Source organism: Akkermansia sp. GGCC_0220 (genome assembly GCF_017566105.1).
Classification (GTDB): domain Bacteria; phylum Verrucomicrobiota; class Verrucomicrobiia; order Verrucomicrobiales; family Akkermansiaceae; genus Akkermansia; species Akkermansia massiliensis.
In genome coordinates this window covers 1-57,671 of record NZ_JABFCI010000004.1, presented here as the reverse complement: position 1 = coordinate 57,671, position 57,671 = coordinate 1, and the positions used below count along the sequence as shown (strand labels likewise).

The 57,671-nt window shown below is 58.2% G+C and carries 47 protein-coding genes and 1 pseudogene (1 of these 48 running past the window's edge); 22 read left to right on the top strand and 26 right to left on the bottom strand.

The features are described from left to right. The 4 genes from HJW02_RS04165 to HJW02_RS04150 all read left to right on the top strand — a co-directional run. Positions 1–273, top strand: the 3' end of a protein-coding gene (locus HJW02_RS04165; RefSeq protein WP_102721188.1) for a hypothetical protein. Its footprint begins 480 nt before the window's first position; only the last 273 of its 753 coding nucleotides appear in the window; its start codon lies off the left edge, out of view; its stop codon occupies positions 271–273. A gap of 37 nt (positions 274–310) precedes the next feature. Next, the gene (gene metF, locus HJW02_RS04160) at positions 311–1,246 is read left to right on the top strand and encodes a methylenetetrahydrofolate reductase [NAD(P)H] (protein WP_022396940.1); all 936 of its coding nucleotides are present in this window, start codon (positions 311–313) and stop codon (positions 1,244–1,246) included. Positions 1,247–1,298: 52 nt separating this feature from the next. Further along, a complete protein-coding gene (locus tag HJW02_RS04155; protein ID WP_022396939.1) occupies positions 1,299–2,036 on the top strand; it encodes a tetratricopeptide repeat protein in 738 nt (245 codons plus the stop codon). 254 nt (positions 2,037–2,290) lie between these two features. Then, entirely contained in the window at positions 2,291–2,563 is a 273-nt protein-coding gene (locus HJW02_RS04150; protein WP_022396938.1) for a hypothetical protein, read from the top strand. Positions 2,564–2,654: 91 nt separating this feature from the next. On the opposite strand, the gene HJW02_RS04145 is transcribed toward HJW02_RS04150, so the two are convergent. The 5 genes from HJW02_RS04145 to HJW02_RS04125 form a co-directional block, all read right to left on the bottom strand. Then, positions 2,655–3,281, bottom strand: a complete 627-nt coding sequence (locus HJW02_RS04145; protein ID WP_022396937.1) for a TetR/AcrR family transcriptional regulator — start codon at positions 3,279–3,281, stop codon at positions 2,655–2,657. Between the two features lie 132 nt (positions 3,282–3,413). Next, positions 3,414–6,572 carry an efflux RND transporter permease subunit gene (locus HJW02_RS04140; RefSeq protein WP_102721190.1) on the bottom strand — a complete coding sequence of 1,053 codons (3,159 nt, stop codon included), beginning with the start codon at positions 6,570–6,572 and terminating at the stop codon, positions 3,414–3,416. Between the two features lie 48 nt (positions 6,573–6,620). Beyond that, positions 6,621–8,039, bottom strand: a complete 1,419-nt coding sequence (locus tag HJW02_RS04135) for a hypothetical protein (protein ID WP_102721191.1) — start codon at positions 8,037–8,039, stop codon at positions 6,621–6,623. A 23-nt stretch (positions 8,040–8,062) separates the two neighbouring features. Next, positions 8,063–9,352: a TolC family protein gene (locus HJW02_RS04130; protein ID WP_022396929.1), complete on the bottom strand. Its 1,290-nt coding sequence runs from the start codon at positions 9,350–9,352 to the stop codon at positions 8,063–8,065. 144 nt (positions 9,353–9,496) lie between these two features. Then, positions 9,497–9,925, bottom strand: a complete 429-nt coding sequence (locus HJW02_RS04125; protein WP_022396928.1) for a hypothetical protein — start codon at positions 9,923–9,925, stop codon at positions 9,497–9,499. 274 nt (positions 9,926–10,199) lie between these two features. On the opposite strand from HJW02_RS04125, the gene HJW02_RS04120 reads away from it, so the two are divergent. The 3 genes from HJW02_RS04120 to HJW02_RS04110 all read left to right on the top strand — a co-directional run bounded on the left by HJW02_RS04120 (position 10,200) and on the right by HJW02_RS04110 (position 18,425). Next, positions 10,200–16,133 carry an RHS repeat-associated core domain-containing protein gene (locus tag HJW02_RS04120; RefSeq protein WP_102721193.1) on the top strand — a complete coding sequence of 1,978 codons (5,934 nt, stop codon included), beginning with the start codon at positions 10,200–10,202 and terminating at the stop codon, positions 16,131–16,133. Positions 16,134–16,145: 12 nt separating this feature from the next. Further along, entirely contained in the window at positions 16,146–17,339 is a 1,194-nt protein-coding gene (locus HJW02_RS04115; RefSeq protein ID WP_102721194.1) for a hypothetical protein, read from the top strand. 72 nt (positions 17,340–17,411) lie between these two features. Continuing rightward, positions 17,412–18,425 (top strand): glycosyltransferase, encoded by a 1,014-nt coding sequence (locus HJW02_RS04110; protein WP_240454379.1) that lies wholly within the window; start codon positions 17,412–17,414, stop codon positions 18,423–18,425. A gap of 25 nt (positions 18,426–18,450) precedes the next feature. Here the strand turns inward: HJW02_RS04110 and HJW02_RS04105 are convergent, their stop codons facing one another. The 3 genes from HJW02_RS04105 to HJW02_RS04095 form a co-directional block, all read right to left on the bottom strand. Further along, entirely contained in the window at positions 18,451–19,476 is a 1,026-nt protein-coding gene (locus HJW02_RS04105) for an ankyrin repeat domain-containing protein (RefSeq protein WP_102721196.1), read from the bottom strand. 12 nt (positions 19,477–19,488) lie between these two features. Then, positions 19,489–20,970 (bottom strand): MFS transporter, encoded by a 1,482-nt coding sequence (locus tag HJW02_RS04100; RefSeq protein ID WP_102721197.1) that lies wholly within the window; start codon positions 20,968–20,970, stop codon positions 19,489–19,491. A 122-nt stretch (positions 20,971–21,092) separates the two neighbouring features. Then, positions 21,093–21,722 (bottom strand): hypothetical protein, encoded by a 630-nt coding sequence (locus HJW02_RS04095; protein ID WP_102721198.1) that lies wholly within the window; start codon positions 21,720–21,722, stop codon positions 21,093–21,095. A 191-nt stretch (positions 21,723–21,913) separates the two neighbouring features. On the opposite strand from HJW02_RS04095, the gene HJW02_RS04090 reads away from it, so the two are divergent. Beyond that, a complete protein-coding gene (locus tag HJW02_RS04090; RefSeq protein WP_146018170.1) occupies positions 21,914–22,516 on the top strand; it encodes a hypothetical protein in 603 nt (200 codons plus the stop codon). A gap of 15 nt (positions 22,517–22,531) precedes the next feature. Here the strand turns inward: HJW02_RS04090 and HJW02_RS04085 are convergent, their stop codons facing one another. Together HJW02_RS04085 and HJW02_RS04080 are read right to left on the bottom strand one after the other, a co-directional pair. After that, entirely contained in the window at positions 22,532–23,290 is a 759-nt protein-coding gene (locus HJW02_RS04085) for a sel1 repeat family protein (RefSeq protein ID WP_102721200.1), read from the bottom strand. Positions 23,291–23,360: 70 nt separating this feature from the next. Continuing rightward, entirely contained in the window at positions 23,361–24,278 is a 918-nt protein-coding gene (locus tag HJW02_RS04080; protein ID WP_102715996.1) for a metalloregulator ArsR/SmtB family transcription factor, read from the bottom strand. A gap of 37 nt (positions 24,279–24,315) precedes the next feature. On the opposite strand from HJW02_RS04080, the gene metK reads away from it, so the two are divergent. The 5 genes from metK to HJW02_RS04055 all read left to right on the top strand — a co-directional run bounded on the left by metK (position 24,316) and on the right by HJW02_RS04055 (position 31,446). Beyond that, positions 24,316–25,500, top strand: coding sequence for a methionine adenosyltransferase (gene metK, locus HJW02_RS04075; RefSeq protein ID WP_102721201.1), 1,185 nt, complete (start codon positions 24,316–24,318; stop codon positions 25,498–25,500). Between the two features lie 21 nt (positions 25,501–25,521). After that, entirely contained in the window at positions 25,522–26,937 is a 1,416-nt protein-coding gene (gene ahcY, locus HJW02_RS04070; RefSeq protein ID WP_102721202.1) for an adenosylhomocysteinase, read from the top strand. Positions 26,938–27,965: 1,028 nt separating this feature from the next. Continuing rightward, the gene (locus HJW02_RS04065) at positions 27,966–28,961 is read left to right on the top strand and encodes a hypothetical protein (RefSeq protein ID WP_146018171.1); all 996 of its coding nucleotides are present in this window, start codon (positions 27,966–27,968) and stop codon (positions 28,959–28,961) included. A 21-nt stretch (positions 28,962–28,982) separates the two neighbouring features. After that, a complete protein-coding gene (locus tag HJW02_RS04060) occupies positions 28,983–30,242 on the top strand; it encodes an FAD-dependent oxidoreductase (protein ID WP_102721204.1) in 1,260 nt (419 codons plus the stop codon). 313 nt (positions 30,243–30,555) lie between these two features. Continuing rightward, positions 30,556–31,446: a hypothetical protein gene (locus HJW02_RS04055; protein WP_022395900.1), complete on the top strand. Its 891-nt coding sequence runs from the start codon at positions 30,556–30,558 to the stop codon at positions 31,444–31,446. Between the two features lie 99 nt (positions 31,447–31,545). On the opposite strand, the gene HJW02_RS04050 is transcribed toward HJW02_RS04055, so the two are convergent. Beyond that, complete coding sequence (locus tag HJW02_RS04050; RefSeq protein WP_102721206.1) at positions 31,546–33,204, bottom strand: sulfatase; 1,659 nt, start codon at positions 33,202–33,204, stop codon at positions 31,546–31,548. A gap of 88 nt (positions 33,205–33,292) precedes the next feature. On the opposite strand from HJW02_RS04050, the gene HJW02_RS04045 reads away from it, so the two are divergent. Then, the gene (locus tag HJW02_RS04045; protein ID WP_180970980.1) at positions 33,293–35,191 is read left to right on the top strand and encodes a RecQ family ATP-dependent DNA helicase; all 1,899 of its coding nucleotides are present in this window, start codon (positions 33,293–33,295) and stop codon (positions 35,189–35,191) included. A gap of 3 nt (positions 35,192–35,194) precedes the next feature. On the opposite strand, the gene HJW02_RS04040 is transcribed toward HJW02_RS04045, so the two are convergent. From HJW02_RS04040 to nadB, 5 genes and pseudogenes are all read right to left on the bottom strand, one after another. Continuing rightward, entirely contained in the window at positions 35,195–36,382 is a 1,188-nt protein-coding gene (locus HJW02_RS04040) for a glycosyltransferase (RefSeq protein ID WP_022395897.1), read from the bottom strand. Beyond that, complete coding sequence (locus tag HJW02_RS04035) at positions 36,379–37,110, bottom strand: glycosyltransferase family 4 protein (protein ID WP_345778209.1); 732 nt, start codon at positions 37,108–37,110, stop codon at positions 36,379–36,381. Before HJW02_RS04035 ends, HJW02_RS04040 begins: the two co-directional genes overlap by 4 nt. Next, positions 37,017–37,613: pseudogene (locus HJW02_RS04030) on the bottom strand (glycosyltransferase); the annotation flags it as partial. The gene HJW02_RS04035 and the pseudogene HJW02_RS04030, both read right to left, overlap by 94 nt. A 17-nt stretch (positions 37,614–37,630) precedes the next feature. Further along, positions 37,631–38,662: a hypothetical protein gene (locus tag HJW02_RS04025; protein ID WP_102721208.1), complete on the bottom strand. Its 1,032-nt coding sequence runs from the start codon at positions 38,660–38,662 to the stop codon at positions 37,631–37,633. Next, positions 38,656–40,260 carry an L-aspartate oxidase gene (gene nadB, locus HJW02_RS04020; RefSeq protein WP_022398215.1) on the bottom strand — a complete coding sequence of 535 codons (1,605 nt, stop codon included), beginning with the start codon at positions 40,258–40,260 and terminating at the stop codon, positions 38,656–38,658. Before nadB ends, HJW02_RS04025 begins: the two co-directional genes overlap by 7 nt. A gap of 106 nt (positions 40,261–40,366) precedes the next feature. Here nadB and rlmB point away from each other — a divergent pair, with 106 nt between their 5' ends. From rlmB to HJW02_RS04005, 3 genes are all read left to right on the top strand, one after another. Beyond that, the gene (gene rlmB / locus HJW02_RS04015) at positions 40,367–40,954 is read left to right on the top strand and encodes a 23S rRNA (guanosine(2251)-2'-O)-methyltransferase RlmB (RefSeq protein ID WP_022398214.1); all 588 of its coding nucleotides are present in this window, start codon (positions 40,367–40,369) and stop codon (positions 40,952–40,954) included. Positions 40,955–40,987: 33 nt separating this feature from the next. Continuing rightward, a complete protein-coding gene (locus HJW02_RS04010) occupies positions 40,988–41,809 on the top strand; it encodes a metallophosphoesterase (protein ID WP_022398213.1) in 822 nt (273 codons plus the stop codon). A 434-nt stretch (positions 41,810–42,243) separates the two neighbouring features. Next, a complete protein-coding gene (locus HJW02_RS04005) occupies positions 42,244–42,651 on the top strand; it encodes a metal-dependent transcriptional regulator (RefSeq protein ID WP_022398212.1) in 408 nt (135 codons plus the stop codon). A 60-nt stretch (positions 42,652–42,711) separates the two neighbouring features. On the opposite strand, the gene HJW02_RS04000 is transcribed toward HJW02_RS04005, so the two are convergent. Together HJW02_RS04000 and HJW02_RS03995 are read right to left on the bottom strand one after the other, a co-directional pair. After that, positions 42,712–44,808 carry a heavy metal translocating P-type ATPase gene (locus HJW02_RS04000; protein WP_102721210.1) on the bottom strand — a complete coding sequence of 699 codons (2,097 nt, stop codon included), beginning with the start codon at positions 44,806–44,808 and terminating at the stop codon, positions 42,712–42,714. A 124-nt stretch (positions 44,809–44,932) separates the two neighbouring features. After that, positions 44,933–45,163: a hypothetical protein gene (locus tag HJW02_RS03995; RefSeq protein ID WP_022398210.1), complete on the bottom strand. Its 231-nt coding sequence runs from the start codon at positions 45,161–45,163 to the stop codon at positions 44,933–44,935. 300 nt (positions 45,164–45,463) lie between these two features. Between HJW02_RS03995 and HJW02_RS03990 the strand changes: the two genes are divergently transcribed. Both HJW02_RS03990 and HJW02_RS03985 read left to right on the top strand, forming a co-directional pair. Next, positions 45,464–45,667, top strand: coding sequence for a hypothetical protein (locus HJW02_RS03990; RefSeq protein ID WP_022398209.1), 204 nt, complete (start codon positions 45,464–45,466; stop codon positions 45,665–45,667). A gap of 42 nt (positions 45,668–45,709) precedes the next feature. Further along, a complete protein-coding gene (locus HJW02_RS03985) occupies positions 45,710–47,029 on the top strand; it encodes a carbohydrate porin (RefSeq protein WP_102721211.1) in 1,320 nt (439 codons plus the stop codon). Positions 47,030–47,195: 166 nt separating this feature from the next. Here the strand turns inward: HJW02_RS03985 and HJW02_RS03980 are convergent, their stop codons facing one another. Further along, positions 47,196–47,405, bottom strand: coding sequence for a hypothetical protein (locus HJW02_RS03980; RefSeq protein WP_022398207.1), 210 nt, complete (start codon positions 47,403–47,405; stop codon positions 47,196–47,198). 231 nt (positions 47,406–47,636) lie between these two features. On the opposite strand from HJW02_RS03980, the gene HJW02_RS03975 reads away from it, so the two are divergent. After that, on the top strand, positions 47,637–48,044 hold the full coding sequence (locus HJW02_RS03975) for a hypothetical protein (RefSeq protein ID WP_022398206.1): 408 nt from the start codon (positions 47,637–47,639) through the stop codon (positions 48,042–48,044). An 89-nt stretch (positions 48,045–48,133) separates the two neighbouring features. Here HJW02_RS03975 and HJW02_RS03970 read toward each other — a convergent pair whose 3' ends face one another. The 7 genes from HJW02_RS03970 to tadA form a co-directional block, all read right to left on the bottom strand. After that, entirely contained in the window at positions 48,134–48,325 is a 192-nt protein-coding gene (locus tag HJW02_RS03970) for a FeoB-associated Cys-rich membrane protein (RefSeq protein ID WP_102721214.1), read from the bottom strand. Between the two features lie 32 nt (positions 48,326–48,357). Continuing rightward, a complete protein-coding gene (feoB, locus tag HJW02_RS03965; RefSeq protein ID WP_102721215.1) occupies positions 48,358–50,619 on the bottom strand; it encodes a ferrous iron transport protein B in 2,262 nt (753 codons plus the stop codon). A gap of 76 nt (positions 50,620–50,695) precedes the next feature. Further along, positions 50,696–50,926: a ferrous iron transport protein A gene (locus tag HJW02_RS03960; protein WP_012420130.1), complete on the bottom strand. Its 231-nt coding sequence runs from the start codon at positions 50,924–50,926 to the stop codon at positions 50,696–50,698. 31 nt (positions 50,927–50,957) lie between these two features. Further along, positions 50,958–51,170, bottom strand: a complete 213-nt coding sequence (locus HJW02_RS03955; protein ID WP_022398203.1) for a FeoA family protein — start codon at positions 51,168–51,170, stop codon at positions 50,958–50,960. A 253-nt stretch (positions 51,171–51,423) separates the two neighbouring features. After that, a complete protein-coding gene (locus tag HJW02_RS03950; protein ID WP_022398202.1) occupies positions 51,424–52,803 on the bottom strand; it encodes a cytochrome c peroxidase in 1,380 nt (459 codons plus the stop codon). 66 nt (positions 52,804–52,869) lie between these two features. Next, on the bottom strand, positions 52,870–53,862 hold the full coding sequence (lipA, locus tag HJW02_RS03945; protein WP_257228125.1) for a lipoyl synthase: 993 nt from the start codon (positions 53,860–53,862) through the stop codon (positions 52,870–52,872). Next, complete coding sequence (gene tadA, locus HJW02_RS03940; RefSeq protein WP_102721216.1) at positions 53,859–54,416, bottom strand: tRNA adenosine(34) deaminase TadA; 558 nt, start codon at positions 54,414–54,416, stop codon at positions 53,859–53,861. Before tadA ends, lipA begins: the two co-directional genes overlap by 4 nt. A 144-nt stretch (positions 54,417–54,560) precedes the next feature. On the opposite strand from tadA, the gene HJW02_RS03935 reads away from it, so the two are divergent. Beyond that, positions 54,561–55,559, top strand: a complete 999-nt coding sequence (locus tag HJW02_RS03935; RefSeq protein ID WP_102721217.1) for an ROK family protein — start codon at positions 54,561–54,563, stop codon at positions 55,557–55,559. A 58-nt stretch (positions 55,560–55,617) separates the two neighbouring features. Then, positions 55,618–57,543 carry a heavy metal translocating P-type ATPase gene (locus HJW02_RS03930; RefSeq protein ID WP_102721218.1) on the top strand — a complete coding sequence of 642 codons (1,926 nt, stop codon included), beginning with the start codon at positions 55,618–55,620 and terminating at the stop codon, positions 57,541–57,543. Positions 57,544–57,671: the final 128 nt, after the last annotated feature.

Sequence of the window (57,671 nt, the reverse complement as noted above, 5' to 3'; positions counted from 1 at the left end):
GAACTGGGCATCCGCAGGCGCGGAAGCATCTTTGTCTCCCTGATTATCGACGGAGTTGACCCGGACGGGAAGGTGTTCCAGTCCTACGTGAAGCGCAACACGCTTTTTGACAACAATGACAAGGAGCCCATCAAGCCGGGGGATGAAGTGATTGTCCCGCCCGCAAGCTGGCAGGAAAACATGATGGGAGAAGGCGAGCCTGGCGCGGCCCCGTCTGCCGCTCCCGCTCCTGCGGCGGCGCCCCAGCCGGTAATGATTCCCATGGAGCCGTAATGCGGGTCCGGATAGAGCCAAGCCAAATAAAGAAAAAGTGCATCTGAGAGAAAGATTGCAGTCGGGCGCGGGCCCCAGTCTGTCCTTTGAATTTTTCCCGCCCAAGAACGAGCAGGCTGCGGCGGCCCTGTACCAGACCATCCGTGAACTGGAACCGTACCATCCCAGTTTTGTCAGCGTGACATACGGCGCGGGCGGCTCCACCCGTGAGCTTACCCGGGAGGTGGTGCTGCGCATCCAGCATGAATCCCGCATTCCCACGGTGCCCCACCTTACTTGCGTAGGCCACAGCCGGGAGGAAGTATGGAGCATTCTGGACCAGTACGCCCAGGCAGGGGTGCGGGCCGTTCTGGCCCTGCGGGGAGATCCCCCGCGCGGCACGGAAAATTACAACCGTGATGCGGATGCCTTCCGCCATGCGGCGGAACTGGTGGCTTTTATTCGTGAATATAACGAATCCGGACGCCATCCTGATCCGGACGGGTTCGCCATAGGCGTGGCCGGCTTCCCTGAAGGCCATCCGTCCACGCCCAACCGCCTGCGCGAGATGGATTTTCTGAAAGCGAAGGTGGATGCCGGCGCGGATTATATCTGCACCCAGTTGTTTTTTGACAACCATTCTTTTCTGGATTACCGGGAACGCTGCCTGCTGGCCGGCATCAAGGTGCCCATTCTGGCCGGAATCATGCCCGTAACCAGCCTGTCCGGCATGAACCGCATGGCGGAGCTTTCCGGGGGCACGTGTTTTCCGGCCCGGCTGCTCAAGGCGCTGAAACGCGCCGGCTCCAATCCGGACGCCGTTCAGGAGGTAGGCATCCAGTACGCCTCCAGCCAATGTGCGGAGCTGCTGGATTCCGGCGTGGACGGCATTCATTTTTATACGCTCAACCAGAGCCGCGCCACGCGGCAGATCTACAGGAACCTGGGCCTGAAGGATTCCCTCCAGCTTCTGGAACATGGCGAAGATAAGTAAAAAGCTGATTGATTTGGCCGGGACAACACGATAGAAACCTCTTCAACATATTATGGATATCAAGGATATTAAACGGGCCATGGACAATATGCCGATGGGCGACGGAAGCGCGTTTGCGGAAATCTCCGTCGGTCCGGCCAAGCATGAACAGTTTTTGGATGAACACTACGGAAAGGTTGCGCTGGTCGTGCTGCTGTGCGTTCTCGGAGCCGCCGGATGGATCATTTACAACGGCATGCAGGATTCCATGGAAAGAAAGGCAGGCGCCGCGCTGGTGGCCGCCATGCCGGAATCCCCCGCTACCGGGGAAATCTCCCTGAATGAACAGGGGCTTCAGCAGGTGGTGGCGGATTTTGACGATTCCCGCGCCGCCGTCACCGCCACCTATCTTCAGGCGGTCGCCCTGTGGAACGCCGGCAAGGAGGATGAAGGCGTAGCCAGGATGAAAGCTTTTATTGATTCCGCTCCCACGGAGGAATGGAAGGCCCAGGCTTCCGTTACCCTGGCATGCCGCCTGATGAACCGCGGGAAGGCGGATGAGGCGGATGGCCTGTTCCGTTCCGTGGTGGACGCGGGGGATCCCACTTTTTCCGGTTTTGCCACCATGTGCCTGGGGGACATTGCCCGGGCGAAGAAGGACAATGCCGCCGCGGGAGCCTTTTACCGTGAATTGGCGGAAAAGTTCCCGTCCAGCGCGTTTGTCCTCCAGCGCGGAGGCTACCTGTTGCGCAAGAGCCTGTTTGATATTCAGAGCCCCGTCCGCATCGAACCCGCTGCGGAGCAGAAATAATCCGGGCGGACTTTTCCGGAGCTTTCCGGAAGATGAACGCTTTCTACATCCGCATGTCTGTTCTTTTGCAGCGCATGCGGATTTTCGTGTCCAGGAGCGCCGGAACAGGGCGTTCCAAAGGGTCCGCTGTGCATAACAGGCGTCATGATTCCGGGAATTTCTCTCCGGGCTGTGACATGCTTAAACAAATCATGCGGGCACGCCGCGCTTACTGGATGTAAGCCGGGCTGCCGGCATTACCAATATTTCACACCATGAACAAGCATATCAAATCCCTCTGGCTCCTTCCCCTGGCCGGGCTGTCTCTTTCCCTGATGCCGTCCTGCACGACGGACAGTTACGGAAACAGCACCGTGACGCCTGGCGGGGCCGCCGCCATCGGCGTGGGCGCGCTGGCCGCCGGGGCTGCCATCGGCGCGGCGGTCCAGCATGACCGCGACAAGGACAGGTATCGCAATGACTGGCATCATCACAATCCTCCGCCTCCGCCGCCCCGTCCGCCCCACCGACCCCATTGGAGGCGGTAAGGGAAAGCCCATGGCCCGCAAATCCTGCGGCGCTCCAGCTTTGCGGGAAGAGCGCGGCGCAACGTGGTATTTCCGGAGTCCCGTAGAGTTCTCAGGACTGGCGGATGCCGCGGAGCGCCCAGGTCATGCGCTGCCTGGCGCTCTCCGGGTCATTGAGGATGGAGCCCAGCAGATCCAGCACGGGCCGCACGGCATTCGGGTCGTGCACTTGGAGTTGTCCGGAAAGGATAAAAGGAGCCCCGCCGCAGCAGACGAGGTAGATGAGGATGTTCATGGGGTCTCCCTGGAGCACGGAACCTTCCTCCTGGGCTTCCCGTATGGTTTCCAGCAGGACGAGGGGGTGGCGCGTATGGATTCCTGAAATGAAGCGGATGGCCGCCCGTTCTCCCGCCAGGGCGTCCAGCACCAGCTGGGCAATGAACTGGCCGTGGCGCAGCAGGAACTCCATGACGTCTTCCAGGATGGCTTCCAGTTTTTCAAAGGCCGGAAGATGAATGTTGGCGTGGGTTCTGACGCCGGTGAACAACGGTTCGTACCAGCGTTCCAGCAGTTCGTTCAGAAAAGCTTCCCGGTTGCCGAAGTGATAGACAAAGCTCCCCGTATTGGTGCCGGCGCGCAGGGACAGGCCGCGGATGGTGAGAGCGCGGAGCCCGGATTCCCCGACGATCATGGCTCCCGTATTGAGCAGGTGCTCTCTGGTGGATTTCCGTTTGGGCATGACGGTGAAGCTTAAGCACCCATGTGTGCTCCTTATCGGCCCGGAAGGCAAGGACTTGTTACGTCTGTCATTGTAAAAGGCGGAACCGGGGCCTCGTCCTTCCCCGGTTCCGCCGCTGGAATCCCGAATGGATCAGGAGGTTGCTTCCAATTCTTTCCGGCGGGAGGAAATCCAGCGGGAGAAGAGTTTGGCTGTGGCCGGAATGATGAGCAGGTTCAGGATGGTGGCTGAAACCAGTCCGCCGAACTGGACGATGGCCAGCGGCCCGAGCAGTTCGCCCCCGGGCTTGTCAATGGCCCAGATCAGGGGGAGCAGGCCGAGCACCGTTGTAAGGGAGGTCATGATGATGGGAACCACGCGTTCCAGCGAACCTTCCCGGATGGCTTCCGCCGGGTTCATGCCCTTGTGTTCCAGCGCCCGGTACCTGTTGAGCAGGATCAGGCCGCTGCGGATGGCGAAGCCGATGACGGTAACGAACCCCACGATGGAAGCCACGGAGAGGATGGGCGGAATGTACGCGGCGCCGAACAGGGAGGACAGCGTGCCGGGGGAGGCCAGGAAGACGGCTACAATGCCGCCCACCAGGCACAGCGGAATATTCACCAGCGTCAGCATGGCGCGGCGGACGCTCCCCAGCGCGGAGGAAAGCAGCAGCACAATGAGCACCATCACGATGGCTCCCAGCACGTAAAGCCGCTCGGAGGCGGATTCCCGCGCCTTGATGGTGCCGTCATAGTCCACTGTGCAGCCCATGGCGTTCATCACCGGGTCCAATTGTTCCCGGCAGGCTTTTGCCAGGTCCCCCAGGTTGGAATTGGGGGAGGGGTTGCAGGAGATCATGGCCTTCCGCATGGTGTTGTCCCTCAGGATGAGGTTGGAGACCTCCTCCCGGTACACCTGCGCCACGTCGGCCAGGCGCACGGTCTTTTTATTGGGGGAAATGAGTTCCAGGTTCTTGATGTCTTCCATGGACGTCTTCAGCCTGGGATCAATGCGCAGGACAATGTTCCAGTGGTCCTGGTTCTTGATCACTTCCCCCAGCTTCTGGCCGTTCATGGCCGTGGAAACCTGTTCCGCGGCGTTCGCCATGGTCAGGCCGTGGGAGGCCAGGGCTTCCTGGTTGTACTGCACGCGGATGGTATCCACCATGATCTCCCGGTTGGCGCGCGCGTCCGCCACCTCCGGCATGTTCGCCAGAATCTCCTTGGCCTTCTGGGCCGCCAGGCGGAGCTGGGGCAGCTCCGTGCCGTAAATATTGATGGCGATTTCCGAGTTGGAGCCGGAGAGGGCGGAACTGATGCGGTGCGCCAGCGGATAGCCGATCATGGAGCTGGTGCCGGGAATATCGTCAATGCACTTCTTGATGGCGGCGCGCAGTTCCTTCTGGTCCTTCTCCAGGTCTACGCGCACGAGCAGTTCGGAAGCGCTGACGGGTTCCGCGTGTTCGTCGTTTTCCGCGCGTCCCGTGCGCTGGGTGACGCTGAGAACGCCCGGAATGCGTTCAATGTCCTTCATCACCGTCCGGGAGATGCGCTCCGTTTCATCCAGGGAAGTGCCCGGCACCGTGCTGACGAAGACCGTGTAGCAGTCCTCGTTGAACGGCGGCAGGAAGCTGGTTCCGAAGGTGGACCCCAGCCACAGGGCCAGCAGCGTGATGGCCGCCATGATGGCGCAGACCGTCTTGGAGAAGCGCAGGCAGAATTCAAGAATGGGCGCATAAATGCGCTTGATGAGGCGGGAGCTGAAGGAGTCCCCGCTTTCCAGCGTGGCGGCGTTTTTGCTCTTCTTGAACCACATGTAGCAGAGCACCGGGGTAATGGTGACGGCTACGATGAGGGAGGAGAGCAGGGCCAGCATGTAGGAGATGCCCAAGGGGCGGAAGAACTGGCCTTCCAGCCCGGACAGGAAGAGGACCGGCGTGAACACCAGCAGGATGATGACGGAGGAGAAGGAGATGGAACCCACGATTTCCCCCTTGGCCTTCATCAGCACCTCATACTTGCTCTTGCGCTTGTCCTCCGGCAGGGCGGCGTTCCGGTTCAGGTGGCGCCACGCTATTTCCACGAAAATGATGGCGTTGTCCACCACGTCCCCCACGGCCACGGCCAGGCCGCCCAGGGTCATGATGTTAATGGCCAGCCCGAAAATGGGGAACATCATCATCCCGAACAGGACGGACAGGGGCATGGAAATCAGCGTGATGATGGCCGTGCGCAGGTTCAGCAGCGTCAGGAAGATGACGATCATGACCACCGCTCCCGCAATGAGCAGGGTCTCCGTGCCGTTGTCCAGGGACATTTCAATGAAATCCGCCTGGCGGTAGGCGGTGGTGTGCAGTTTCATGCCCTTGGGAAGCTGGCTCTGGCTGAACTCCTTGACGGCTGCGTCCACAGCCTGCGTCAGGGCCAGCGTATTGGCTCCCGGCACCTTCTGCACGGAAAGCACCACGGCGTCTTCCCCCATGAACCCGGCGTCGCCCCGTCGCGGCGCGCCGTCTATCTTGACCTCCGCTACGTCCTGAAGCCGGAGAATGCCGGAGGCGTGGTCCGGAACCAGGGCGCGGTTCAGCTGTTCAATATTGGCGGTGCGGGTATCCTGCTGAATGGGGAGCTCCTGCCCGGCCACGTCCTCCAGGTACCCGGCGGGCACGGAAGACTGGGATTCCTCAATGGCCGTTTTCAGGCTGGAAAGGTCCACCCCTGCCAGCTTGAGCTTGTTGGGATCGTAAACCACCTGGTATTCCGGCAGGCGGCCGCCCAGCACCGTGACCTGCCCCACGCCGGGGATGGCCAGCAGGCGCGTGCGCAGCTTGTATTCCGCCAATTGCCGCATGTCCAGCGTGGAGGTGTCCTTGTCCCCCGTCAGGGCGATCAGCATGATTTCCCCCGTTACGGAGACGATGGGCGCCAGCTCCGGGGACGTGCCTTCCGGCAAGGACTCTCGGACCGCGCCCAGGCGTTCCGTTACGATCTGGCGCGCCTGGTAGATATCCTTGTCCCAGTCAAAGTCCACCCATACGAAGGAGAGGCCGCTGCCGGAGGAGGAGCGCACGCCCTTGACCCCGGCGGTGCCGTTCATGGCGGACTCAATGGGAATGGTGATATACTGCTCCACTTCCTCCGCGGTAAGGCCAGGGGCTTCCGTCTGGATGGTGACGCGCGGAACCTTCAGTTCCGGAAACACGTCCACGGGAATATTTTTCACCACGAAAATGCTGATGACCGCCAGCGCAATTGTCAGCAGAATCACGGTGATTCTGTTATTCAGGCAGAATGAAATTAGAAAGTTCATCGAATTCCTGTTTCTATTAACCGTTCTCTAATCACGTTGAGCTGAAAATCAATGTTCCCCTTCGTGGAACTGGCCGTCCGCATGGAAATGCCCGGCCGCCTTCTTGCTGCCGGCGTCTCCCGTGGGCAGGATGTATTTCAATTCATAGCCGCCTTTGGTCACGATGGTTTGTCCCGGCGTCAACCCCTTGACGGGCGTTTTTCCCTGCCGTGCGGGCAGTGTTTCCACCTTCTTCATGACGAAGGTATCGTCCGCCGCCTTGATGAAGACCACGTCGTTCACCCCCACCTTGACGACGGCGCTGTTGGGAACGGGAATAAAGCCGTCCGTGGCGGCGTCATGGGAATACAGGTCCAGCCGGGCAAGCTGTCCGGCATGCGTCCCTTCCGGCATGCGGTCCGGAACGAAGTACAGGGCACGGGACTGCGTGGCGGGGTCCACCTGGTCCGCCACCCGCAGGGTGCCGTCCAGCACTTCCGTATTTTTTCCGCTGGTCAGGGCCAGCTGGGCCTTCGCGTAATGGACGGGGTCAGCCCCGTAAATGGTGGTGGCGAATTCCAGTTCCCCCTTGTTGGTCATGACGAGGGCGGGCGCGCCCTGTTCCCCCCAGGAACCCTGGGTCATGTTCACGGACTGGACGGAGCCGTCCGCCGCGGCGTACACGTAAAGGAGGTTGTTTTTCAAAGCTCCGGAATCCGTCACCAGCTTCAGTTTATTATTGCTGGCGTCCAGAGCGGCCCGGAGGCTGTGGATTTCCGCTTCCTTGAACTGGATGGAGGTGTTCAATTCACTGTTACGGGTGCCGATTTTTTCCAGTTGGGCCCGGCGTTCCTTGAGGGTATTGAGTTCCGCCGCGGCGCGGTCAAGGGCAGCCTGCGCCTGGGAGGCGTTTCCTTCCATCTCCACGATGTCCGGTGAGGCCAGCGTGTACAGCAGTTCCCCCTTGCGTACCTGCTGGGCGGACTTGACGTTGAAGGTGACGCGCCCGGCGGCGGGAAGGGCGTACGTCGTTACCGCATGGGGAGGAATAACCATCTGGCCGTGAAGGGTCTTTTCCGCGCCGTGAGTGGCTTCCGTCACCTTTTCAAAGCGCATGTCCAGGGAATGGCGCGCCTTTTCATCCACATGCACGGGAATCATGTCCCCCGGCTGGCCGGAACCTTTCTCCGCGGTCTCTTCATGTTCGTGGTCGCCCGTGCAGGCTTCCCCCTCTGCATGCTGGTGGCCCTCAGGCTCGTGGTCGCCTGTGCAGACGGAGCCGTCCGCGTGCTTGTGTTCCTCATGGGCGTGGCCCTCGGCGCAGGTTTCCCCTTCCTTGTGCTGGTGGTCTTCATGGCCGTGGTCCGCCGTGCAGGCGGTGCCGTCCTCGTGTTTGTGTTCCGTAGGTGCCGGCTGCTCTCCGCGTGCGGGATTGAGGCTGAAAACGGGAGCCAGGCCCAGGATGATGGAAAAATAGAGACGTTTCATGTTCGTTAAAATGATGAAGATTTTTATTTGGATTGAAGGTTGGCGTGGGTGAGGTAGCGCAGCTGGGCCTGAATGGCCAGCAGCTTGTCCAGATTGTCCAGGAAAGCCAGACGGCTTTCATAAAGCTGGTGGCGGTTTTCCGCCAGCTCCAGCAGGGAGGCTTCCCCGATGCCGTGCAGTTTCTCCATGGTCCGGACGGAGGAGGCGAAGGACTCCATGCGCTGAAGCTCCGTCCGGCAGTGGCGGAGCACCATCTGCTGGCTGGCGTCAAGCTGTCGGGCGTTGAACAACTCCGTTTTCCAAAGCTGGATGGTTTCCTGCCTGGACAGGTTCCGTGTGCCGCGCGCTTCCGCAATGGCCTTGCGGTTGCGGTTCCAGAGGGGAAGATTGAACCCTATTTCTCCGCCCACTTCCTTTTCCCCGTCGTCACGGGTGAAGGAGGGCCCGAGCTCCAGTTCCGGGTACTGCCGGCGGATCTCCGTCTTGAACAGGGTTTCCGTGGTGGCGTAGGTTGCCAGTTGGGCCTTGATTTTCGGGGCTGAGGCCAGGGCGGCGGGGCCGGGCGCCGGCACGGCGGCGGGCAGTTGGAAGCCCTGTCCCGTCAGGAAGCCGAGCTTCCGTGCCGCGGAGGGATGCAGCCCCATCAGCCTGACCAGCTCCATCTTCTGCTCCAGTTCCGTTTCCGTCACAGTCTGGAGTTCCCGGATGGCGTCGTTCATGCGCTGGGAAGCCACTTGGCGGGAGGAAAATTCCACTTCCCCTGCGCCAATGAGTTTTTCAATCACGCCGTTTTCCTGCCGCACCGCATCCAGGCGTTCCCGGATGACTGCCTTGCGGCGCTGGGTAACGGCCAGCTTGCTCCAGGCCTGGTCCAGGGAACTGAGAAAATCCAGTTCCGCCTGGCGGAGGGTCCAGAAGTCCGCCTCCTTGTACTGCTCCGCCACCTTTTTTTCCAGGGCGGGAAGACCCGTCACGGGAATGGTGAAGCCCAGGCTGCCGGACATGTTGAGCGTATTTTCCTGGAGGACTTGTTCAATATCCCAGGAAAAGGACGGATCGTTCCACCAGCCCGATTGTTTGGCTGCTTCATTGCTGGAAGCCAGTTTCAGGCGTGCCTTGTTCAGATCCGGATTCATGACCAGGCCGATCTGGCGTGCCTGGTTCCGGGTAACGGAGATGTGTGTGTCCACGCGGGATGCTTCTTTCCAGGAGGCTTCCTCCGCATTCAGGTCGATGGGTGCGCTGTGATAGACGCTGCATGAACTGAGGAAGGCGGTCAGGCCTAGCCCAGCGAAAAATGGTATGGATTTCATGATGAAAAAGAGAATAGAAATAGTTCGGTCCAATCAGGTTTGGACAATGCGGCAAATAATTCCGCGGAAACAAATAAGGCCGGACGCAATCAACAAGCAGCGTTCAGCCGGAAACGTCCCTGGGACGTTTCTGAAAAAGGGCCGTTAAATCAGCAGGGGAAGTTGAAAGCCTTCATGTATCGGGCCGTCGTCCCTGAAGGGGTCAGGGGGGGCGGGTATTGCGGAATCCGATGTTTGGCTTGTTAAAAGAAGAGACTGTGCCAGATGATGGAAATCCGGGAAGGTCTGCCAGATAATGCAGGGCTGGGGAAGCGGCGCATGAAGAACGGGCAGCGTCAGGTCGTCAATCTCCAGACGCTGGTGTTCGCAGAGGTGCCCGGCCAGCGGGCTGGAAGTGCTGCTGCCGGGACCGTGGTCCCCACGGCATCCGCAGGGTGCGGCATCGTGATGGCAGGAGCAGGAAAAGAGGAAGACCTCCTGATGGCAGGGGCATACGGAAACCATGCCCGTTCCGCCTACAATGACCAGCAGAAGGGTGAGCAGCATGATGCCGTTGCGCAATGCTCTAACCATGGTATGCCGCGAATCCTAGAAAGGAGCCGTGAAAGCGTCAAGAGCAAAGTGGCGGATGTCGGAACCATGGCATCGTAGGATCATGTTAGCAGCGGTATTTTATGTTTTTATATATTTTATAAGAATTTATTATAAAACGTTTTAGAATTGAAGATTAACATAAAAGACCCGTTGACTACTTAAGGAAAATTCTAAGGATAGGATCCAGTGGCATCCCTATAATTTATGAAATTTATAGGAATATCATAAAAAATTAAAAAACAATAATAAATTTATGAGAAAAAATCCTATTCCTCCTTATAAAAAATGGTTTGATTCCAAATCAGAGCCTGCAGTCCGCAGGCTTTCCGAAGGAAAACCACACCAACAAGGTGAAAAGATTGATGAACATTCGGACGGCAAATCTCAGGGACCGCCCAGCAGTTCATCTGATAGTTTCACGTTTTCCCATAGCTTTGAAGTGCCTTTTAAGGAAAATGAAGCTGCGGAGCAGGAGCCTATTCAAGCCCTTTGTTCGATCAGCCTTACTGTTGATGATTGGGGAACAGCCTCCGTTGACGGTAAGAAAGTAGTGGACTTGACCTCAGGCGTTGAAGATGGCGGAAAACATGGCGGCCACCAGCTGTGGACCGGTTCCGGTTCCTGTACTGTTTCTTCCGGTTCCCATACTCTTTCCGTTCAGCATACCAACATTGATATGCCGGACCCGAATTGGAACCAGGCTGTATGTAATTATTCCATCAGTGTGGTTGAATTGGAACCCGGTGGTGAGAAATGTGAAGAAGAGTGCGGCTGTGGAGAAAATGAACCGGGCGATCCCCCTGGAGGCGTGCCGCCCGAATCCTCTTCTTTTTCGTCTCGCAGCAATGCCGTGACTTTGTCGCCTTTTGATTCTTCCGGCGCCGGCAGCGGAGTAGTTGCTACGGCTACAGGGTGGGATATGCTTTGGTCGTGCCGAATGGGAACGTTCCGAGGTATTGGAGACCTGCCTCCCGGAAAACTGCAGATTCATGCCAAGGAGTTTTCTTCTGCTTTGGCTGGTCCAGCTGCTTTGCAGTTCAGCCATCCTCTGACGAGCCGGCTGAATGTTCCGGAAGGTGGCATCGTTCCTGGAGCCCGCTTTGAGCTGGTGCAGGGAGCTCGCGTTATTGCCATGCGCTGTTATACGGATGGCTCCGTACACCCTGTTGGCGTGGATACGTCGGGCGGCGGCAGAGCTACGCTCATGTCCATAGACGGAACCTCTTATTTGCGCTGGATGCCGGTAGACGGTTCTACGTATCTTTTTACAGCGGCTGCGGGGGAACTTTATTCCTATACCAGTCCTAATAAGGCTATTCTCAGCAATGTCAGCGATTATTTTTCCATCAAGCGGAATCCCTCGGATCATTCCCTACGCCAGATATGGAATTACTGGGATGGACTGATGAATATTGAAAACATCACTTCTACCGGATACAAGGTTGCCTTTTATATGCCTTTCCAAGTAACGGGCATTGACCCTCAAACCGGGCTGTATACGGTGGAAGAAGGTGCGGTTCCCTTCAAGAGTTTTGAAATGGAGTGGAATTCTTCGGAATTTGTCATCATTGAACGCACTCCCCAGCGGCAGGATTATGTCTGTACTTGGTCGTGCAGCAACCAAGCCTGGAGTTTGTCGAAGGGCAGCGGAGCGGATGCCATTGTTACGCAACGTACCCGTACTGAATTGGAACCCACCGCTTCCGGCAATCTGGCCGTCTGGCAACTCGTGACTGAAGTTTCCAAGGGCGGCGCAGTGGCTTCACGCGTTTGTGAAGTGTATCAGACGGCCCCTGTCGGAGAGCTATTGTTGACCCGTGTAGACGGTTACGGTTTTGATGAGGCCCAAACCACCGCTTATGAATATAACGGGGCAGGACGTCTGAGCAGGCAGACCAATCCGGATGGAAGCGTCCATGCCTTTACTTACGACGCTACAGGACGCCTGGAACGCAAGACGGAGCCGTGGGGGGAAGATGCTGTTCTTGTAACTCATTATGAATACGCTCATTCCGATGAAGATAATTATAATGCGGATCTTGCCTCCATTACACGTAATATCAGCCCTGCTTCGGGCGTGCTGGTGGAACTCAGCAAGGAGACATATACTTATACCTACGAAAATAATATTAAACGGGTGGAGACACGCACCCGCGCCTTGGGAAGTCCCCATACGCAAATCACTGCCGTTGAAAAGTGGCTGGCGACGGCGGAAAACGCTTTTGCCCGTGGCCGTACGCGTATGGAACAAGCGGCCAATGGGATACAGACGTGGTACGATTATGCCGCCGCCATGCTGCATGGGGCTCTTTATTCCGTGACCAAGGAGACAAAGGTACAGGGGGAATTGGTTCCGGGTCAGTCCACTCGCAGCGTGAGCTTTGTTTCAGCGGAAGGCAATACCGTACGGGAGGAATTGTATGCTCTGCTTCCGGACAATACCTGGGAACAACTGGAGGGCGTTTCCTATACTTTTGATGAGCAAAACCGATGGATTACGCGCACCCGGGATAATGGGCGCAGTTTCAGCCGCGCTCTGATGTGCACCGGGGATCCCCTGTGGGAAGTAGATGAAGATGGCGTGCGTACGGATTACGCCTATGATTCGGCCCGTGTCTTGATTGAAACAACCCGCAGTGAAACTCCCACCACTCCGGAAACCATTGTGGAATATGAAAAGGATGGTGAAGGCCGCATTACTCGCTCGACTACCCGTGTGGGCGCCATGGAAACGACCTCCGCCCGCAGTTATGATATTCTTGGACGTGTTTCCAGTGAAACGGATGTTTTGGGCCGTGTTACCACATATGCCTACAGCAGTGACGGGCTGACCACAACCAGGACAGTTCCAGGCGGGGCAACCTACATTTCCCGTCGTCTTCCGGACAACCGTGTCAAGGAGGAAACAGGTTCCGGTCAGCGTACCCTGTATCATGGCTATGAAGCTTCAAGCAGCGGTGTTGTCCATACTACCTGGCTTTCCGACGGCATTACCATGCTTCAGCAGGAAGTGACCAACGGGTTCGGGCAGCCGGTTTCACGCATTAAACCTACCACCCGGGAGGGAGAAGTTTTGGAGGAGATCAGTGAATACAATGCTCTTGGACAGCTCTCCCGCAAGCGGACGGGCATGGAGGCTCCCACTGTCTATACATATGATTCCATGAGCCATGTTATCAGGCAAGTCCTGGTACTTGATGAACTTCATCCAGATGATCCCCTTGCCAATCGTGTGCAGGAAATGACGACATCCTTTGCCTTGGAATCCGATGGTGTGTATCAGGTAACGGTCAGTTCCCGTTTTACCGAGGCGGGAGACAGGCTTACCAGTTCCCGGAAAGAGCTTCTCAGCCAGTTGAGCAATACCGTGGCAGCCAAGCGCATCAGCACTGATGCACGCGGAGAAACAAACATAGAGGAAGTTTCCTACCATCAGACTATGGCAGGCAGGTTGACAACTGTGAGCAATCCTGCATCGGATGTTGCGTCAACCTCCTTGGAAGTGGACGGTTTTATTGTCAGTCAAACTGATTTTTCAGGGTTGGCAAGATCGTTCGCCCGGTCTTATACAAGCTCCGGAATCGTATATACGGATACGGACCCGCGGGGCAATACGGCTACCATGAAAGCGGATATTGCCGGAAGAACCATTGAAGAGGCGAATGCCGACGGCAGTTTCGTCGTGGCTCAATATGGTTCCCATGGTGATGATCCTGTCCGGGTGGAGACCGGGTCGGGATTGGTTGCCTGCTATAAATTTGACATTCGCGGTCGCAAAGTTGCAGAATACGGGACTGCCATCCAGCCGGTTTGCTACAGTTATAATGATGCCAATCTGCTGACCTCCATGACAACATACAGGTCGCGGGGAGAATCGGAACTCGACGATCCCAGCGACAGGACGGATGGCGACACTACTTCCTGGCTGTATCATGAAGCCACGGGGCTTCAGATTCAAAAAAACTATCCGGACGGCTCCGTGGAACGAGTTTCGTACGATGGACAGAACCGGCTGGTTGAAAGCACGGACGCCAGAGGGATTGTGACCACGCGCGCATATGCTCCCCTGACCGGGGATATTGTTTCCATTGAGTATTCGGACGGGACACCATCTAAGGAATTCGCCTACAACTATCTCGGATTGCTCTCCCGGGTAACTGATGAATCCGGCACCCGAACCTTGACATATAACCAGTACGGAGAAAATGAAAGTGAGAGAGTCGAGGTGGGCGGAATCGGTATCACGGTGGAAGAAAAATTTGATGTATTGGGACGTTCCACAGGTTATTCCCTCTTGAGGGGAGAAGAGGAAGTCATTTCCACGCAAATCGGGTATGATCCCCGGGGGAGAATTTCCAGTCTGAACGTCCATGGAGTAAATGGCGTTTCTTCTCCTTTCGGCTGGACGTATGATTCCTCCAGTGGCCTGCTTAGAGAGCTTGCCTATGCTAACGGCATCGTTCGCAAGCATTCCTATGAGACAAGCCGCGACCTGTTGAGCAAGATTGACTATTGGAGGCCCAACAGCGCAAATTCGGCCGCCAGGCATGAATACAGTTACGATATTCTGGGGCGTCCCACGCAAAAAAAGGATACGTGGAACACGCCGGCCCCCGGTACCGTCCATGCGTTCTCCTACAATGATCACAGTGAACTCATTCAGGATTCCGTAACCGGAACCGGGGCTGGCGCTTATACGTTTGACTATGACAACATCGGCAATCGCAAGACAGCGATGGAATTGGCCGAAGAAGTGGAATACGGCGCCAATAACCTTAACCAATATACTGCCATTACCAGGTCGGGGAATTCCGTTTTCGCTCCTGTCTATGACGCCGCGGGCAATCAGACCCTTGTGCAGACAAGTACCGGAATCTGGACTGTATCGTATAATGCCGAAAACCGCCCTGTGCGTTTCTCTGATGACACCGCTTCCACAGTGGTTGAATGTGGCTATGATTACATGGGACGCCGGGTGATGAAAAAGGTAACGGTGGAAAATGCAGTGACATACCACGCCTTTTACATTTATCGCGGCCATGTGCAAATCGCGGAGCTTAACCTCCTTGAAGCGAACAAGTCTGTTGTAAACCAATACGTATGGGATCCCTCGGAACCGACGGCTACACGTATCCTCTTGTGGGTGCGCGGAAGCGAGCCGATCTATCCGACACATGACCAGACTAAAAATGTTTCAGCCCTGTTCGGGCAGGCTCGTGGGCGGCGCGCTCTTTATGAATATTCCCCCTATGGCAATATTACCCGTACGGAAGGAGATCTGGCTGGAGAGTTCAAGTTCCGCTGGTCCAGCGAATATGCAGATGACGAACTGGGAATGATATATTATAACTATCGCCATTACAATCCTGCAGATGGCCGCTGGATTGGCCGTGACATGCTTGGGGAGGAAGCTTCTCCGAATTTATACGTTTATGCGGATTCCAATCCAGCTTCCATGTATGATTCCCTGGGACTTGCCTGCCTGCAGAAACAGAATCCTGCCATAGGACGCCCGATTAAAACTGGTCTCGGAGGCGCGCTCATTGTCTTCCTGGATTATGGCATCTCCACTGAGTATGAGGCGTGCTGCATCAAGTGTGCGGATAATTCCAAAGGATATTCTCTTTCCGGCAAGGCGGCTTTGTCAGTCATGTTTACTGCTGAAATGGCAACTTACTCCTTCTTCGCAAGCGTCAGCAAGGATTTCGGTCCTTTTTCCGGCACGTTGCAAGCGAGAATGTGGGGCGGAGTAAGAATTTATGGACAGCTTTCGGCAGAGACTTCTCTTCAATTTACCTATACTACATGTCCCAATGATTCTCCGTCCGCAGAAGGAAATTTTGCCATCATTGGATCGTTGGGGGTGGAAATTGGGGGAGAGGCTTACGTCCGTGGATCCATTCGTCTAAAAGGGCTGTGGGGGCTTGTCCTCAAGAAATCAATCAAGATAGGAGTTGGTTTTGCCCTTGGCGGAAGGCTGAGCGCGGAATGGACGCCCAGGATATCTTGTGGATTATTGGGTTGCAATTTGACCGGGCCTATTTCATTCTCTATTGCGGGTACGGCACGGGTACTGGTTCTGATGGCTGAAGTGGAATTTTCCCTTAAACAGGAAATTGCAAAAGTGGACAATTTCACGGTGACATTGCCAACCTTCTTCCCGCTTCCCATCCCACCGGGAATCTAATGCAAAACATTCATGAATAAAAAAGTGGTTCGTACAGCCATTATTTATATCGTATCTTTGGCCGTGTTTGCCTGCGCGTTTGCGCAGGCAAACACCCTTTCCGAAAACTGGGGAGCAGCTTTGCTTTTCCAGATTCTTGTATTTTTCATTATCAATGAAGCCTGGTATTGGCTGTGCGCATGGCCGGGCATTTTTCTGGCCCTTTTCCAGCAGGTGAAGGATAAAAATGTTCCGGAGCAAAACCGCGAAAAGTATATAAGAGGCTTAAACAAGCTCGTCCGGATAACAAGTATCATTATTCTCATTCTGCCGCATATTATTTACGGTATGTTGTGGATGGCCAATGTCCTGTCTCAGGGCGCCTTGCAGGGGTGGGGAAAAGTGGACTTGGATGCGTCTCTGTTCTTTCCGTCCTATCTATCCTGCATCATCCTTTTCATTCTGGTTTTTATCTTTTCTATTCAGCCTTATTCCATCAGCCATTTCATGATGGAATGGTTTGAACCTGGTCTGGGTAAGGAGAAAGTGGTTGAAGAAGAAGATGGGGCAAAACTCTCTACGCCCACTGCGCCTCTGAATGTGCGGGATGAGGAACAGGGTAATCATTCCATTCTGTTTGATGCCCATTACAGGAAGGTAGTGAAGGAAATGGAACCCAATGAGGAAATCCTGGCGGTGACGGCCCCCATTCCCTATGCTTTTAACAGGCAGACTCGTATAGAACTCATGATAGGTGTGCCGTTCATTCTGGCCTCTGTATGGGTGGCATCCATGCTTTTCAAGATTGTTTCCCAGTCTGGATTCTCTTTCATTTTCTGGGGGCTCATCCTTATGTTTCTTGTCTTTTTTTCGGTGGGGTGTTTGCTGGTTTTTTCTCCGGCCCGGTGGAGAAAAAGACTTTCAAGGACGGATTATTTTGTTACTTCCAAACGTGTTTTTCTGGCAGAGGGAAGAGATTTACACCAATTTTTTTGGAAAGATGAACCATACGTCTCCTTACAGATGCATAATGAATTGCTGGGAAGCGTCTATATTTCACGCCGAACACATGTCAATGCCTGTTTGGATAAACTATTCGGCAAGGGAAAGGTCAATGCCTATGAGACAGATGAAACAGGTAAAATGAATGGATTGCTGAACATCCCCCAGGCGGGGGATATCTATGCGATGATTGAATCTCTCATGGAGCATTCTAAGGAAAAATGAATATTCGTTTAAAAGCAGGTTCCATCATTTGACTGGAATTTTCTGACAGTGAATTTTTTACCATTCCCTGCCTTGTCCATAATCGGGATGCCGTCCCTTTACGGGGGAGCGGGAAGCGAGCTTTTTCATCAAATCAAGCTTTGGCAACAGTGTTCCTTGCCGCTTCACATCATACCTACACATCCTGTCGAGTTTGATCAGAAATACCTTGCTCATGGGTGCACTCTTCACGCGCTCAATGACTGGGCCTCCATTCCCTCCTCTTCTCTTGTCATCAGCTTTTGCAATCGTGATTTTCTGCGCAATCTTGCCGCCATCCGGCAGCGGGCGCAATATGTCATTTATGTGAATTGCATGGCATGGCTTTATCCGGAAGAAAAGGAAGCCATGCGGCACGGGCTTGTTGACTGCTTTCTTTATCAGAATGAAAAAGTCCTGAATACTCTTGTTCCGCAACTAAGGAGGCTGAACCCGAACCCGCGCATTCAATTTCGAACTTTTGTCCCCTATTTTGACAGTTCATTGTTTCCTTTCGTGGATCACCGGCCTTCCGATTTCTTTTGTGCCGGACATATCTCGCGCCAGGAGCCGGAAAAATTCGCGGTTGATACGTGGCGCATTTATGAAAGTTTTTCTTCTCCCGTGGCTAAAAAAGCCTGTTTTTTAGGATACGACAGGCGCAGCCGGAGCAAGACCGGCCCTCCTCCCGAATGGGTTCAAACCTATCTTGATGAACAGGATTTAAGCCAGCAGGATTTTTACAGAAGCTGCCATGTCGTCTTGCAGCCGACGGATACCGTTGAAAACTGGCCTCGCATTGGTTTTGAAGCGATGGCGAGCGGAAGCGTCCTGATCGTGGACAAGAGAGGAGGTTGGGAACAAATGATTGAACATGGAAAAACGGGCTGGCTCTGTGAGAACGCAGCCGATTTCATTGCCTATGCCTCTAAAATGGCATGGGAACCGCGCTGCCGGGAAGACATGGCCGGAGCTGCACGGGAACGAGGCTCTGCCTTGGGTGGCTTGTCCGCGTCTCTGGAAAGCTGGAAGGAAGTTTTTTATGAAGCCAGTTGTCTGTGTGGGTAAGGATCCCTTCCTTTTTCTAAACCGGTTATTTCCCGGCCGCTTTGCGGAGCAGGTCCACGGTGTGTTCAAAGGCTACGCCGCGGACGTCAATGATCTGGGAGTTTTCCGCTACGGCTCCGGTGATTTCCTCCTTGAATTTTCCGGCATGTTCTTCCGTGAGCAGATTTCTTGAGATCAGGGAGCGCGTAATGAGCTGGAGCACGTACTCCGTTTCTACAAAGGACTGGCGCCCTACGGCCTTGCTCATGGCTTCCATGAATTCGGGGGCGTGTTCAGGCGAGAGGGCCGCAACGGCTTTTTCATAAGCCTGTGCAAAGGTGTTCACCGGGGCCTTGGAAACTTCCGTCTTGGTCAGGTCAAAGCTGGATTGGTAGGCCAGGGCCCCTTCCTCCGCCAGTTGAAGGGCGTTCTTGCCGAATTTGTTGACGGCATTCATGTCCGCCCCTTTTTCCAGCAGCAGGGCCGCCACCTGGAAGTTGCCGCGCATGGCCGCCAGCATCAGCGGCGTAAAGCCGTTGCCCTCCCGGTTGTTGATGTCCGCCTTCTTTTCAATCAGCATGTCGGACAAGCGGTCCAGCCCGCTCCAGGAAGCCCAGTGCAGAGCGGTCCATCCGTCCTTGTCCTTCTGGTCGATTTCCACGCGGGGGTCTTCCAGCAGGCGTCCCAGGTAGGGCGCACGCTTGGCTTCCAGCTTCAGCGTGGTTTCAATGTTGTTGTAGTTGGCGTAGCACACCCACATGACGGGCGTTCTGCCGTGGGGGTCCGTCATGTTGACGAAGGCTTTTCCTTCCTTCGCCGCCAGTTGTTCCCCTTCTTCCAAGGTTTGGTCGAACTCCTTCATTCCCTTGACCCTGGCTTCCTGTTCCTCCTGTTCAGAGGAGGCATTGACTTCCTTGGCCTCCGCCTTTTTCATCACGGTGATGAGGTCCAGGGCCGGATTGGGGTCTCCGGAGAAGGATTTGGAAACCACCAGGCTGATCCCGCCCAGAATGGAACTGAAAGCCACCAGGATGAGGGAGTCCACAATGATGTTGCGCGTGTGCTGGTTCATCGTCTTGAGAGGTTAGGAGTTGGCTTCCGTGAGTTCTTCCGCCGTGACGGCGGGGTCCATTTCCGTCTCAATGGCCGCAATGGGCGGGGAGTCCGCGTCTTCCTCCGGATGGTCGGAGGTGATGGTCTTGCGGGTCATGATGATGGCGATGGGGCTGATGACGGCCATGGCCAGGTAAATGGTCCACATGAATTCGGGTGAATCCCAGAAGCCGATGTGCCCGGTATCCATCTTGGCGCAGATGCCGTCGTAGCAGAGGTAGGCGACCAGCAGGCCGCCGATGATGCCGTTGATGGGCTTGGCAATGAACATGGGCAATGCCGCCAGGGACATGTAGGAGGCCACCTTGTCCTTGGGGGCCACACGGGCCACATATTCCGAGAAACGGGGGGAGAACAGCAGTTCCCCGAACGCGAACACCAGAATCTGCGTCACAATGGCTACCAGATACGCCTGGGAGCGCGTTTCAATGCCGGGCACCACATAGTACCATTCAATGGGAATGGCCATGAAGACAAGGGAGAAAGCGGAAATGGACATGCCCACGATCATGAGGCTGACGGTGGAGAAGCGTCCCAGCACCGGAATGAGCAGGATGAGGCCGGAGACGATGATGGCCGGGTTGATGGCATTGATGGAGCCGATGGCAAAGTCATCATACAGGGTGCGCACGTAGTATTTGGGCATGACCAGGAATTGCAGCGTGAAGACGATGCGCACGCCCATGGTCAGCACCAGGAAGAGGATGAGCTTGCGGAAGGCGGATTCCTTCCACACTTCCCGGAAAAGCTGCAGGGGCCGGCGGAGGGGCGCTTTCAGGTTGGCCTCCTTTTCACTGGGTTCCGCGTAGTTGTTTTCGTCAATGAAGCGGGTGGTGATGCAGCCCAGCAGCACCATCAGCGTGCCGAAGTTGATGATCCAGTAGCCGCCGTCCACAGCGCCGAAGTGCTTGCGGAAGAATTCAATCAGGAATACGTTCGCGATCACGGCGGCGATGTTCATCAGCAGATAATAAATATTGAACCCCGTGGCGCGCGCATTCAGCGGGGCGAAGCGCCGGATGGAGGTCTGGATGACGGGGGACATGAACGCCGTGCCGAAGGACATGATCAGAATCCCTGTCATGACCACCAGCCTCCCGGAGTCCACGGTTGGGCTCAGATCCGGCCCGAATCCCATGATGAGACGCCCGGCGATGAGGATGATGAAGCCGATCAGGTACGTGCGCCGTATGCCGATGATGTCGCAGATGGAACCCACCGCAAAGACGAAGGCGGAGATGAACAGGGTATACAGCCCCACCCACAGGGCCGCGTCCGCATCGTTGAAACTGCAGTAATCCGTCAGGTAGAGGACAAAAACCGTAATCAGGGAGAAGTAGGCCATGCCGTCGAAGAACTGTACGACGTTGGTGAGCCAGAAATCTTTGGATACGGTTTTTAGGATTTTGAACTCGGAAAAGTACTTGATGATAGGGTTGGCGGACTCGTTCATGCAGAAGAGAGTAAATTTTGACGACGGTGGAAGAGTGGGTTACCCGCACTCCCGTTTCAAGTTTTTTTCTCTCAAAAGCCGGATTAACCGGAAAAATGCGCGCCTCCGTCACGGCGCATCCCCTATCTGGGAAGAATGCGCCGGAAGCCCGCCACATTGCACCATGACAATGCTTTCAGGCATTGTTCCACGGCCATGGCGTCTGAGGGCAGCAGGGGCCACAATCCGGCTTCCTTCAGCCCGGATTTGGCTATTTCCGCCGCCTTCCATTCACGGAACTGGGTGGGAAGGGCGGAGAAGGTGAAGAAGGCCCAGCAGGCCAGCCCGATAGCCAGCGCAATCTGGAACTTCAACAGCCCGGTGGCCAGCATCCCCAGCAGGATGAGGGCTGTGAAGAAGGGAATCATCATGGCGCGGGCTGCGGCGGTTTTGCGGGCTTTGGCCGCAGCAGGGTCTTCCCGGACCAGGCTGCTCATGGCCCAGGTGTGGGCCACGCAGGCCAGGCGTCCCGCAGTCACCTTGCCCTCCCAGGCGGGGGGAAGGCTGATGAGCCCGTTTTCATCCACGCCGGGAAAACGGGCCTCCGCCAGTTTCCGCTGGCGTTTTTCCGCGCCGTCCAGGCGGTGAATCAGCCCCGCCGGACCCGGAAATCCCGGCAATTCCCGCGATTCGTAGGTACGCAGCGGAATGACGCCCTTGGTGAAGCGCAACGCGGCAATGACGCCGAGCACGACCACGGAAAGGAAAATCACTACTGCGAATAGCATAGACCGCTTTTTCTCATACAGCCGCCTGTCCGTCAATCTCCCCGGATGGCATGACCCGCGCTCTGGCGGTTCTCCGGGTGCGGATGGCCCTCTCCTCCGGGAAACGCTGGATTTGGATTGCTTTTGCGGCTCTTTTCATGTAATTGCTGACCGCAATGGTCCATATCCGGGAATGCATGAGGAAGTGGCTGCCGTTTGTTCTGATGGCGGCGGCTCTCGGAGTGTCTCCGGCCCAGGATGTGGCGAGTCCCGATGCCGCGGAGCTGGACCTGGACCTGGTTAAATTGAAGAAGGGGCCCAAGGGCAAACAGCGGGAAGCCATGCGGAAGGCCCTTCTGCTCGTGCATCTGAAGCAGAAGGAAACCTGGCTGGCGGAGTCCACGGGGGAAGCCGCCCTTCACCTGAAGGCGGAAATTTCCTTCCGGCGGTACCTTGCCGCGGTGGATATGGCCGGCTGCCCGGAGGAATTCAAACGCGCGTTCCGCAATTATGCAAAGCTTCTGAATTCCTTTGAAGAAAAAGATTTGAAGAGCGTGCGGGATTTTCCCTCCGTTCCCTTGCAGGAGGCCGGAAGGGAGCTTTTCCGGGTATTGCTCAATTACCGTCTGGAGCCGGAGCATCTTCTGGAGGAAATGAAAGCGCTGGTGGATGAAGAGGTGGAAGGTAAAGAGGAGCTGTCTCCGGAGCAGATGATGGACATTGTCCGGGAAGTGCGGGAGGCCCTCCAATCCGGCAAACGCCCCTTTCCTGCGGAAAGGGCTCCGGAGGACAGGGAATGAGGCATGGCCTGTTTTTCACCTGTAGTTTTGTTGAATCCATTCAACAGCTTTCGGGTTTTGCGGCAGGTAGGTTTTTAAAACTTCCCTGATACGCTCCCTGGATTGACGGTTCGCGGGGACCTCTCCGTCCATGGCGGCAGGCATGATCGGGAACGCTTTCTGCCGCTGTGCCTGTTGAAGATAGCGGGCATAGGCGTCCGGGTGCCGTTCCGCCTCCTCCCTGGACGGAATTTCCAGTTTTCCCATCAGGTAGAGCAGGTAAAGGGCCTCCGGGTTATTCAGCGCGGCGGCTTTTTGGTAAAACTCCATGGCTTTCCGTTCATCCCGCATGATGCCGTATTCTTCGTCTCCGCAGGCATACAGCCGTCCCAGTTCCAGGGAGGCGGGTGCGTAAGACTGCCTGTCCGCCTGTATCAGATAAGCGAGGACCTCGGAAGGGTTTTCGGAAATGCATTCCGTGAAAGCTTCATACTGGGCCTGCGGGCTTCCATGGTCCGCCGCTTTTTTGATCCAGTAATTGTATTCCTCGGCTTTGAGATCGTTTTTGGAGATGAAGTTATGATCCGCCATTTGGCGCATGGCGGGAATGCAGCCAGCCTGCGCCGCTTTTTTCAACAGTTTCTCCTTCTGGTCAAATTGCTCAAAGGGGGAAAGCTGCATGTATTGCCGGTACAGTTCCTCGGGACAGGCTTCCCTCGGGGCGGCTATCCAGTAAATGCCCAGGGCGGCAGCGAGGATGGCGCCTGAAATGATTAATGCGGATTTAATGCTCACAATAGGTGAGCGGCTGCCCGGCAGAATTTTGTCTAAAAAAACGGTCGGAAAAAGGAGTGGGCGCAGACGGTTACGGTTTCCAGGCAGCGGCCATCAGGGTCTGGAAATGGGGCGGTTCCGGTTCCCTGTCCACAATGTCCGTATGGATGTTCCGGAATCCGGCTTCCTTGAGCATGCTTTCCAGCGCGGCGGGCGTGAAGCCCAGCCAGCGGTCCGCGTACAGATCCCGCGCCTCCTCCTGCCCGTGCTGGAGCAGGTCCAGCACCACCAGGCAGCCGCCCGGTTTCAGGATGGTCCACGCGGCTTCCAGGGCCTTGACCGGCTTTTGCGCATGGTGCAGGGCCTGGCTGAGCAGGGCCAGGTCCACCGTGCCGGGATCAATGGGCGGCGTTTCGATGTCGCCCAGGCGGTATTCCAGATTATCCAGCCCGTGCTTGCGCGCCAGTTCCTGCCCCAGTTCCACCATGCTGGGGGAGTTGTCCACGGCGATCACCTGCTTGGCGCTGGGGGAGATGAGCTGGGAGACGAAGCCTTCCCCGGCGCCCAGGTCCGCCACCACGTCATAGTTCAGGATGCGGAGCAGGGCTCCGGCCAGCGCCTTCCAGGAGCGGCCCGGCGCGTAGTTTTTCCCCAGCCGGCACACCACTTCGTCAAAGTAAGCCTGCGTGCGGTTCTTGCGCTTGTCCAGGATGACCTGGAGGGCTTTTTTATCCGTTTCCGCCTCCGGCAGTTCCTCACAGGCTTTCAAGGCTACGTTGTGCAGGTCGTTGGCCAGGGAAAGGGTGTAAAAAACGTTTTTCCCGGAGCGTGTGTCTTCCACCACTCCTTCCTGCCGGAGCTGGGCCAGTTGCGTGGAGATGCGGCTCTGCCCCATGCCCAGGATTTCCTGAAGCTCCGCAACGCTCAGGGATTCTTCATTCAGAACGTTGATGATGCGCAGGCGGGTGGGGTCCGTCAGGAGTTTGAGCGTTTTTAGGATTGACTTCATGGTGGAATAATATATCAACGCATCGAGATTTATCGATATGAGTAAAAACAACCCTCACATCTTCACGTCGGAATCCGTTGGAGAAGGCCATCCGGACAAGGTGGCCGACTACATTTCCGACTCTATTTTAGACGCCTGCCTGGCTCAAGACAAAACTAGCCGCGTCGCGTGCGAAACTTTGGTGAAGAGCAACATGGTCATCATCGCCGGAGAGCTGACGACCAAGGCGGTAATCAATCCGGAAAAGATCGCCCGCCAGGCCATCCGGGAGATCGGGTACTGCAACCGGCAGGACGACGACGTGTTCCATGCGGATACCGTCTTTTTCACGAACCTGCTCACGGAACAGTCTCCGGACATCGCCCAGGGCGTGGACGCGCGGGAAGCGGAGGGCAAGGGCCACGCGGAGCAGGGCGCCGGGGACCAGGGCATCATGTTCGGCTTCGCGACGAACGAGACGCCGGAGCTGCTGCCGGCCCCCATCGTGTTCGCCCACAAGCTGCTCATGGAACTGGCCAAGCGCCGCAAGCGCGGGCATGTGGACTGGCTGCGACCGGATTGCAAGTCCCAGGTGGCCGTGGCCTATGATGAGGCCGGACGCCCCGTGCATATTGAGAACGTGGTTATCTCCACCCAGCACACGGAGGAAGTGGACCATGATACGATTTACAATTACTGCGTCAGACTCATTAAGACCGTGCTTCCTGCGGAACTGCTGGATGACAGGACGGAGTACTTCATCAATCCCACGGGGAAATTCGTGGTGGGCGGCCCCCACGGGGATTCCGGCCTGACGGGCCGCAAGATCATTGTGGATACGTACGGCGGCATGGGCCGCCACGGCGGCGGCGCCTTCTCCGGGAAGGACCCGTCCAAGGTGGACCGTTCCGCGGCATACATGTGCCGCTGGGTCGCCAAGCACATCGTAGCCGCCGGGCTGGCGGACAAGTGTGAATTGCAGGTGGCCTACGCCATCGGCTACCCCACTCCCGTTTCCATCCGGGTGGATACCTTCGGCACCGGAAAGGTGGAGGAAAAAGCCATTGAAAGTGCGCTGGAAGGCATTTTCTCCTTCAAGCCCGCGGACATGGTGGAACAGCTCGACCTGCTGCAGCCCATCTACCGCAAGACGACGCATTACGGGCATTTCACCAATCCGGAACTGCCGTGGGAACAACTGGACGAAGCTCGCCTGGCCTCCCTGAAACAACTTCTTCATTAATCCAACGACAACGTTACAGACATGTTTTCAGAAACGGAACAATACAAGGTGCGCGATATCAGCCTGGCGGATTTCGGACGCAAGGAACTGGACATTGCGGAACATGAAATGCCCGGCCTGATGGCCGTGCGTGAAAAGTACGCGGCCGCCAGGCCCCTGGAGGGCGTGCGCATCATGGGCTCCCTGCATATGACGGTGCAGACGGCCGTGCTGATTGAAACGCTGACGGCCCTGGGAGCCTCCGTCCGCTGGGCGAGCTGCAACATTTTCTCCACCCAGGACCACGCCGCCGCCGCCATTGCCAAATCCGGCACGCCCGTGTTCGCCTGGAAGGGGGAAACGCTCCGGGATTACTGGGACTGCACCTGGAAGGCCATGAACTTTCCGGACGGCCTGGGACCGCAATTGATTGTGGACGACGGCGGAGACGCTACCCTGCTCATCCACCGCGGGTATGAAATGGAGGAAGGTTCCGGCTGGGTGGACACTCCGTCCGAATCGGAAGAGGAGGAAGTCATCAAGGACCTCCTGAAAAAGATTGCCGCGGAAACTCCGGGCATTTTCCACCGCTGGCTGCCCGAGCTGAAGGGCGTTTCCGAGGAAACGACCACCGGCGTGCACCGCCTGTACCAGATGCAGGCCGCGGGCCGCCTGCTGATTCCGGCCATCAACGTGAACGATTCCGTGACCAAGTCCAAGTTTGACAACCTGTACGGCTGCCGCGAGTCCCTGGTGGACGGCATCAAGCGCGCCACGGACGTCATGATCGCCGGTAAGGTGGCCGTGGTCTGCGGCTACGGGGACGTGGGCAAGGGCTGCGCCCAGTCCCTGCGCGGCATGGGCGCCCAGGTGGTCGTGACGGAAATAGACCCCATCTGCGCGCTCCAGGCCGCCATGGAAGGCTACCGCGTGCTGACGGTGGAGGACACGCTGGGCTGGGCGGACATTTACGTAACCACCACGGGGAACTGCGGCATCATCCGCATTGAGCACATGGAAAAGATGAAGGACCAGGCCATTGTGTGCAATATCGGCCACTTCGACAATGAAATCCAGGTGCACAAGCTCCAGACCTATCCCGGCATCAAACACCTCAACATCAAGCCTCAGGTGGACCGTTACACGTTCCCGTCCGGCAACAGCCTGTACCTGCTGGCGGAAGGCCGCCTGGTCAACCTGGGCTGCGCCACGGGGCACCCCAGCTTCGTGATGTCCAACAGCTTCGCCAACCAGGTTCTGGCGCAGCTGGAACTGTGGAATACCCGTGAAAACCGCCCCGCGGGCGTGGAAGTGCTCCCCAAGGTGCTGGATGAGGAGGTGGCGCGCCTGCACCTCGGCAAGATCGGCTGCAAGCTTACCGTCCTGCGTCCGGAACAGGCGGACTACATCGGCGTTCCGGTGGAAGGTCCGTACAAGCCGGACTTTTACAGGTATTGATCCGGCGGGGGCTCCGTTTTCCGGCCGTTTCATCGGGAAGCTTTCCCGGTGGAACGGCTTTTTCCATTTGCGCGGCGGAGCAGGAGAGGGAATGCAGGTGTGCCCACTGTTTTTTCCGTAAAAAGATAAGAGGGGAGAAAATGCTTTCCGGCATCGGCCATTGTTGAAGGAGCGGGAAAATGAAGTCCGTTTCCGGCGCAGAATGGGGTTTTGGCTCCGCGCCCTGGATGGAGGGAATGAAAGAAATATTCTTCCGGAGTGAGCTTCATGTTTTGCTTTCCTGTTATATCAGCCAGTATTCCAACTCAACGTTTCCCCTTGAACACACCACTGCCGGAGAAAAGAAGAAGCCGGTTCCGGAACGCAGGGAGGAATTCGGGAAAATTAAAGTAGCACCGGCTTGTTTCCTGCTGGTATCATGCGGCTTGCTTGCAGGCTTAAAACAGCCCTGTTTCACGGGCGGGTTTGAAATCCGGTGAGACTCTGCAGTCCGGAAAAGTTATGCTCCGGGATGGTGGGCGCAGATCCTGAATCAACGCTCCATCAGTTCTTTTTCACGGGTGCGTGTCGCCTGGGAGCCAGGGCCTCCCGGGCCTGATGGACATTCCCTCCGGAGCGCAGAGACGGTTATGCAAGCAAGAGCTTACGCCATGCTCCGGAAGGGGTTTCAGCCACGAGATGCCGGAATCTTCCGTTCCCGGGAGCCGGAGCCGCAGCTTCGCCGTTCATCACCGTCGCGCCGTTCCCGTTCCTGCCTGCGCCATTTTTTGTGTTATACCCTCCCGGCTTTTTTGAAATGAAAAGAAAGCTTATTTACGTCAAGAACGGCTTCTGTCGATGCCGGAGTATTGGCAAACGGAATTTTCCGAAAATGTTTTTCTTTCAAATGTGCAGGCTTGACCCCGGATTTCAAATCCGTAATGTATTCATGAAGCCGTTTTAATGGCGCATGCTCCCAGGGTGCAATCCATGTTTTTCCAATGCCTTCCGTTGAAGGGCGCGGGTTGCTCCCCTACATCAAACGTACCATGGATACTTCTTCCCGGAAAACGGCTCTCGTTGTGTTGTTCAACCACCAGTATGACCGCAACATTCCGGTAATCAGGGAGATTTATTCAAGGCGTTTTTCCGGGCTGCTTCAATTAATGCCCTATTACAGGGGGGACGCTCCGGACGTATGTTCCGTATTCGGCAATTCATTCCAGTTTTATAATTATATTTTACAGGCCCGGGAAAGAATCAGGAAGCTGGATGGCGATTATATTCTCATCATCGGAGACGACCTGCTCCTGAATCCCCGGTTTGACGAGTTTTCCACGCCGTCCCTGCTGGGAATCCATGGGGAGGATACGTGCTACCTGGATGGTTTTGTGGATGTCTCCCTGCCGGTGTGCTACCGTGGAACGGTGGAGGCCCACCGTTTTTCCACGGCTCCCGCCGGCATTGATGCGGACAGCGTCAACAAGAATGTTCCGCCGTACGGGGAAGCCCGTCAGATTTTGAAATCCAGGAACCTCATGCAGCATGACGAGCTGTCCCGCGTGCGCATGTTCCTGCCCAAGTGGAATCCCGGCGGCGGCATCCATGCCAACTGGAAGGTGCTGAAGGGCAGAATCTGGCATCTGCTGAACCACTGGAAGCACCGGATCAAAAAGTACCGGTATTCCTATCCCGTCGTCTTCGGTTATTCGGACATCGTGTGCATTCCGAAAGGGAAGTTTGACGATTTTTGTCGCATCCTTGAGGTATTTTCCGCATGGAACATGTTTGTGGAGCTTGCTATTCCCACAGCCTTGCAGCTCCTTCCCGGAACGCGGCTGGCTACGCTGGAAGACACGCCGTACAAGTCCGGAAACGTCTGGTTCCCGCAGGATCCGGAACATTTTGAGGCCATGAACGCCGTCATTGACGGGCTGGTGTCCTCTTCCGGCGGAGACCTGGGCAAATTGCTTGCCTCCTTTCCGCAGGAATACCTGTACCTCCATCCCGTGAAATTGTCCAAATTCGGTGCGCGTGGTCTTTAATCCATTGATTTTCTTTATTCCATGATGAAATATGCTGTGATCGGAGCCGGAGTTTCCGGATTGTCCATGGCCGGAATGCTCTTGAAAAAGGGGCATGAGGTGGTGGTTTACGAGAAGGACAGCCGCCCCGGCGGCCTGGTCAAGTGCGCGGAGGTGCAGGGCAATTTGTACCACCTGGTAGGCGGTCATGTGTTCAATTCCCGGCAGCAGGAGGTATTGGACTGGTTCTGGTCCCGGTTTGACAGGGAGCGTGATTTTGTTTCCGCCCGCCGCCGTGCCGTCATTTCCCTGGAGGGCGGGGCTGTGGTGGATTATCCCATTGAGAACCATCTCGACCAGTTTCCGGAGGCCGTCCGTTCCTCCATTGTCCATGAACTGCTGGAGCTTTACAGGAATCCCCCTGCGGAACCCAGTTCCCTGGGAGAATTTTTCCGGAACCGTTTCGGGAAGACCCTGAACGACCTTTATTTCACGCCCTACAACAACAAGGTGTGGCGGCAGGACATCAACGGAATCGCCATGGACTGGCTGGAAGACAAGCTTCCCATGCCGACCGTGGCGGAAATCCTGTTGAATAACATTGGTCGCGTCAACGAAAGCGCCATGGTGCACAGCTCCTTCTTTTATGCAAAGCGCGGCGGCTCCCAGTTCCTGGCGGATACGCTGGCGCGCGGCCTGAAGGTCAGGTACCGGGCGGAGGCTGCGGACATCCGTGCGCAGGATGGAAAATGGCTCGTGCAGGGAGAATTGTTTGACCGGGTTGTTTTTACAGGGAATGCCAGGCAGCTTGCGGACTGCTTTCCCGGCGTGGATGAACTCCGTCCGTTCCTTCCCCGGATTTCGGCATTGCGCTCCCACGGCACCACCTCCGTGCTGTGCCGGATTGACCCCAACGGCTATAGCTGGATTTACATGCCCTCCCCGGACCACCGTTCCCACCGCATCATCTGCACGGGGAATTTTTCCAGGAACAACAATAACGGAGACATTACCACCGCCACCATTGAGTTTTCCGAGCAAATGACGGAAGAGGAAATCAGGACGCAGCTGAAGCTCATCCCCTTTTCCCCCTCCTACCTGGCCCATCACTGGGAGGAATATACCTATCCCGTGCAGGATGCGTCCAGCCGCGCCCTGATCCGGGAGCTGAAGGAGCGCCTGGAACCCAGGGGCATTTACCTGCTGGGGCGTTTTGCGGAGTGGGAATATTACAACATGGATGCGGCCATCGGCGCCGCCATGGACCTGGACAAGAGGCTGGACGCGGAGCTTCAGCCATAAGGGCGCCCCCCGCGGACGCGGGAATATAAGAAAGACTTTTATCGGCAAGTATCCGGCCAACGCTGTGGATTGTTAATCCGCTGTCAATGGAAAATTTTAACGGAGAACGAATTCCAGATATTTGACGTGTAATAAAAAAGATTTTCCATCATCCCCGTAGGATGGCCTGAACAGACAACTTTTTCAGGGTTATATTTTTACAGGTCCTCTTTTATTTTCTCCAAACAAGCGGATTAACAACTCGCTAGAAAGGGCGTGCAGAAAGCATGGCCCATGTTCTACCCGGCCATGCGTTTACCCGGAATCAACGCGCATGGCTATTCGTTATTGTTCTTTCGCGACACGCGGCTACCGCTGGCGGCAGTGGATGCGGATGACAAGTTTAAAGCTGGCGGAGCCTTCCGTGGAATTGTCTTTCTGGAATCTTGGCCGTCTGCTGTCCGCAGGCATCAGGCGCGAAGTGCCCTGGTTTGACCCTCATTTGCATGGGGCTGGTTACTGGTGCTGGAAACCCTTCATCATGCTCAGGGAACTGGAAAGCCTGCAGGAAGGGGACTATTTGCTTTACACGGATGCGGGGCGTCCGCCGGGAACGCTTTTCCGCCATTCAGTACAGCCTCTTGTCCAATGGCTGGAGGAGAAGGGGCAGGATATCCTGCCGGGAGTGAATATCTCCTATTACACGGGAGATTTGTCAAGATGGTGCAAGCAGAGCGTTTTTGACGCATTGAATCTGGATATCAGGGATTTCGAGCATAGCCCCCTGATTCAGCCGACTCCGTGTTTCCTGAAAAAATCGGAAGAAAGCGTCCGGATTCTTCGTGAATGGATGGAACTATGCCGGCAGTTCAGCCTGGTGTCTTCCCCGACTCCGGAGGAAAAAAGCCGCTGCCGTGACAATTTTGCGGACCATACGCATGACCAGACGCTGTGGTCGCTTGTTGCGGCCATGAACCATCTGGATTGCCTTTATTCCGGGAAGGGAGTCATCCATCTTGACGGGAGGCAGCCCTTTTTACGGCACCCCGGATTTGATGACAAGGATCCGGACTTCTTTTTGGGAGAGCTTGGAGCGGAGAGGGTGGAAAGGCCTTTGCTTACCTTTCTCTCCGGCGTTCACCAGGGGATTGCTTTTTGCGAGAAGGCCGTGAATAAATTGTCCAAGATCGCCGGATTGGGCCCCCTCAAAGGTTTTTACGGGTAAGGCCGGGGTGGAATAGCCGTTACCGGGGTGTGATACCCAGGGAATAAAAAGGCGCCGGAATCTTCCGGCGCCTGGGAAAAGTTCCGCTGGAACGGCTTCCTACCAGGAAGCGTCAAATTTGGGGATGGGCGTTCCCTTTCCTCCGGGGCTGTTTTCCGGGACCTTGTAGGCCTTGCGGAGTTCGTTGTAGCGCTTCTTGAGCTGTTCCACGGTGGACTTGTAGGCGGGATCGTCAATGACGTTCTTCATCTGCATGGGATCCTTCTTCATGTCAAAGAGCATCCATTCGTCACTGGTCCAGATGTAGGAGAGCGTGTAGCGGTCCGTCCGGATGCCGTCGTGGCGCGGGGCGTTGTGTTCGCCGGGATTCTCGTAGAAGCAGTAGTAGATGGCGTCCCTCCAGTTGTCCGGCTTCTTGCCCGTAAAGGCCGTGGGAAGCAGGGAAACGCCCTGGAAGGTATCCATGTTTTCCGGGGTGTCCGCTCCTGCTGCGGAAACGATGGTGGGAGCGTAGTCGATGTTCTGCACCATGGTGGTATTGCGGATGCCCGCGGGAATTTTGCCGGGCCATCTCATGATGAGGGGCATGCGGAGCGATTCCTCAAAAATCCAGCGCTTGTCGTACATGCCGTGTTCGCCCATGTAGAAACCCTGGTCGCCGCAGTAGATGACCAGCGTGTCTTTGGAAAGGCCTTCCTTGTCCAGATATTTCATCAGGCGTCCGATGCTGTCGTCCACGGAAAGCAGGCAGCCCAGGTAGTCTTCCATGTAGGCGTGCCATTTCCATTCCGCGAAGGCTTTCGGGTCTTTCAATTTTCCGGATTTCATGCCGTCCACCAGGGACTTGGTGCGCTTGGCGTAGTAATCCGTCCAGGTCTTCCGTTCTTCCGGGGTCATGCGGTTGATTTCGCCCAGGTCCCAGCCGTAGCCGGGGGAGACGATGCTCTTGCGCATGTCTTCCGGCACTTGGTCCTTGAGCACCTTGAGGTCGGAATAAATCGCCATGTGCCTGGCTACGGTCTGCTGGTTTTTCTTCAGGAATTCCGGGCGGTTGGCGTAGTCGTCATGGAAGTTGGCGGGTGGCGTCAGCTTGGACGTGTTCACCTTGCCCAGATGGCGCAGGGCGGGGCACCAGGCGCGGTGGGGGGCCTTGTGGCCTACGACGAGCAGGAAAGGCTTGTCCTTGTCCCGGTTTTCCAGCCACTGGATGGATTTGTCCGTGACCACGTCCGTGGCGTAGCCGGGAAAGCGCTTCGTCTGGCGCTTCCCGTTCGGCTTGAGGCTGATGAAATCCGGATTGTAGTAGCTGCCCTGTCCGGGGAAGATTTCCCACGTGTCAAAGCCGGTGGGGTCTGATTCCAGGTGCCATTTGCCGAACAGGCCCGTTTGGTAGCCGGCTTTTTGCAGCATCTTCGGGTAGGTGGGCTGGGAGCCGTCCAGCGGCCTCTGGCCGTTGAAGACGAAGCCGTTCATGTGGGAGTGCCTTCCGGTCAGGATGCAGGCGCGGGAGGGTCCGCACAGGGAGTTGGCGCAGTAGCTGCGGTCAAAGACCATGCCTTGCCTGCCCAGCTTGTTGAAGTTGGGCAGCGCGACGGGGGAATCGTTCTTGGAGGTGCCCAGCGTCTGGTAGGCGTGGTCATCCGTAATGATGAAGAGGATGTTCGGCTTTTTATTCCCCGCAGCCTTGGTCTGGGCCATGAGGGGGGCTGCCGCCAGCAGGGCCAGAGTCCCGGCGATGATGGTTTTTAAGGGTCTCATATTGCATGGAGGATATAGGATGAGGGCACCGTGTCAATGTCATAGGATTCCTTTTGCCGGGATTTTCCGTTATGGTATCCTTCCCGCCATGCATTCCTCCCCGTTGGAAGACACCCTGCGTTTGTTCGGAAAGGAGCGGTTCCGCCCCATGCAGCGGGAGCTGATGGAGTGCGCGCTGGCGGGCCGGTCCTGCATCGGCATTTTGCCTACGGGTTCCGGCAAGAGCCTTTGCTACCAGATTCCGGCAGTGCTGGGAGACGGGGTGACGGTGGTGGTTTCCCCGCTGATCGCCCTGATGCGCGACCAGGTGGCCGGGCTGGAAAAGCTGGGCGTGGCTGCGGCCAGGTATGATTCCTCCCTGGCGGAGGAAGAGAAGGGCGCCCTGCTGGACAGCCTGAAGTCCGGGGCCGTCCGCCTGCTGTTCGCCGCGCCGGAGTCTCTGGAATCCCCGTGGATGCAGCAGGCCATGGAGTTTGTTTCCCCCGGCCTGTTCGTGGTGGATGAGGCGCACTGCCTCTCGGAGTGGGGGCACAGTTTCCGCCCGGATTACCTGGGGCTTCCCGTTTTTTTTAAAAAGCATGGGTTCCGGAGCGTTATGGCCCTGACGGCCACGGCTACGGAACGGGTGTGCCGCGACCTGGCCGCCCTGTTTGACGTGCAGGAGGACTGCATCTTCCGCGCCGCGCCTTACCGGGCGAATATTTTCCGCCAGGCGGAAGTGCTGAAGGAACAGGATAAAACCGCGCGGCTGGTGGAGTTTTTGAAGGAGGACGGCCACCGTCCCGCCGTGGTGTACATCCGCACCCGGAAGGATGCGGAGAATCTTTCCTATGAACTGGGGAAGGCCGGTTTTTCCGTCAAGTCCTACCATGCGGGCATGCCGCCGGAAACGCGGGGGCTGGTGCAGGATGAGTTTGTGACGGGGGCGGCGGACGTGCTGGTGGCGACGATCGCCTTCGGCATGGGGATTGACAAGCCGGACGTGCGCTCCGTGGTGCATTACCATCCCCCCGCCAGCCTGGAGGCGTATGTGCAGGAATCCGGCCGTGCCGGGCGCGACGGGCTGCCTTCCTTCAGTCTGGTGATGCTGTCCGGGCGCGACGGCGTGGCCGTGGTCAACCGCCTGCATGCGGCGGAGCCGGAACGCCATGGCGTAAAAGGGCTGGCGTCCCTGCTGTCCCGGAGGGGAGAGCATATTGTGTCCCTGTATGAGGCCTCCGCGGTCCATGACTTGCCGGATGTGGCGGTGGACCGGATGCTCTTTGACCTGAAGCGTTCCGGTTCCGTCCGGGAACAGGGCATGGGGTACAAGTATTACAAGGTGCGCCCCCTGTTCCGGATGGAGGAAATCCTGTGCGGCCGCGATGGGGAGGAACGTTCCCGGCTGCAATGGATGGACGGCCACCGGGAGGGGGAAGTGGAGGCTCTGGCCGCGGAATGGGGGATTTCCTGGGAAGAAGCCGGCGCATGGCTTGACGAGCTGGCCCTTTCCGGGGAATGGAAGGTGGACCTGCGCCAGACAGCCCTTCACTTGCATTCGGAAGGGTTTGATGCGGAAGAAGCCGCGGAGGAATTCGCGCAGTATTTTTCCCGGTCCCGGCTGAACGGGCTGGAACGCTGGAAAACGTGCGTTTCCACGCTGACGTCTTCCGCCTGCCTCAACAGGAGCCTGGACGCCTACTTCGGCTTCCGGGAGCCGTCCGGACCCTGCGGGCATTGTCCGGGGTGCTGCGGCGCAGTACCTGCGGAGATGGAATTGGAGGACCCCGGACCGCTTCCGGAAGAACTGCGTTCCGCCGTCATGGAGCTGGCGGCGCAGAGGAAGCCCGCGCTGGCCCGCCCTTCCCAGTTGACGCGTTTTCTGCTGGGGCTGGCTTCTCCGGCGGCCATGCGCGCGCGGCTGTGGGGGCACCCCCTTTACGGGACGCTGGCGGACAGAAGCTGGGAGGACGTGTGGATAGAGGCCCGCGCCCTGTTGGGGAATTAGCGGTCAGCTGCCGCCTTTGGCGGCCTCATAAGCGGCAATGATGCGCTTGCAGGAGTTTTCCGCATGCAGCAGGGAGCACCAGTAGCGGGAAATTTCCTCCGGGCTGCGTTTTCCTTCATCCCAGGCGCGGATTTCCTCCAGCAGCGCCCCGGAGACGCTTTCCGGGGTGTCTTTTGGGCTGAGCGTGCCGGAATCATGGGAAACGTACCATTGCAGGCAGTTCAGCAGGGGCGTAAGGCGCGGACCAACGACGGAAGCCCCGGCGCAGAGCGCTTCCGCGGAGGCGACGTGCGTTCCCTCGGACCGGGAGGTGCAGAGGCTGATTCTGGCTTGGGAGTATTTCTTTTGCAGCTCCGCGTTGGGCAGGTAGCCGGCCAGGCGGATGCGGGCGCGGAGGTCTTCCGGAAGATTGCCGTGCCATTCCCGGAGGAGGGGAGGGATGTTCCCGTAGATTTCCGCTTCCCAGTGCGGTGCGCGGGGCAGGGCCTGTTCCAGCGTGGCCATCAGCAGGAAGGGGCGTTTGTAGAGAAGGTCGTCCCAGCGGCCCACGGCCATGATGATGTTGCGTTTCTCCCCGGCATAGCGGCAGGTGGAGGAAATGGGGTTGGGAATGAGGGCCAGTTTCCGGACGATGGATTTTCCGTAGAGCCATTCCCGGTCCTGAATGGATTTGACGGCTGCCGGCATGGGGAAGGCTACCATGTCCCCCTGGTCCAGGTGTTTTCTTCTTCCCCGGCTGGCCAGGTTCCAGGTGTGCTGTTTCAGCAGGCGCAGCAGGAAAAAAGCGGTGCCCCTGATTTTTCCGCGGGCGAAGACGTCCCTGGTCCACATGTTTTCCGCGATGGGGAGCCAGTATTGCCACGGAAAAAACAGTCCGGAGGAATCCATGTACACCACCAGGAAGATGCCCGCGTCATGGATGGCCCTGGCGATGGGAAGATATTTGCCCGTGCCCCAGGCGTACAGGACCAGTCCGTCAATGCCCAGGGATTTCCACCAGGCGGCGTCTTCCAGGTTGGCGTACTCCGTGCGGATGAGGTCGGGGTCGTCCCCCTCCTGGACGGGCGTGGGCATGATGGCCCTGCTTTCCAAGCCGATCCGCTGGAAGGCTTTGCAGAAAGCCCCGGAATCACGGGAAAAGAAGGTGTGGTCCCCTTTGAAGGGAACGGGAGTGCAGGTGTACCATTTCATGATGCCGCGATGTTGGGGGATTGACGGAAGAGGCGGAGTTCCTCAAGAAGGCTGCCCATGGACTGAAGCCATGCGGCGGGGGAATACGTGGAGGACAGGAGCTGCTGCCCGTGCGCGCCCATGGACGGCCAGCGTTCCTCTTCCTCCAGGGCGGTGCGCAGCGTTTCCGCCAGCGCGTCCGCGGAAGGTTCCCGGGCAATCCAGCCGTTCCGGCCGTGGCTGATGAGCTCCGGCAGCCCGCCGCGGGGGGTGACGATGACGGGCGTGCCGTGGAGCCATGATTCCAGGACGACCATGCCGAAGGTTTCCTCCCACAGGGAGGGCGCCACGGCCAGTCCGCAGGCGGCGCGCACGGCGCCCTGTTCCTCATGGGGAATGAACCCGGTCAGGCGGATGGATTCAAGGCGGCGGGAAGCGACGTAGCGCTCCAGTTCCCCGCGCAGGGGGCCGTCCCCCATCAGGTAGAGGGTGCGTCCGGGAGGGGCAAGGCGTTCCCACGCCTGAACCAGTGGGAGGACGCCTTTTTCCTGCGTAAGGCGTCCGGCGTAAAGAACGTCCCGGCGGGGGAGGTCTGGCGGGGGAGGTCCGGCGGGGGAGGTCCGGCGGGGGAGGTTTTTTGCCGGATGAAGTGGGGGATGACCCTGATTTTGTCCTCCGGTATTCCGGTTTGGATGAGGAGCTCCCGCTGGCGGCGGCTGACGGCGATGTAGGAGGAAAGGCGGTTCCAGGTGCCCATGCGGCGCGTTTTATACAGCGTAGCGGCCGCCAGGGCGGAATAGGCCGCGCTGCCGCGCCAGCAGGCGTGCAGGATGCCGGGAAGGTAGTTGCCGTTTTTACAGGAGAAGCAGGGGGAGCCGTCCCGGTAGAATACCCCGTTGAGGCATCCGGCGCGGTAGTTGTGCAGGTAGTGGATGACGGGAACGGATTGCTTCAGGGCCAGCCCGTAGACGCAGGGGGACATGGCCGGGAACGTGTTGTGGATGATCCACGCGTCATAGCGGTCTCTGCGCAGGCATTCGCGCAGCTTTTCCTCCACGTCCCTGTTGCGGAGCATGTAGCGCATTTTCGTCAGCGCGCCGTGGGGGCTCTGGAACAGCTCCGCGGTGGAATAGACAAAGGGGGTGACGTCCGCCACGGCACGCAGCTCTTCCGTGATGGCGCGGAAGCAGACTTCCTCCCCCCCCACGTCGCCGTAGCGGCTGAAAATATGTAGAATGCGTGGACGTTGCATGGCCGCGGCGGAACGGACTATCCCTGGAGTTCCCTCCTGAGCTTCTGGGGATCCTTCAAAAGCTCCCTCTGGATGGCTTCCTGCTGCTGGCGCAGGCGGTCTTCCCGGGACTGGAGGGCTTTTCTCCCGGGGCCCACTTCGGAATTGACGAAGGGGTTGTTATCCCCCCATTTGGACCAGGGGCCGCGGGGGATGCGGTAGAATTCCACAAAGCGCCAGTGGACGACGGCCGTTCCGCCGGTGATGCCCAGGTAGTCGCGGACGGCGGGGGAGATGTCGATGCCCGCTCCCTTGTTCTGGGTGTTGACGGGGGGCTTGTCGCCGAAGACATAGGGCCAGTCTTCCGTGGTGAAGGGGCCGCAGTCCTCCCACTGGGCAAAGCAGGAGCGCTTGTTGTAGACGATCTGCACCCACCTGCCTTTGCAGACGGATTGCCCTTTCCCCGTGTATTCCCGGCGGAACCACGGGATGACGCGTGACGCCTCCGTCTTGTGCTCTCCCTTGCAAACGTCATTGTAGGGCAGCGCCACGTAAAAAGGATTTTGCCGGGGAACGAACGTTTTCGGGCGGAAGTCCACGGTGCGGCACACGGGGTCCGGATTGTCGAAACCGCCGAAGTTTTCCCGCCAGGCGGAGTCCCACGAGCTCTTGTGGTTGGCTACCGGGTTGCGCTCCGTGGAATCCTCCCCCACCCAGAAGACCGTGGCGGTGATATTGAGCCGCCAGGGATAGGTGCCGGGGCTCTGCCTGGCCGTCCTGGGAAGGATGCGGGGCTGGGGCGCCGGGCGTTTGCCGGTCGCGGCCGCGGCGGGCGATTTGACGATGACCCTGGGCAGCGGGTCCCGCTGCGTGGGGGTGATGATGACGGGGCCTTTGGGCCGTCCGGAGCTGTCCGCCAGGGCGCGGGTTGCGCTCCGGCCCGTCTGGATGTCCGCCCTGGCGGCCCCTGCCGGAGCCAGGGCCAGAAACGCAAGCAGGCATGCGGAAAGGAAGGAGTTCCCAGCGGAACCCTTCCGGAATGCCTGTTGACGTTGCCAGTGTTTTACCATCGGTGCAGTTGAGTGACGAAGCGGTGATCCAGCTTGCCGGGATAATCCGTGTTGAAGTGGAGCCCGCGGCTTTCATTGCGCCGCATGGCGCAGTCCACGATCAGGGAGGCCACCGCCACCAGGTTGCGCAGTTCCAGGATGTCCGGCGTGATGCGGTACCCCCAGTAGAAGTCCTTCACCTCCCGGTGAAGCATCCGGAGGCGCGTGGCCGCGCGGTCCAGCCTTTTGTTGGTCCGCACGATGGAGACATAATCCCACATCAGGCGGCGGATTTCATCCCAATTGTGATAGATGACGGAAAGTTCGTCCGGCAGGGCGGTATCCCCGTGGTGCCACGCGGGGATGTCGTAAGAAGTGGGGGCATCCTTTCTCAGCGGCTGGAGGGAGAGCATGGAGTCCAGCGCGCGCTTGGCGACCACCACGCATTCCAGCAGGGAGTTGGAGGCCAGGCGGTTGGCGCCGTGGAGGCCCGTGCACCCGGTTTCCCCGGCGGCGTAAAGGCCATCCAGGCTGGTCTGGCCGTTGACGTCCGTCAGGACGCCGCCGCACTGGAAGTGCGCTGCGGGAACGACCGGAATGGGCTCCCTGGCGGGGTTGATGCCGTAGCGGCTGCAGGTCTCGTAAATCAGGGGGAAGCGCTCCTGGACGAAGCCCTCCGGCTTATGGGAGATATCCAGATAGACGCACATGCTGCCCGTCCTCTTCATTTCCGAGTCCACGGCGCGGGCGGTAATGTCGCGCGGGGCCAGGGATTTGCGGGGATCGTACTTGTGCATGAATTCCTTCCCGTCCGCTCCGATCAGTACGCCGCCTTCGCCCCGCACGGCCTCGGAGATGAGGAAGGAGCGCGCTTCCGCTCCTTCCGCGCGGGTGTTGAAGAAGCAGGTGGGGTGGAACTGCACGAATTCCATGTTGGCGATGGTGGCTCCCGCGCGCCAGGCCATGGCTACGCCGTCCCCCGTGGCGGAATCATTGTTGGTGGTGTACAGGTACACGCGTCCGCAGCCGCCGGTGGCGAGCAGCACGCGGTCTGACCGGAAAATTTCCACTTCCCCGGAGGCGCGGTCCAGCACGTAGGCCCCAAGCACGCGGTCTTCCGTGACCAGGCCTAGTTTGGTCGTCGTAATCAGGTCGATGGCGAAGTGGTCTTCCAGCAGTTGGATGTTGGGGTGGAGCTTGGCCGCCTCCAGCAGCTTGGAGGTGATTTCCAGGCCGGTGGCGTCCTTGGCGTGGAGGATGCGCCGCTTGGTATGGCCTCCCTCCCGGGCCAGTTCGTAATCCTCCCCCTGGTTGCCGGGGTCAAAATTGACGCCCCATTCAAGCAGTTCCCGGATGGCGCCGGGGCCTTCCTCCACAATGGTGCGTACGGCCTGTTCGTTGCAGAGGCCCGCGCCGGCGTCCAGCGTGTCCGCAATGTGGTCTTCAAAGGAGTCGTTGCGGTCCCAAACGGCGGCTATGCCGCCCTGCGCCTTGGCGGAACTGCAATCCAGAAATTTGCCTTTTGTAATGACGGCAACCTTGCCGTGTTCCGCCGCTCTCAAGGCGAAACTCAATCCGGCAACACCTGCCCCAATGACTAAAAAGTCGCTCGTCTTCATCTTGAATGGTACGGAACTGTAGCATAACGGAGACCCTCAAGTCACGCCCAATGATGGGGCGGCGGGGCATATTTGTCTGGAAAAGAAGCGTGAAACACGCTAATTCATGGGCATGAGACCCCAAGGGAACGAACAGGAGGCGCGCCGGAACAAGCATGTGCGCAGCGCTCCGGCCAAAATTGCCGTGAAGGCGCTGGGAGAGGATGTGCTGGACGGGATTCTGGACAAGTCTCCCAACCCCCTGCTGCTGATTCTGGACTGCGTGCAGGACCCCCACAACCTGGGAGCCATTCTGCGGACGGCGGACGGCGCGGGCGTGGATGCCGTAATCGCTCCGCGTGACAAGTCCGTGGGCATTACGGAGACCGTGCTGCGCGTCTCCGTGGGGGCGGCGGAAAAGGTGCCTTTCATCCAGGTGACCAACCTGGCGCGCACCATGAAGCAGCTCCAGGGCCGCGGCATCTGGATATTCGGCACCTCGGACAAGGGGGACCGCGACCTGTATGAAACGGATTTCACGGGGCCGGCCGCGCTGGTGATGGGCGCGGAAGGGGAAGGAATGAGGCGGCTGACGGAAGAGAATTGCGACTTCCTGATCAGGATTCCCATGAAGGGGAGCGTTCCGTGCCTGAACGTGTCCGTAGCTACGGGCGTGTGCCTGTATGAGATGGTGCGGCAGCGGCTGCGCTCCTGATTCCATGGTTGTTTTCCTCCTCCCTCCGTCCTTATGATTCAGGAACTTGACCTTGCTCCGGGAGAACGTGCCCGGTTCATTTCAGACGTCCACTTCGGCCATGCCAAGGCGCTGGCCCGGGAGCCGGAGGAGCTGGCTTTCCTGCTGGAGGGGTGCACTCATCTGGTGGTGTGCGGGGACCTCAGTGAAACCCGTGAAAGCCCCTGCCAGGCGGAAGGGCTGGAAAAACGCGCCCGTTTCCTGCAAATGTGCCGGGATGCCGGAGTGCAGCCCGTGTTGCTGGCCGGCAACCATGACCCGGATGAGAAGGCCGGACTGCTGAAATTGCAGGGGGGACGCGTCTGCGCCCTGCACGGTCATGCCCTGTTCAAGGAGGTGGCCCCGTGGGGATGGGAATATTTGAAAAACAAGCAGGCCTCCCGTGAGCTGATTGCCGCGTTCCCGGAGGCGGATACGGATTTGCGGCGGCGGCTGGAACTGGCGCGCGCCATGAGCGTGCTGGTTCCCCCCATTTACACGCGTTCCGGGGCGTGCCGGAACAAGCTGGTGCGTTTTCTGGCGCATTCCGCCTGGCCGCCGGAGCGGCCCGCGCAGATTCTTCTGGCATGGCTGACGATGATGCGGCGCATGCGGAAATTCACGGAACGCTTTTTCCCGGAAGCGGAAGTCGTCATCTTCGGCCATCTGCACCGCCGTGCGGTGACCGGGAAAAGGGGAGGGCGGCTGTACGTCAATCTGGGCGCCTGCTTCCACCATGCCGAGTGCTGGGCGGCGGACGTGACGGCGGAGGGGGGCGTCTCCATCCGCAGCTATACGCCTGAAGGGTATGACGGTCCGGCGGTGGTTCTCCGCTGACCGCGTCCCGCAGAGGAAGGAAAAAAGGGAAGGGGAACGCGCCCGTGTTTAGGCGATAATGTGTTAGAGCACCGGATGACTAGTCCATACAGTTTGTGGACGCGTTCCCCAAGGAGTTTGGCTGCGCCTGTTTTCCCTTGTTGCCGGAGGGACAATTTTTCCCGGAGCATTTCAGGGCGCAGCCCCGGCAGCAGCAGGGGCGCGAGGCGGGAAAGAACCTGGAGAAGAAGGACTCCGTTCTGGCGGGAACGCCGCCGGAGCATTTTCTCCCGTTGTTTCTTTCCGGGTTTGGGCTGACCATGAATGAAAGTTAGTGTAATCTAACTTGTTTTGCAAGAAAAAAGTTTGTCTCACCTAATATTTTTCAAGAAGAGGTTGACTTGACCGGAGCTTGGGTTATTGTTTTTGTTAGTTAAACCTAATAAGCATCAGTCATGATACGCAAAAACTTTCCCTCCCTGGAGCTGAGCAACAGCCTGGAGGATTACATTGAGGCCGTCCGCAACATCGAGCTGGAAAAAGGGTGCGCCGCCGTAGGAGAGATCGCGGAGGCGCTGAACGTGAAAAAGCCTTCCGTCTCCCTGGCCATGAAGCAGTTGAAGGAACGCGGCCTGGTTGAATATACGCAGTATTCCCCCATTGTGCTGACCCGGGAGGGCCGTTATTACGCGGACCGGGTTATTTCCTGCCATACCATGGTGAAAGAATTCCTGATCACGGTGCTGAAGATGGAGGAGAAGCGCGCGGACGAAGTGGCCTGCGGCATTGAACACATCATGACGCTGGAGGAAATTTCCCGGTTCCAGCTCCTGACGGAGCATTGCCGGAAGAGCGGAGAATAGGAAGGCCCAGGACGTTTTTCAAAGGGATGGTTCATTTCCACATGAACCATCCCTTTCCTTTTACTGCGGAGTGCCGACCGGGGGCAGGCAGCGGCGCGTGCTGCGCGCGCTGACGTACACCGTGGAGGCATTGTGGAGGAATGCGGAAAGGGCCGGGGTAATCAGCCCGAACATGCCCAGCAGAATCAGGGAGGTGTTGAACCCGACGATGAAGCGGTAGTTGCGCTCTATTTTTTCAAGGACGGCGCAGCTTAGTTCCCTTAAAACCGCCAGTTCACTCAGGGAGCTGGACAGCAGGGAAATGTCCGCTACTTCACGGGCGATGTCGGAGGAATCCTTCATGGAGACGGAGACGTCCGCGCAGGAAAGGGCGGGGGAATCGTTGATGCCGTCACCCACCATGCACACCGTTCTTCCGGACTGCTTCAACTGCTGGATGAAGCGCGCCTTGTCCTCCGGCAGAACCTGGGAGCGGTATTCCGTGATGCCCAGCTGGCGGCTGATGGCGCGGGCGGCGGACTCGCTGTCTCCGGTGAGCATGATGATGGAGGAAATGCCCTGCCGCTTCAGCCGGGCGATCGTTTCCCTGGCTTCCGGCCTGGGAGGATCGCTGACGCCGATCATGCCGATCGCCCTGCGGCCTATGGCCAGGAAGATGTTGGATTTGCCCCTGGCGTGGCTGCGGATAGTCTGCCGCTGTTCTTCCGTGAGGGGGATGCCTTCATCTTCAAAAAGGAAGTGGTAGCTGCCCACGAGGACCTTCTTCCCATGCAGGCGGGAGGAGATGCCGTGGGCCACGATGTATTCCACCTCCGCGTGCTCTTCCTCATGGTGCAGGCCTTCCTCCAGCGCCTTGCGCACGACGGCCCGCGCCACGCTGTGGGGGAAGTGCTCTTCCAGGCAGGCGGCCGTTTTCAGGATGTATTCCCGGCTGCAGTCGCTCAGGGGGACAATCTGCGTCACCTGGGGGCAGGCGGAGGTCAGCGTGCCCGTCTTGTCAAAAACGATGGTGTCCGCCCTGGCGAACAGCTCCATGAATTTTCCGCCCTTGATCATGATCTTGCGCGCGGAAGCTTCCTTCATGGCGGAGATGACGGAAATGGGCGTGGCGAGCTTGATGGCGCAGGAATAATCCACCATCAGCACGGAGAGCGCCTTGGAGATGTTCCGGGTGAACAGGAACAGCGCACCCGCCGTGAGCAGGGTGAGGGGAACGATGGAATCCGCGAGTTTTTCCGCCCGGCTCTGGATGCGGGCCTTCAATTCCTCCGAATGGTCAATCAGGGCGATGATGTTGTTGATGCGGGACTGGTCGCCCATGGCGTCCACCCGGATGACGAGGGAGCCTGTTTCCAGCGTGGTCCCGGCGAAGACGACGGAGCCTTCCTGCTTGGCTGCCGCTTCCGATTCTCCCGTCATGGCGGCCTGGTTCACTTCCGCCTCCCCGGACAGGACGGCGCCGTCCACGGGGATGACGTTGCCGGCGTCCACTCGGATCTTGTCCCCGGGCCGGATTTGTTCCATGGGAACCTGGCGCATGCCGTCCTTTTCCACCCTCCAGACCTGGTCCACGTTGATGCTCAGGCTGGCCGCAAGCGCCGCCCGGGTCTTCTTCCGCGTGTAATTTTCCAGCAGGTCTGAAATGGAAAGAAGGAACATGATGGAATTGGCCGTTCCGTAGGCCCTGGTGCCGATGGAGACCCCGATGGATACGGCGTCCAGAACCGCCACATTGAGCCTGCCGCTGCCCAGGCCTGCCATTCCGCGCCGGAAATAGGAGCCGTAGTTCCAGAAAGCCTTGGCCATTCTGAGAGGGGGCGGCAGGAATAATTTGCAGAGCAGGAAGGAAGAAACTTTCCCGGCTATCTTAAGGGAAAAGGATTGGCCCAGTTTCCTGGCTTCCGCTCGTTCTTCCGGTTCATGGCTGCGGAGCGTTTCCGGCCTGAGCCTGTCCAGCGCGCGGAAAATGGTCTGGGGATTCGCCCCTTCGTACAGGATGAACACCCCCCCGTTGCAGGGAGTGGCCTTGACGGAGCTGACCCCTTTCAGCTTCAGGAGCCTGCATTCAATGCCGCAGGCCTGGTCATGGTTGAACATGCCGCGGCCGCAGCGCACCCGGAGCCTGCCGGGCGTATGGTGGATAACCTGATAGTGCATCGGTTTGGAAAAATGAAAAAGGGGGAAACGCCCTTCTCCGTGCGTTTCCCCCGTTGGAGGCTGCCCGTTCCGCCGGCGGAGAAGGAAACGGGCTGCCCCAGTATGATGATGAACAATGAGATTGTTACTGTTCCGGCTTGCGGTTTTCAGCGGCGGCCTCGTGGCACAAGTCCTGCGCTTCTTCACGGATATTGGCCAGTTGCTCCATGGCCTTCTGCTGGATGAGCATGGCTTTGGAAAGCCCCTGGACGGCCAATTTCCTGGTAGCGGGGCTTTTAACCACTTTCGTGCCGATGGCGGCGGCGATGACTCCGCCGACGAAGCCCCAGAGGCCCTTGTTGTTGATGTAACTCATGGTAATGTTTTTTGTTGGGTTCAGCCGGCCTTGGCGGCATGCAGCCGTTTCTTTCCCGGAAGGGTTGGATGATCTCCAATAGGCCTGCTTTTTTGTAACGTTCCGCAGGTTTCAGGTCAAGTTGAATTAGTTTCAACTAATTTTTTTACGGTACGTAAAATTATTTTAAAGATTTTTCAATACATTGATCATAAAAGAGGTATGAAACGTGCTTCATGGAAGGAGTTCCAAATTGGAAAAGGGCTAAGGGAGAAAAAGTGTTGACTCAATAGTTAGTTCTATCTAACTTTGCCGCGTTGCATGAACTTGACCCATACAGGACTTCACCGTTTCTTCCGCCGGATTTGCCGGTACCGGAAACTGGCCGGGCTTCTCGTCCGGCGTCCCAGATACCGCCTGCTCTGCGGGGACTGTGAGTTCTGTATGGGCGCATGCGGCAAAGCCGTGGATGCGCAGTCCGCCGCAGGCCGGGAGCAGGAATGCTCCTCCGCCATGGAAGGCTGAACATCCGCGATTGACGAGGAAGACTCAAGATACAGCATTACTATGAAGAAACGCTACATGATACCCGCCCTGCTGGCCTGCTCCGGCTTCTGCATGGCCGGTACGGCATCCGTAGCCACTACCGCCGCCGCTCCGGCTGCGGAAGAGGCTGAAGGCAAAGGTTCCATTCTGGACGACATCGACCTGTTCGGGGACGAATACGGCGATGAAAGCACGCCCATTCCGAACGATCTTCTGACCAGGGCCCTGACGGATCTGCATAAAGGCGCTTACGAGAAAGCCGGCTTCCAGTTCCTGGTGGAGCAGGCGTTCCTCTATACCAAGGGCCACCATGCGGCCGCGAACGAAGAGACTGCCGGTTCCAGCCAGAGCTGGTACAAATTCCACGCCCAGGCCGGGCTGCAGCTGTTCAAATCCAGCCGCAACCAGGGAACCTGGATCAAGAGCGAGCTTTCCGGCTCCGTGGCCCTGAACAGGCATACGCACCGCACCACGCTGGACGACTCCTGGGGCGCGAGCGGCCCCGCCAACTGCGACGTTTTTGAAGACGGCTACTTCTACCTGCCGGAACTCCTCCTTTCCCAGGGTTTCATGGACGGCCAGCTCGTCATCATGGGCGGCATGATCAACCAGACGAACTATTTTGACGCCAATACGTATGCCAACACCACCTTCGGGCAGTTCGGCGGCGCTCCCTTCGTCAACAACCAGGTGCTTCCGCTGGGGGACTCCAACTTCGGGTTCGTGGGGCAGTACCAGTTCAATGAAAACTGGTTCATCCAGGTGGGCGGCAACATGATGGACAATGAACCCCGCCGCAACCCGTTCCGCCACACGACCGGAAAATCCTTCAACCTGCTCGGTGAAATCGGCTGGACGCATGAAAAGGCCTTCGGCATCGGCACGGGCACGTACCGCCTGCAGCCGTTCATGTTCCATGCGGACGGCAAGAACCATGGAGGCGTGGCGTTCAACCTGGAACAGGACCTGGGCAGCAGCCCGTTCGCCCTGTTCGCCCGCGCCGGCTGGAGCAGCGCCGAATCAGGCAACATCTGCGGAGCGGAAGCCCAGGCGTCCGCCGGGGTCATTTTCAAGAAACCTCTGGAAGTCATGACCGGCTTGAAAGAAGCGGACGGCAACTTCTTCGGCGTAGGCTTCTCCGTGAGCAAGCCGGATGCCGACACGCTGGCGGAAACGCGGCCCGGGCATGACCGGGAAATGATTCTGGAATGCACGTACAGCTTCTCCATTACGCCGTACTGCCTCATCCAGCCTTCCTACCAGTATGTGAAGAATCCTTCCGGGCGGGATGACGTCAACTCCGCCAATATCTTCTCCGTACAATGCGTCGTCACGTTCTAGGCGGGAAATGTCCCGAATCTGTGGAAGCGCAATAATAATCAAGTCTTCCTTGTCCGTCTGCATGCAGAGAGCGGAATCCTGCGTGCAAGGGCATTGAAGGGGTCTGCATGACCTGGCGGCAACGTCGCATTCTCGATCAGGTAGGGGGTGCGGCGTTGCTTATTCTTTATCTCAAAGGAAGCGAGAGGCGCTTGAAACGCCTGTGTTCCTGAACCCCGTCATTCCGTTGTCCGGACTGGGGCGCTGCGGAAGAGGCCTGTACGGAGGAGGCCGGCGCCGTATTCCGCACCGGTTCCCTGCGGGCCGTATCCGCCTGACAGGAGGCTGCCAGCAGGCAGGCGGCTCCTATCATGATACATGTGTACTTGTTCATCATCTTATGTTGTGCGGCTGGTTGTAGCCGCTGATGGTTAGATTAGCACTTCTTTCCATCTGTTGAAAGTTCTTTGGTTTGACTAACAACAAGTTAGGTGAATTAAACACGAAGAAGAACGTTAAGGTCAGCGCCTTGCACGCTGCCGGATTTATGACAATTGATGACATTTCCGGCGTCAGGAAACATTTAAAACCATGTTGACTTGGATAGGAACTGTCTTAAACTGACAGAATGAGTAAGGTTCAATGGGAAATTTCAAATGATGAAGTGACCGACCGTGATACTGCTCTGCGCCGCTTGCAGGAGGGAACGACTGGCCATGTGGTATGCGCCCGCGACGGCGCGTGCCTCCAGTCCTACAAGGAAGCGGACGGCATCTACCACTGTGAAATCGTGTTCAAGACGGGCTCATGCTGCCCGCCGGTATTCGCCGCTCCGGAAGGGGTGACGGGGCAGGAGCTGGAAACGCTGTACGACCGTTTTGCCAGCGGTGACGACTTCTCCTTTGTGGAAAAGGAATGGGAGCCCCTGATGGCCGTGGAGTACCGCCACCGCCACAATGTGATGTGGTTCATCTTCCTGTTTATCGCGCTGGTGATTGCGGCCATGGCGGCGTACCAGCACGGCTGGATCGGTTAAGGAGGGAGCGCATGCGGCATGCGCAGAAGGAAAGAACCTGCAAACCGCGGGCGGTCTGCAGGTTCTGAAAGAAAGGGCTGAGACTGGGCTCAGTCCTGTTTTTCTTGATCGTCGTCGTGATGGTGGCCTCCGCAGCAACCGCCGCCGCTGCCGCAGCAGCTATCGCCGCCGTTGCCGCACCCGTCACAGTTGCCGCAGCACTTGCCGCGCTTGCTGAACGTTTTATACAGCGCGTAGGCCAGGGCCAGGAAAAGGAGGGTGGCAATGATATATGTTCCCATGTTGGTGAGTGGGTTAGGAGTGGGTATGAGGGTTATTTGGAGGGTGCGGAGGGTTTCTTCACCACCAGGTAAATGAGGCCCAGCAGGAGCAATACGGCGAGCCCCTGCCCGATGCCGAAGGAAGCTTCCGTATAAAGCCATGCTCCCATCTGGTAAATCAGGAAGGCCAGGCAGTACGCCAGGGCGCACATGTAGCCGATGGCGAAGAAAGTCCATTTGGCGCTGTTCATTTCCCTTCTGATGGCTCCCATGGCGGCAAAGCAGGGGGCGCAGAGAAGGTTGAAAATCATGAAGGAGAAGGCGCTCAGGAACGTGAAGGCTCCCGCCTGGACCAGGCGGTCCCCGGTTTCCCTGATTTCAGCGTCTTCATCTTCCTCCTCTTCAGCGGCGGCTTCCTCGGCGGCAGCTTCTTCAGAGGCGCCCTCCAGGGATGCCTGGAGCTCCTGGCCGGCGGGGGACATTTCCTGCGTTTCGGCGGGTTCTTCCTCCGCCTCTTCCCCGGAACTGCCGTCCGCATACAGAACGCCGAAGGTGCCGACCACGTTTTCCTTGGCAATCAGTCCGGTGATGGTGGCCATGGTAGGTTTCCATTCGCCCCAGCCCAGCGGCTGGAAGACGGGTGCGGCCACGTTGCCGATGGAGGCCAGCATGCTGTCATTCTGCTCCACGGAATCAACCTTCCAGTTGTAGCTGGAAAGGAACCAGATCAGGGCGCTGGACACGAAGATAACCGTCCCGGCTTTTTGCACGAAGGCCTTGCAGCGTTCCCACGCGTGGATGATGACGTTCTTCCAGGCGGGAACGTGGTAAATGGGAAGTTCCATGACGAAGGGGGTGGGATCCCCGGAGAACATGGCGGTCTTTTTCAAAATGAGGCCGGAAAGGATGATGGCGCCCACCCCGATGAAGTAGGCTCCCGGGGCCACCCAGGAATTTTCCGGGAAGAAGGCGCCTGCAATCAGGGCGATGATGGGCGTTTTAGCTCCGCATGGAATGAACGTGGTGGTCATGATGGTCATGCGCCTGTCCTTTTCATTCTCAATAGTGCGGGTGGCCATGATGCCCGGAACGCCGCAGCCCATGGAAACGAGCATGGGGATGAAGGACTTCCCGGAAAGGCCGAATTTGCGGAAAATGCGGTCCATGATGAAGGCCACGCGGGCCATGTAGCCGCAATCTTCCAGAATACCCAGGCACAGGAACAGCACCGCCATCTGCGGCAGGAAGCCCAGGACGGCCCCCACGCCGGCAATCACGCCGTCCTGAATCAGGCTTTCCAGCCACGGGGCGCAGTTGGCGCTTTCCAGCAGGCCGCCCACCCATTCCGGAACCCATTCCCCGAAGAAGGTGTCATTGGCCCAGTCCGTTCCCCATGCGCCCACCGTCTGGATGGAAATGTAATACACCGCCCACATGACGACGGCAAAGATGGGGAGGCCCAGCCAGCGGTTGGTGATGATGCGGTCGATCCTGTCGCTTCCCGTCAGGCTGCCGATACCGGCCTTGACGACGGAATCCGCGGTAATGCGTGAAATGGAATTGTAGCGCTCGTTGGTGATGATGGATTCGCTGTCGTCATCCATCTCCTGTTCCATGGCTTCAATGATCCCGTTGATGCGGGACTGCTCCTCAGGGGTGAGCGCGAGCTGGTCCGCGACTTTCTGGTCCCTTTCAAAAACCTTGACGGCAAACCATTTTTTCTGCTGGTCCAGGCATTTGCCGGTGATTATTTCCCCTATTTCCCCGATGGCTTTTTCCAGACGGTCCGGGAAGTGCACGGCGCGCGGGGCCCGGGCATCCTCCGAGGTGGCCGTTTTTACGACGGCGTCCACCAGTTCACGGATTCCGGTCCCTTTCAGGGCGCTGATTTCCAGCACCTGGCAGCCGAGATCCCGGGAAAGCTTTTCCGTGTCAATGCGGTCGCCGCGCTTCCGGACAATGTCCATCATGTTCAGGGCGATGATGACGGGAACGCCCAGCTCGCAAAGCTGGGTGGTGAGGTAAAGATTGCGTTCCAGGTTGCTGCCGTCAACCAGGTTCAGGATGAGGGAGGGATGGTCCGTGACCAGGTAATTCCGGCTGACGACTTCCTCCAGGGTGTAGGGGGAAAGGGAATAAATGCCCGGAAGGTCTTCAATGATGATGTTCTTGTGGCCTTTCAGGCGGCCTTCCTTTTTTTCCACAGTAACGCCGGGCCAGTTCCCGACGTACTGGCTGGCGCCTGTCAGGGCGTTGAAGAGAGTGGTTTTTCCGCAGTTGGGATTGCCCGCCAGGGCGATGGTAATGTTGCTCATGGATGTTTCCTTGTCTTGATGTATGGGTGCGCCGTCTTGCTGTCAGGTCAGGAAACGTGCGGTAATAAGGGCGGAATCAATGGATATGGATGTTCTCGGCTTCCGATTTGCGGATGGAGAGTTCGTAGCCGCGGACAGTAACTTCAATGGGATCTCCCAGGGGGGCGACTTTGCGGATGAAAATCTGCGTTCCCTTGGTGACTCCCATGTCCATGATGCGCCTTCTGACCGGGCCTTCCCCCGCCAGTTTCCCGACGGTGACGGTTTCCCCGATCAGGGCGTCTCTTAATGTACGGTGTTTGGTCATAGAATGATGGCTGATTGTTGGATGAGAAGGTTCAGGCCACGAATATCTTGCACGCAAGAGCCTTGCTGAGAGCTATCCGGGACCCCTTGACATTGACGATGAAGTTTCCGCCGTTTTCAGAAACGATGGAAACTGTGCTGCCGGCAACGAAGCCCAGGCTTTCCAGAAAACGCCGGGTTTCATCCCTGCCATGAATTTTGTTAACCTGGCGAATATCGCCGATGTTGAGCATGGAGAGTGGCATGGTGTGTGTATGAATCAAATCCGGGAGAAAGTTAGTTTCATCAAACTAGTAAGTCAATGATATTATGCGCCTGTGTTTTCAATTTGGATAAAAATTATTCATCATGAATCATTTACCCATTAGTTTAATCTAAGTATGACGCGGAGGAAAAGCCGGAAACGGGGGTTTTCCGGCAATAAGCCGGAAGGGGGAATACAAAAAAGCCGCGCCATGAAGGTTCATGGCGCGGCTGGAAAAAATGCTTTCCTCTGGCTCAGGAGGCGGGGCAGACTTCGCCCTGGACGGGCTTGCCGTTGTATTCCCCGGTCAGGGTTTTCAGGAAGGCCACCAGCAGGCTCACCTCCTTCTTGTCCAATTTGTCGTAGCCGAGCTGGTAGTGGTACATCTTGGTGATGGCTTCCTCCAGCGTCTGGGCGGAGGCGTCATGCATGTACGGCCAGGTAAGCTCCACGTTGCGGAGGGTGGGAACGCGGAACCTGTGCCTGTCTGATTCCTTCTTGGAAAAGTTCATCAGGCCGTTGTCGTCATTGGTCTTGGCGCGTCCGGCAAAGAAGTCTCCCTTGAGGTCGGCGTATTCAAAGGACTGGCCGCCCATGGCGGGGCCGGTGTGGCAGGTCTGGCAACCGAGCTTGAGGAAGAGCCTGTAGCCCTTCTTGGCATTCTCGCTGATGGCGTTTTCATCACCCTTCAAATAACGGTCGAACGGGCTGTTCGGCGTGATGAGGGTCTTTTCATATTCCGCGATGGCGTTTGTGATGGTTTCTCCGTTGAAGCCCTGGGGATAAACCTTCCTGAATTCCGCGGCAAACGCGGTGTCCTGGTTCAGCTTGGCGGCGATCTGGTTCCAGTCGTCCGGATGTTCGTAACCCATTTCCACCGGGTTCAGGGGAGGTCCGCCCGCCTGTTCCTGGAGGCTGGCGGCGCGTCCGTCCCAGAACTGCTTGGTGTGGAAGGCGGCGTTGAAGACGGTGGGGGCGTTGATGCCGCCCTTCTGGCCGCGGACTCCGGTGGAGGTGGCCAGGTTGTCCGTGCCGGCCTTCTCCAGGGAGTGGCAGGAGGCGCAGGAAACGGTATTGTCCGTGGAGAGGCGCACGTCATGGAACAGCTTGTAGCCCAGGGCCACCTTGGCCGGATCCGTGGGAAGGGCGTCTGGAATGGGGGAGATGGCGGTGATGGCGTACTCCTTGCCCACCATGTCGCCGAAGATTTTCAGGCGTTCATCCTTGACCCACTGGAGCATGGCTGCTTTTTCCGGAAGGGTGAGCGTGCTGCCCCAGTGCACCATGGTGTAGGAGGTGGGTGGCATGGAATTGATCTGGAGCACGTGTTCCAGTTTGGAAAGGGTCACGGCAGTGGGCGGTTCATCCATGTTGTAGCTGCGCTGTCCGTCCCGGATGTGGCGCGCCAGCAGGCCGCCGGAAAGGGTGTTCACCAATTCGGAAATGTGGGTGCCGGGCTTATGGCAGTCCGCACACTTGGAGTTCATGGTATGTGCGGTGATTTCCGCCGCCTGGGCGGATGTCAGGGGCTTGATATTCTGGTTCGGCAGGAACAGGGGCGCGACTGCCGCCGTCACGATGACCGTGCCGCCCAGAATGGCCCCGGCCGTGATGAAGGAACGTGTTTTGCTCATGAGATTCTCAATGACGTGGAATTGCCTGTATGGTAAAAGGGAAGGGTTAATATATCAAGATTTATTCTAAAGTTCGCCGGCCTTTCTCAAATCTTCGTTAATGGCCTCCAGCACGTCCGCTTCCGGGGTGAAATTGGCGGCATGGTAGGAGCTGCGGACCAGCGGCCCGGACGCCACGTGCCTGAAGCCCTTGGCTCGCGCGACCTCCTCATAACGGACGAAGTCGTCCGGATGGATGTATTTGACCACCGGCAGGTGGTTGCGGGAGGGGCGCAGGTACTGCCCCAGCGTCAGCACCGTGACGCCGTGTTCCAGCAGGTCGTCCATGGACCGGAAAAGCTCGTCTTCCGTCTCTCCCAGGCCCAGCATGATGCCGCTTTTGGTGGAAACCTTGCCGTCCACGCAGTCCAGCGCCATCCGGAGGACGCGCAGGGAGCGCTGGTACTGGGCGCGGAAGCGCACGATGGGCGTCAGGCGTTCCACCGTTTCCAGATTGTGGCCGAAGATGTGGGGACGTGCCGCCATCAGCGTCCGGATGGAGGAGGGCTTCTCATTCAGGTCCGAGGCCAGCACCTCAATGATGGTGGAGGGACTGGCTTTTCTGACGGCCCGGATTACTTGGGCGAAGTGGGCGGCGGCTCCGTCCGGAAGGTCGTCCCGGGTGACCATGGTAATGACGGCGTGGCGCAGCTTCATGTGCACGACGGCGTCCGCCACGTGCTGCGGCTCCTCCGGGTCCAGCGGAAAGGGCTTGGCGGTTTTTACGGCGCAATAGGCGCAGGCGCGCGTGCACCGCTCCCCGGCGATCATGAAAGTGGCCGTGCCCTGGTTCCAGCATTCGTAGCGGTTGGGGCAGTGGGCTTCTTCACAGACGGTGAACAGGTGCTTGCCTTCCACAAGCTGCTTGACGTCCCAGAATTCCCGGCCGTTGGGCAGGCGCACCTTGATCCAGGACGGCTTGCGTTCCGTCCCTTCCGCAGTCTCGTTGTCGTTCCGGTGTTCCATAGCCCCGCTAGCTTGCCGTGAGTCCGCTGCTTTGGCAAATGCAAAGTGCTTTATTCGGGGCCGTCTTCCCCGTTTTCATCCGGGATTGCGCGGGAGTCCGCAGCCAGCTTCTTCCGTTCTTTGGCCGCCAGCCGCGCCGCACGGAAAAATTCCTGGAGGTGGTGCAGGCATTCGTCCCCCAGAACGCCGGGACGCACCTCGCACTTGTGGTTGAGGGGAGGGTTGGAATCCAGCAGGTTGATCCAGCCTCCCGCGGCTCCGGTCCTGGCGTCCGGACAGCCGAAGACCACCCTGTCCGGGCGGCAGTGGACGATGGCCCCCGCGCACATGGGGCACGGTTCCTTGGTGACGTACAGGGTGCAGCCTTCCAGCCGCCAGTCGCCCAGAGCCTCCTGGGCTGCCGTCAGGGCGATCATCTCCGCATGGGCCGTGGCGTCCTTGAGGACCTCCACCTGGTTCCAGCCCCGGCCGATCACGCGGCCGTCTTTCACCACGATGGCCCCGATGGGCACCTCCCCCTTCACCAGGGCTTTTCTGGATTCTTTCATGGCTTGGCGCATGAACCATTCGTCCGAACCGGGCATTTCCATCATCACGGCGCCTATCATGGACTGGACGGCGCATCCCTGGCAAGCCCTTTCTGGAGGATATTTATTGTATTTTATACAAGAAGTTCGGCATGCCGCGGAAAGGGATGGGTGTGAATGCGTTTTTGCGTTGATTCCAGGGGGTGCGTGGCATAAGTATGAACCATGAGCTTTTCAGAACCCTGCGCATTGGCCGTGGACTTCGGCGGTACGAGCATCAAAATGGGCGTGACGGCGGGGGACCGTATTCTGGCGACAGCGGACCGCATCCCCACCGCCATGTTTGAAAGTCCCCAGGCGATTATTGAGGCCATGATTGCGGCGGCCCTGAACCTGCGCGGGCAATTCCCGTCCGCCTGCGTGATGGGCATGGGGATGCCGGGATGGTGCGATTACTACAGGGGGACTCTTTACCAGCTTACCAATGTCCGGGTATGGGACCATGAAGTTCCGGTGAAGGAGCTGATGGAGCAGGCGCTGGGCCTCCCCGTCGTGCTGGACAATGACGCCAACTGCATGGCGTATGCGGAATGGAAGTTGGGCGCCGGTCGCGGCATGTCCAGCCTGGTGTGCCTGACCATGGGGACGGGCATTGGCGGCGGCATTGTGGTGAATGACCGCATCCTCCGGGGGAAACGGCTTTCCACCGGGGAGCTGGGCCAGACGAGCATCCATTACCAGGGCAAGCCCGGCCCGTTCGGCAACCGGGGAGCCATTGAAGAATACATCGGCAACAACGAACTGGCGGCGGAGGCGGTCAAACGGTATGCCGGGGCGGGAATCGTCAAAACCGTGAACGAATGCACGCCCAGGGACCTGGACGAAGCCGCCCGCGCGGGCTGTCCCATCGCCCTTCAGCTATGGGAGGACACGGCGGAAATGCTGGCCTGTCTCATCATGAACCTGATGTACACGCTGGTGCCGGACGCCTTCATCATTGGCGGGGGGGTAGCCAAGGCCGGAGACCTGCTCATGAAGCCCCTGCTGAAGAACCTCATGGAGCAATTGTTCCCCATGCACATGGAGGAGCTGAAAATCCTGCCCGCCAGATTTGGCGCGGAAGCGGGGCTGCTGGGCGCCGGCGCCATGGCGATGGACGAATTCCTGGGGCAGGGAGTTCTGGAACGTTTTAAGAAAGAAGAAGTAGCAAAAGCTCTATGTTAGATTGAACTAACATAGGACTTGCCATAGCGTAGACGCAGGCGTACAAGCGGAACAGGTCATGAGTATGGAACATTCCCACGAACATTTTTCACAAGGAGCTTCCTGCTGCGCCGGAGGGTGCTGTTCAGGAAGCTGCTGCGGCTCTGGAGACGCCATCAGGCCCGTTCCCGCCGTGCTGGGCATCGCCCTGTTTGTCGCCGCCCTGGTGATGGGAAGCGATTCCTGGAGCGGCATGGCTGCATATGCGGCGGCCTACCTGCTGATAGGCTGGGATGTATTGAAGGCGGCTTTTCTGGGGTTGAGGCACGGGCGTGCCATGGATGAAAATTTCCTGATGAGCATTGCCTCCCTGGGAGCGATGTTCCTGGGGGATTATTCCGAAGCCGTCGGGGTGATGCTTTTCTACCGCGTGGGAGAATATCTCCAGGAGCGCGCGGTGGGCAGTTCCCGCCGGTCCGTGAGCGAACTGATGAACCTGAGGCCTGAATCCGTCCATGTGAGGGAGGGCGGCACTGTCCGTGACGTTCCTCCCGCGGAGGTCCGGCCCGGTTCCGTGATTGAAGTGCGCCCCGGAGAGCGTGTCCCGCTGGACGGCACGGTGACGGAAGGGAATTCCGTCCTGGATACCTCCGCCATGACCGGTGAATCCCTTCCGGTGGAGGCCGGGGCCGGAAGCACCGTGCTGGCCGGGTACATCAACGGACAGGGCGTGCTGGAGGTGCGCACGGACCGGGACTGGCGGCATTCCGCCCTGGCGAGGGTCCAGGAACTGGTGGAAGCCGCTTCCGGCCATAAATCCCCCCTGGAAGGAAGGCTGTCCACGTTTTCACGCATCTATACGCCGCTGGTGATCTCCATTGCCGTTCTGGTGTTCCTGCTTTATCCCTTCGTCACGGGCGGAAGCTGGACGGACGGCCTGTTCCGCGCGCTGGTGCTGCTGGTGATCTCCTGCCCCTGTGCGCTGGTGCTGTCCATCCCGCTGGGCTTCTTTGCCGGGATAGGGCGGGCGGCGCGGCAGGGAATTCTGCTGAAAGGGAGCAACTACCTGGATGCCCTGCGGAAAGTGAAGACGGTGGTGTTTGACAAGACCGGAACCTTGACGGAGGGCGTCTTTTCCGTGGATGAAGTGCTTCCACGTGACGGAGTAACGCCGGAGGAACTGCTGTACTGGGCGGCGCACGCGGAAAGCTCCGCCTCCCACCCGCTGGGGCGTTCCATCGTAAAGGCGTATGAAGGTAGCCTGTTCCCGGACCGTGTGGCGGAGCTGGTGGAAGTAACGGGGGGCGGCGTTTCCGCCCGTGTGGAAGGGAAGGCTGTGCTGGTGGGGAAAAAGGCTTTTCTTCAGGAGGCGGGGGTAGAGGCAGGGGAGGAAAAGGACCGCGGCGTAACCATTTACGTGGCTCTGGACGGCGTTCTGCTGGGACGCCTGCGCCTGTCTGACCGGATCAAGCCGGGGGCGGAACAGGCGGTGCGGGAATTGAGGGGGCTGGGCGTTTCCAACCTGGTGATGCTGACGGGGGATTCCTCCTCCGCCGGTGCGGAGGTGGGGCGCAAGCTGGGACTGGACGAGGTGTTCAGCGGGCTGATGCCGGCCGGCAAGCTGGAGCACGTGCGACGGCTGAAGCCGGAAGAAGGCCTGCTCGCCTTTGTGGGGGACGGCATGAATGACGCTCCTTCCCTGGCTGCCGCGGACATTGGCATAGCCATGGGCGGCGTAGGGTCTGATACGGCTCTCCAGGCTGCGGACGTGGTGGTGATGAAAGGAGACCCCGTTGCCGTTCCGCAGGGGATGGTTCTGTCACGGGCGACGGAGCGCATTATCGTGCAGAACATTGTTCTCATCCTGGGCGTCAAACTGCTGGTGATGGTGCTGGGCATTCTGGGGCTGGCCGGTATGTGGGCCGCCGTCATGGCGGATGTAGGCGTCTGCCTGCTTGCGGTGGGCAACTCCATGCGTATTTTCCGGGTAAAACTGGACGCGTGACGGAGGAGAATCCATTCACTCCACCCCCTTGTTCCGGGCGGAGCGGCTCCCGGCAAACATGCTATCCATGATGTCCATGATGTCCATGATGTCCATGATGTCCATGATGTCCATGATGTCCATGATGT

Excerpts from the sequence above, each read along its gene's own strand:
- HJW02_RS04155 (WP_022396939.1), top strand. The coding sequence starts at position 1,299 with ATGGATATCAAGGATATTAAACGGGCCATGGACAATATGCCGATGGGC.
- HJW02_RS04150 (WP_022396938.1), top strand. The coding sequence starts at position 2,291 with ATGAACAAGCATATCAAATCCCTCTGGCTCCTTCCCCTGGCCGGGCTG.
- HJW02_RS04145 (WP_022396937.1), bottom strand. The coding sequence starts at position 3,281 with ATGCCCAAACGGAAATCCACCAGAGAGCACCTGCTCAATACGGGAGCC.
- HJW02_RS04140 (WP_102721190.1), bottom strand. The coding sequence starts at position 6,572 with ATGAACTTTCTAATTTCATTCTGCCTGAATAACAGAATCACCGTGATT.
- HJW02_RS04135 (WP_102721191.1), bottom strand. The coding sequence starts at position 8,039 with ATGAAACGTCTCTATTTTTCCATCATCCTGGGCCTGGCTCCCGTTTTC.
- HJW02_RS04130 (WP_022396929.1), bottom strand. The coding sequence starts at position 9,352 with ATGAAATCCATACCATTTTTCGCTGGGCTAGGCCTGACCGCCTTCCTC.
- HJW02_RS04125 (WP_022396928.1), bottom strand. The coding sequence starts at position 9,925 with ATGGTTAGAGCATTGCGCAACGGCATCATGCTGCTCACCCTTCTGCTG.
- HJW02_RS04120 (WP_102721193.1), top strand. The coding sequence starts at position 10,200 with ATGAGAAAAAATCCTATTCCTCCTTATAAAAAATGGTTTGATTCCAAA.
- HJW02_RS04115 (WP_102721194.1), top strand. The coding sequence starts at position 16,146 with ATGAATAAAAAAGTGGTTCGTACAGCCATTATTTATATCGTATCTTTG.
- HJW02_RS04105 (WP_102721196.1), bottom strand. The coding sequence starts at position 19,476 with ATGAACCAGCACACGCGCAACATCATTGTGGACTCCCTCATCCTGGTG.
- HJW02_RS04100 (WP_102721197.1), bottom strand. The coding sequence starts at position 20,970 with ATGAACGAGTCCGCCAACCCTATCATCAAGTACTTTTCCGAGTTCAAA.
- HJW02_RS04090 (WP_146018170.1), top strand. The coding sequence starts at position 21,914 with ATGAGGAAGTGGCTGCCGTTTGTTCTGATGGCGGCGGCTCTCGGAGTG.
- HJW02_RS04080 (WP_102715996.1), bottom strand. The coding sequence starts at position 24,278 with ATGAAGTCAATCCTAAAAACGCTCAAACTCCTGACGGACCCCACCCGC.
- metK (WP_102721201.1), top strand. The coding sequence starts at position 24,316 with ATGAGTAAAAACAACCCTCACATCTTCACGTCGGAATCCGTTGGAGAA.
- ahcY (WP_102721202.1), top strand. The coding sequence starts at position 25,522 with ATGTTTTCAGAAACGGAACAATACAAGGTGCGCGATATCAGCCTGGCG.
- HJW02_RS04065 (WP_146018171.1), top strand. The coding sequence starts at position 27,966 with ATGGATACTTCTTCCCGGAAAACGGCTCTCGTTGTGTTGTTCAACCAC.
- HJW02_RS04060 (WP_102721204.1), top strand. The coding sequence starts at position 28,983 with ATGATGAAATATGCTGTGATCGGAGCCGGAGTTTCCGGATTGTCCATG.
- HJW02_RS04055 (WP_022395900.1), top strand. The coding sequence starts at position 30,556 with ATGGCTATTCGTTATTGTTCTTTCGCGACACGCGGCTACCGCTGGCGG.
- HJW02_RS04050 (WP_102721206.1), bottom strand. The coding sequence starts at position 33,204 with ATGAGACCCTTAAAAACCATCATCGCCGGGACTCTGGCCCTGCTGGCG.
- HJW02_RS04045 (WP_180970980.1), top strand. The coding sequence starts at position 33,293 with ATGCATTCCTCCCCGTTGGAAGACACCCTGCGTTTGTTCGGAAAGGAG.
- HJW02_RS04040 (WP_022395897.1), bottom strand. The coding sequence starts at position 36,382 with ATGAAATGGTACACCTGCACTCCCGTTCCCTTCAAAGGGGACCACACC.
- HJW02_RS04025 (WP_102721208.1), bottom strand. The coding sequence starts at position 38,662 with ATGGTAAAACACTGGCAACGTCAACAGGCATTCCGGAAGGGTTCCGCT.
- nadB (WP_022398215.1), bottom strand. The coding sequence starts at position 40,260 with ATGAAGACGAGCGACTTTTTAGTCATTGGGGCAGGTGTTGCCGGATTG.
- rlmB (WP_022398214.1), top strand. The coding sequence starts at position 40,367 with ATGGGCATGAGACCCCAAGGGAACGAACAGGAGGCGCGCCGGAACAAG.
- HJW02_RS04010 (WP_022398213.1), top strand. The coding sequence starts at position 40,988 with ATGATTCAGGAACTTGACCTTGCTCCGGGAGAACGTGCCCGGTTCATT.
- HJW02_RS04005 (WP_022398212.1), top strand. The coding sequence starts at position 42,244 with ATGATACGCAAAAACTTTCCCTCCCTGGAGCTGAGCAACAGCCTGGAG.
- HJW02_RS04000 (WP_102721210.1), bottom strand. The coding sequence starts at position 44,808 with ATGCACTATCAGGTTATCCACCATACGCCCGGCAGGCTCCGGGTGCGC.
- HJW02_RS03995 (WP_022398210.1), bottom strand. The coding sequence starts at position 45,163 with ATGAGTTACATCAACAACAAGGGCCTCTGGGGCTTCGTCGGCGGAGTC.
- HJW02_RS03990 (WP_022398209.1), top strand. The coding sequence starts at position 45,464 with ATGAACTTGACCCATACAGGACTTCACCGTTTCTTCCGCCGGATTTGC.
- HJW02_RS03985 (WP_102721211.1), top strand. The coding sequence starts at position 45,710 with ATGAAGAAACGCTACATGATACCCGCCCTGCTGGCCTGCTCCGGCTTC.
- HJW02_RS03980 (WP_022398207.1), bottom strand. The coding sequence starts at position 47,405 with ATGATGAACAAGTACACATGTATCATGATAGGAGCCGCCTGCCTGCTG.
- HJW02_RS03975 (WP_022398206.1), top strand. The coding sequence starts at position 47,637 with ATGAGTAAGGTTCAATGGGAAATTTCAAATGATGAAGTGACCGACCGT.
- HJW02_RS03970 (WP_102721214.1), bottom strand. The coding sequence starts at position 48,325 with ATGGGAACATATATCATTGCCACCCTCCTTTTCCTGGCCCTGGCCTAC.
- feoB (WP_102721215.1), bottom strand. The coding sequence starts at position 50,619 with ATGAGCAACATTACCATCGCCCTGGCGGGCAATCCCAACTGCGGAAAA.
- HJW02_RS03960 (WP_012420130.1), bottom strand. The coding sequence starts at position 50,926 with ATGACCAAACACCGTACATTAAGAGACGCCCTGATCGGGGAAACCGTC.
- HJW02_RS03955 (WP_022398203.1), bottom strand. The coding sequence starts at position 51,170 with ATGCCACTCTCCATGCTCAACATCGGCGATATTCGCCAGGTTAACAAA.
- HJW02_RS03950 (WP_022398202.1), bottom strand. The coding sequence starts at position 52,803 with ATGAGCAAAACACGTTCCTTCATCACGGCCGGGGCCATTCTGGGCGGC.
- tadA (WP_102721216.1), bottom strand. The coding sequence starts at position 54,416 with ATGATAGGCGCCGTGATGATGGAAATGCCCGGTTCGGACGAATGGTTC.
- HJW02_RS03935 (WP_102721217.1), top strand. The coding sequence starts at position 54,561 with ATGAGCTTTTCAGAACCCTGCGCATTGGCCGTGGACTTCGGCGGTACG.
- HJW02_RS03930 (WP_102721218.1), top strand. The coding sequence starts at position 55,618 with ATGAGTATGGAACATTCCCACGAACATTTTTCACAAGGAGCTTCCTGC.